Consider the following 57,671-nt stretch of genomic DNA (forward strand, 5'->3'; position numbering starts at 1 on the left):
CAGCATTGCTATTGGGTTGGATAGGTGTACCGTATCTCAGTGTATATACTTTGGTAAACTCTGCACCGAAGTATAAAATGATAGAGGAATAATACACCCATAAGAGTATTAAAACAATCGAACCAGCTGCACCAAAAGCAGTACTAACAGCTGATTGTCCAAGATATACACCTATCAAAAACTTCCCAATCATGAATAATAAGGAGGTAATACCAGCACCAACGAGAGTATCTTTCCATGAAATTTTACCATCTGGAAGTACTTTGATAATGACACCAAACAATAGGGTAATAATTGCCCAGATAACCAATGTATTTACCAACATAAACACAAATATTGTAAAGCTACTTTCAAAATACATTTGCAATTGCTTATCGAATAAACTCAATAGGGCATTAATTGTTAAAGAAATTAATAAAAGAAAACCCAATGCCAAAATAAGTGAAAAAGATAGAAAACGATTGATTAAGTACTTTACCCAACTATTTTTTGGTTTAGCTTTTAATGACCAGATAAAATTGATGGAATCTTGAATTTCGGCAAAAACCCCTGTTGCACCAATCAGTAATGTTACGAAACCAATTATGGCTGCCACGCCAGATTTGTGGGACTGCTCTGCATTTTTAATTAATGATTGCACCTGTTTAGCTGCGTCATTGCCAATCAGATTGTTTATTTGACCAAAAAGCTCGCCTTCTATGGCTTCTTTCCCTAAAAAAATACTTGCTACCGAAATCATAATCAATAACATTGGGGCAAGCGAAAATATCGTATAATATGATAAAGAAGCACTTAGCTTTGTTGCATTGTCATTTGAAAACTCTCGAAAAACTTCTCCTGTAAAACTCAGAAACTCTTCGATTCTCTCTTTGAAGGAGTATTTCATTATTTGTATTATTTTGATGTTATTGTTTGTGTAATATTATAATACCAGCCTTTTTTTAGCTAAACTGTAGAAAATTATCTACAATTTTTGCTATTAGGCTTTTAAATGTTAGATTTTTATTTCTGGTATGGAAATTTAGGCAAAATTATTGTTAGTAAAATGTTACTTATTGTGTTTTTTATCGTTTCAAGTAATTGAAAATCAACAAGTAATTTTTATATGTATAATTTTTGTAAAGTGTTAGTAGTGAAAAATGTTTTTTATAAGATTGCCCTTTTATTAGTATTGAGCTGGGCTGTTAGCGTTTTTATATTAGGGTTTAAAGGATTGATTCATCTTTTTTTAGTATTTACCTTAATTGCGATTTTAATTTCAATTATTAAACATGAAATGTAATTATTCTAATTTTTGATAATGTTCTGAACTATTAATTTTTGGTAAGTACTTTCGTTTTCAGTCAATGCAAGTATTATTAAGGATTAGGTTCTCAGATTTTCTTTTTTTCTTTGTTTGGTAATCATGCCAGATGATAAGTAGGCTAAAGGGATGTAAATTAATACAGCCCTTTTTTATTGGGAATGATAAATGTTTTAAATTACAGTTATAATTCTTGCCAAAAAATAATTTCTATCACAAAAAATAAACTCTATTCCAATGGCTCAACGATTTCCCTTTATTATAAAATTTGCTTTCTCACTCATTTCAGTCACTATTCTAGTGTATTGGATGATGGTTTTGCAAGATATTTTAGTGCCTTTTTTTGTAGCGGTTATTCTTTCTATGGCTTTATTTCCCTTATCTAATTTGTTGGAAAAAATTGGTTTGGGGCGTACTTTATCAATTACTATTTCATTATTATTTTTCTTAATGATAACCGTTGGAGTAATTTGGCTGGCATCTACACAAATAGCGAGTTTTAGTGAAATGTTTCCACAATTAGAAAAACGATTTGAACATTTATTCTTACAAGGTCAACGTTGGACGGAAGAGCATTTTCATGTTGGACGAAAAACACAGAATGCAAAATTACGCCAATATGGAACAGGCATTTTAAGCAGCGGTGGTTCTGTTTTTACTTCTGCACTTTCAATGACGGGCAACATGATTGGGAATCTTTCATTGATACCGATTTATATGTTTTTCCTATTGTATTACCGAGATTTTTTCAAATTGTTTTTTTATAGAGCTTTTAAAAATACAAGTAAATATGCCATTGATACTGTACTGACTAAAATCTATGAAGTAGTGCATAGTTATTTGAAAGGGCTTATTACTGTGACTATCATTGTAGGAAGTTTAAATACTTTGGGTTTACTGGCACTTGGGATAGATTATGCCATTTTCTTTGGATTTTTAGCGGCGGCTTTATTGATTATTCCTTTTGTGGGTATTTTGATAGGCTCAATTTTGCCAATTATTATGGCTTTAATTACTAAAGATTCGCCGATGTATGCAGTAGGAGTAGCGGGCGTTTTTATCTTTGTTCAGTTTTTGGAGGGAAATTTTATTACGCCTCAAGTGGTAGGCTCAAAAATAAGTATTAATGGTTTGGTTGCTATCATAGCTTTGTTACTTGGCTCGGCATTGTGGGGAATTGCTGGAATGGCACTTTCTTTACCAACAGTCGCTATTTTAAAAGTAATTTTCGATTCTGTACCAGATTTAAAACCATTTGGCTTTTTATTAGGCGAACCAGACCATAATCGAATTATGAAGGAAAAGAAAAAGAAAATGCTAGAATTTGTGCCAGAATTGGTTGAAACCATTACAGAAACTACTGAAGATGTAAAATCATTAGTAAAAGGAAGAAAAAAGAAATCAGAGTAAAGGCTATTTATTAGCATATTTAAAAGGCTTTATATGGCGAGTATCAAAATGATACTCGCTATTTTTTTACCCAATACGATAGAATAGGCGATAAATTTCCCCCGAATTGTGGTGCTTTAACCTCATAAATTTGATTCAACTTTATGGCATGTATTTTTTATGATATTAGTCAAATGCGGGAATTCGTCAAGAGTGGTATTGTCATTTGTATTGTTGATTTAATGTATAAAAAGCCATTTTTCTACAGAAAAGCAAGCGAATGTGTAAATTATTCTACAAAATTCCCCATAATTCATAAAAATGAGGTATTGCTTGCCCGTTTTTTTTGAAGGCTTAATTTTTTTTAAATTGGTATATTTTTTTTGTTTCAAATTAAATCATAAAAGAATGAAGAATTTAGTGATTGCTTTTATTGTCGTTTCGACCTTTTTCTCTTGTTCTAGAAATGAGAAAAAAGATATAGCTGAAAAAACACAAGATGCTCAGGATCTTGTTGAATCTAAAGCCGACAGTGTGGTGGGTGATTTAAAAGACGAAGCCGAACAGGCTAGTCAGAATATTTTGTTGGAAAAGGAAGCTTTAGTTAGCAAAATTGACGACAAAAAAGAAGAAATCAACAAAAAGCTGAAAGAGGCTGATGAAGATATTAAAAATGCTACAATTCAAGAAAAAGCTAGATTAGCTTCCAAAAAGAAAGAATTACAAAATTCTTTGGATGAATTAGATAAAGCATTAAGTGATTTGAAAAGTGAGAAAAAACGTGATTGGAAGGACTTTAAAAAAGATTTGAATAATCAAATTGATAAAATTCAAGAGAATATTCAATAATTTATTTAATTCTTTTCACGAAAAATATTAATCTTTTTCATAGTGGTTAGATTGTGATAAATGGGGAGTGGTACTCTACTCCCATATTTTTTAAACTAATCAGTATGAATAAGTTAAAAGTGGTTATAGCATAGTTAAACAGGGAAGTTGAATGGATTTCCCTGTTTCTTTAAAACTTAGTTTTAACTACTTCAAAGATTATTAATTTAGTAATGGTTAGGTATTCGATAAAGGATAGGGAGAATCCTCCCTTTGCCTTTTTACCCAAAATATTACTGAATTTGCCAAAATATATAAGGTTGTAGCGTTGAATAGGCATTTTTTAAAGACAATCTTTATAGATAACAATACTAATTAAGCAGTTAGGGTTTTTGGTTAAAGGAACAGCTTCTATAAGCTATTCCTTTTTTGTTTTATAGCGAAAAATTTTAATCTAGCTTTCTCAAACATTCATTTTAAATACTTAAATTACCCCAAAATAGGGATAAAATTACCCTAAAATACATAGTTTAGTCGTGGAATAATTTATGTAATATTTTATATACAATTTCTAAAAATTAAGATTTATGAAAAATTTATTAGCTTTCAAAGCACACTTATTGATACTATCATTAGTGTTAATTGCTTTATCAACAAATGCACAACAATCAGATACTATTAAACGAACGGTTGTGGTTGAAATAGATACCGTCGTAAAAGGAGCGAAGCCAAATGTTAATAAAGTGGCAACAGAGAAAACTGTAGAAGTAGTTACCACAGAGAATGTGAAGGTTCAACCTGTATTTTATAGAGGTTTATTAGTAGTTGAAGGAGGTATTATGTACAAAGATAATGTACTCCCAGTTTTGTTTGCTGGTGAATTTGGTTTAGCCAGAAACATTGGTTTAGAAGCTAGAACTTGGTACGGTAAAAATGGCATATATGAAGACGGCTTCTTGGGAGTAGGTTTGAACTATCACTTCTCTGGAGAAGATAATCAAAAGCCAAGTAAGTTTGACCCTTACGTCGGTGGAATTTACGGTAAAGTTTTAGACGGTTCTGGAACAGCATTTTATGCGCAAGCTGGCGGAAGACTTTTCTTATTTAAGAATTTAGGTGCTTTTGCCAATTTAAATGTAGGACTTGTAGGTAAAAGAGGAACAAATCTATCGTTCGGACTTTCTTATAAAATACATTAAGAATAATTATTTTTTAAACAAAAAGCCTCTTCAAGATTATTTGAAGAGGCTTTTTGTTTAAAAAGGATAACCAATAGCAATATTTAAAACCAGATTTTCTTTTCGCCATTCAGGATTTCCCAAACTGAAATCTTTTAAAACCCATCGTTCATTTTCTGGTAGATATGGTTTTCTGACGGGCGTTGCTAAATCGAAACGAAGTACTAAATAACTAAAGTCAAATCTTAAGCCAATTCCAGTTCCAATAGCTACTTGCTTATAAAAGTCTTTCGTAAAAACGGCATCTTCACCATAAATATCAGCGTCTTTTTGCATCCAAACGTTTCCAGCATCTATAAAAATAGCTCCGTGAATGTATTGATTAAACTTTGCTCTTAATTCGCTATTAAATTCCAGTTTAATGTCACCAGATTGTCCGCCAATGGTTTGTTCTAATAAAGAGCCTGTTCTTAAATAACTTCCTGGCCCGATAGTTCTTGCTGGGAAAGCACGAATACTGTTATTCCCGCCTGCTACATATTGTTTAACTGTTGGTAAAAAGTAAGAGTTTCCGTAAGGTAAACCATAACCGACTAAGAAACGATTTGCTAAACGAAGGTTTTGTGTTAAGCGATAACCATATCTAAAATCTGCATCAAATCTAGCATATTGTGGATAAGTAACTCCAAAAACAGTAGATACAGAAGCATCATCGTTTGATCCTAATTTTGCCAATAAACTCGCTAAATTCCCTGCTACTTCTACACCACCAGTAAATGAAAAACTGTGTCGGCTATTGGCTCTATTTTGTGGCATGTACGAGAAAGTATATGCTGTACTCATGATAATTTTATTATCCAAAATCTCTTCATACAAAATTGGATTTCGAAAATACTCCAGTGCAAAATCTTCACTAAAATTTGAGGCTTTTACTAAATTGACTAAAAGTGGCGTTACAGAATGCTCTATGGAAGCATTTTGTTTCCAAGCATAAGTCAAAGATGTTCTTAGCGAAGTAAGGTCGTACAAACCTCCTCTTTTGAGTTGCTCGTAGCCAATATTGATATTTGTTTTAGGTAAAGCTTGGTTTTTGGCTGGATTAATCGTTACAAATGGAATGGTAAATCTTGGCAAGGAAAGATTACTTTCTATGGAAAAACGGGTCGTATTCAAGGCTCCAAGTGTGCTACTTGCTCCTCCAACTTGGAATTCTAAACCAGCATTTGCCGTAATTTTCAATAATTCTGCTCCCTTAAAAGCATTTTTGTTGAGCCACGAAACGCTGATGTTCGAACCTGTGTAATTGTTTGATTTTGTTGTGGCATTTAAGTCTGCTACGACAGATTTTGCTTTTAGTGGCGTTAAGAAGTAAAATACATCTAGTAAGGCAGAATCTGAACGAGGCACTAATTCAAAAGTATTTTTAACAAATTTGAAATTTCCATTTAAGTTGATTAATCTCGACAGGGATACGTCTTGAACAGCACTTCCATATTTTCCTCCACGACGAAAACCAATCGCATCTGCAAAAATTTTAGGGCGGAATGAACCCGTTCTATCGAATATTTTGATGCCTTTATAATTACTTTCTAAATCTTTAATGCTATCATTTACTGCACTTTCACCATAATCGGCCAAAACATGTACATCTCTAATAAAGTACATTTTTTTCGCAACCTGCGAGGTCGAAGGTTTAACTTCAAAAGTAAGATTTACTTTATGATTTGCCAATGAAGAATCAGCCTTGATGATGATGAAATCTGGTCTGAAATAATAGAAACCTCTTCTTTTTAGCAAATTATCAATTCTTTCTCTTTCGGCACTAATGAGGTCGAATTGATATGGCGTTCCTTTTTTGATTAAAGATCTTGCTTGTGATGCAACAAAAGCTTTTCCGAAAACAGACGTATCTTTTGTGGAAAATTTTATGGTATCAATAATGTATCTTTCATGTAAATAGATGGTGTAATCTGCCGTCGATTTGCGTTTTTTTTCAGTAAGTATTCCAGTCGCTGAAGAACGAAAATAGCCTTGATTATTCAACAATAAACCAATTTGTTTAGCATTAGCACCAATCACACTTTTACTTGCCAATACTGGAGGTTCGCCAAACCTTTTTCTGAAAAAGCTTTTAAAACCTGATTCACTTTTGGGTTCACCAAACAAGTAATAAAACCAAACTTTGTAAGGAAAACCTAAAATGGCAGAATTTGGCTTAGGCTTTACAAAAGCTTCAAGCTGTGTTTTTACGGTAGCAATATCTTTTTTATTAACAGCCGAATCGGCTTGCATTTTAATACTTGCACCAACGTAAAGGCTTTCGCCAGCGGGTAATTTTTTAGTAACTGAACAGCCTGAAATGAACAATGCTGTGCATAGCAATAGGAGTGAAAGTATCTTTTGTAAAGAAAACCTTTTCCCGAATGTTGAAGAATATGTAAAAGTTTGATTATTCATGTTGATTTCTTGCTGGAGAAAAGCTATTTACTTTTTGGCTTTTTGAATATTTCTTTGAAAGTACCATACTCTATTGTCACAGTGAAACCTACACCAGTTTCAACCACGTAACCATCTAAAACTGACTGAAACTGATTTTTCCTGAATGCTTTGAAAAGATAACGACCATCATTTGTCAGTTTGTAGTTGACGGTAATGTTATCAAATACTTCTGCGGAATTCCTCGTGATGCTCGTTTTGTTTTCTAATTCAAAGTTTCTACCTACTTTAATTTCAATTTTATCATTAAAAAACGCTTTTGACAAACCTAAACTTAAATCGGTTCTAGCACTTGATTTTCCATTGAAAAAATCTTGTGTTGAAGATAAGTTCACGTCTAAATCGACACCTTTGATAAGGTCGGAAGCCAACATATCTAATTGGTCGGAAAGTAATTTACTTACACTTTGTCTTGCCAAAGCTTCTGGATTTGCCCCACCGCTACTTGAGAAAAAGTCGGAAGATTTCTCAGAGAAAAATCTATTTAAAATCAGTAAAGCAAATACTTGTTTGTTTACTTCGTTGGCATCTAGTTTGTTCAGGCGATTTTGCACATCTGTAATCACAGAACTGCTTACTAATTTTTGTGTTTTTGAAGGACGAATTTTGAAGGAAATATCTGGCTTTGTCAATCGCCCAGCCATCGTTAATAAAACATCAAATTGAATTTTTTGTCTGTAACGGTTATCGTCATTCGTTTCATTTGTCATCAAATCTAGCGGAGCTGTTTCTGTATTATAAACCGCTGTGATGTTTACTTCTGCATTCATAGGGTCGCCAGACCAAATGATATTACTACCTTTTTCGATTGAAAATTGACGCTTTAATACTTCAAAAGTCAAGCCGTAACTACCTTCCGTTAAATCGTAAGAACCTAAAATAAAGGGTTGTCCATCAGCACTTAATCCAGCGTTTAATCTGGCATTTCCTTTTACTTTTAGGTTGTCACCATTTAATTCATCAACCACAATGGTAAATTCAGATTTGTCGTCAGCTTCAATATTTAAGGACATTTCCGAAACGAAATCATTCATGAGTGATACTTTCGTCGTAGAATCTTCCTTGACGAGTACTTCATTTTTATGATTGACAAAAACTACAATGCCGTCGCTTTCGCTTTGTTCGTCGAAACTTTCAGGAACGATAATCGAAATATTACTATTTTCTCTTACTTTAATATCGCCTTCAATTTTAGCAGCAGAAGAAATCCCTTGAACAGATAAACTTGCATCAACAAAGCCTTTTCCGTAGAAAAAATCATTATCTTTTCGGCTAGAATTTAACACCATGAAGTTTTTGGTATTAATCGTCAAATCGTATTTTACCTCAGGAATATTTGCCAATGAAACTGTTCCATCAATTTTCAAAGGTTGATTTAAAGTATCACTGAGTGTAAATTGTTTAAGTTGAATTGTTTTTCCTTCAAAAAACAATTTTTGTTTATCAATCAAATAACGGCTACCCAATTGTGTGATGTTGAAACCAACATTGCTAAAACCTAAATCGCCAAGAATTTGTGGCTGAGTGCTTGAGCCTTTGATGGTGGCTTGTCCTTGTAAAACCCCTTTGGCTTGTTTGAGTTGCCCAAAACTGAAAGCTTGTACAGTTTCTGCACCAAGTTTATTGATAGATAATTTAAAATCGAGTGGATTTTCGTTGTTGAGGTAATAATTTCCAGTGAGTTGTAAATCGTTTTTAGTACTTAATAAAGTAGCTTTTGCGGTAATTTTTTCAGCAGTTTCGTTAAATACATTTACATCTAAATTCCCAATCGGGCTTTGTTGAAAAGTGAAATCTGTCACTTTTACATCGCCAGTAAACGACGGCGACGCCATGTAATTACTCAGTAAAATTTGTCCGTCAATTTTTCCGCCAGCCATTAAGGAATCTGTGACGAAAAGTGTGACAAAGTTTTCAATTCTGAAATTTTCGGCTGTAATATTGATTGGTCCATTGGCTTCAGAAGAAGTACTGTTGACAAATAAACGCTGTTTTTCTTGCTCCATTTGGAAATGATTGACGAGTAAACCCGATTTTCCATATTGTACAAAACCCGTTGAATCAACTTCCCAATTTTTATAATTTAATTTCAAACTGCCCTTAACCAATCGAATTCTGTATTGATTATCAAAATTCTGAACTAAGCCAGCTACTTCATTTCTGTTTTGGTCGATAGAATCTTTAAAAACTGTTTTAAAAGTTGCTGTATTATTTGCTACAATTCCATTTAAAAAGGTTTTTCTGACATTAAAACTACTCATTTCAACACCCGAAAGTGACGCTTGATAAGTCAACTTTTCAGCATTGGCATTTAGGTTTACTTTTACATTAGAAACCTTGATGGTATCATATTCCAGATTGGGCGAAAATAAAGACATTTTCATCAGCGTATCAGCCTGACTATTCAGTAAAGCCGAAAATCGAACAGTATCAAGTTTGGTAAGACTTGGTAAAAAAGCCTTAAAAACTGGATGTTTTACCATTTTTGCCTCAATAGAAAGTTTGTAAGGCTCTGTAACTGGCGTGAAAGTAATATCAGGAATCGTAAAATAGCGATTGATATTACTGATAAAAATATCAGATAGCTGCAAGTAATTAAAATCTCCTTTGATATTGGCAATTAAGAATGGCGATTGAATATCAAATCTTCTACCATCTTTGGTGTTTTGGGCAGTCAGCGTGGTGTTTTCAAGTTTAATGGGTTTGCCATCTTGATAGATTGTTGCTTCGTGAATTGTTATTTTTCCGTTTGGATTGTTCGGGTCAGTTGATGGCATATCTACATCAATATTTCCATGAATTCCAATGTTGTCAGCATAAAATCCTAGTGGTTTTAGATTTAATTCAGCAATTTCAAGATTCCCTTTTACACCAGGGAAATTTTGTGATAAATCAACTTTTGTGTCTATTTTTAATGAAATATTTGGGTCTGTAATATGTGCTTTAACTTGTGCAATTTGATTAGTGATATTCGTCTCAAATACTAAATTTTTATAATTATAGCCTTTTACTTCTGCTTGCTGAATAGTGCCTTCGATAGCAGTATTCATCGTTTTTAAATCTAAGCCTTTCCCTTTTACTTTTGCATTGAGCGTGAGCTTTCCTACGTTTTCTGTTTGTTTAATAAATTTGCCCATTTCAAAAGCATCCAAACTCATTACACCTTCATATTGTTGGTTTTTATCAGCAGTAATATTGATTAGTTTTCCGTTAAAAGAAGCACCGCCCATATCGGTTTTTACTTTAGCATTAATGGCTAAATTTTCGATTTTTCCGTTGATTGTTCCTACTAAATTTACTTTTTGTGGCAACTCAATATTACTTGGAATGCTATTGGCTGGTGCTAATTTCAAAATATCATTTTTAGTCATTGAAACCTCTTTGATATTTAGTTTTAACGCCATTTTATTAATGTCGGGCAAACCAGTGATTACTCCTTGTAAATTGGCTTTGGCTTGTCCGAACCCAGTCATTGAAAACTTGCTAATTTTTAAATTATTAACTGTACCAGTTGCTAAACCATCAACTTTTAGCAAAGCATTTTCATTCCCTTTGAAAGGAGGCATTTGGGCAAAATCTGGCATTAATAATAAAATATCTTTGAAAGCAACCTGACTATTTTTGAGATTGAGTTTGATTTTTGAAGTGCCAATATTTTTACTGAATTGTTCAAATGAAGTGTAACTCAGCGATAATTCATCTCTTAAAATGGTGTTAGGTGTTTTTAGGTACAGTTTTTTCAAAAATGTCTGACGATTGGTATAGGCAAAATCTGTCTGAAATTTTTGTAATTCAAAACCAGATTTTTCTTTGAATGAACTCGAATATAACCAACCTGAAATATTGTCAGGAGAGAAACGGAAACGTTCTAAGTTTACTTTTAAATTATTGATTTTTAGGTTGTTGTAATCTAATTCTTTTTTTAAGGCAACTTGGTTTTGGTCTTGATACTGAATGTTATTGCCATCCAAGATTATTTTATCAACCAATACTTTCCAGTTGTTTGGAGATGATGTTTCTTTTTGAGTAGTTACTTTTTCTTTTTTTACTTTTTTCAAGAAACTAACTTTTGCGTCGGTATTATAAAGATTTACAGATTTTAAATGTACTTGTTCGCCAGCTAAGTAAAGTTTATTGCCTTTTACATTCAATGAACCTAAGTTTACTGTATTGACTAAGCCAGCACTTTCTTCCGTGATTTTCCATTGAATATTTTTAGCATTAAATTCTCCAAAAGCTAAATCCAAGCTATCAGATTTTGTAACGCTTTCAGGTGTTTTTGCCAAAGCTTCATAAATGCGAAGAGATAAATTTCCACCATTTAAGGATACTTTATCTAAATGATATTTTGAAATACTTGGGTCAATAGCTTTGAAAGACGTTTGGGCATTTTCAAGCCTAACTTTTGCATCTACGCCAGTAACATCATCGAGATAAGCAATGTTAACTTGCTTGAGGAAAATATTCGATAATTGATAATTGAGAGGAGTTCCTTTGGTTGTGTCGGTACTTTTATCGGTACTCTCAAATGCTTTTAAGATGTAGTTGAAATTGAAAGTTGTATCTGGAAGCGTGCGTTTTATACTAAGATTGATATTATCTAATTCTATTTTATTTATATTTACCTTGTTTTGTAATAAAGCCAACATATCAATATCTACCCGCATTTTGTTGCCGTAAAGTAATGTATCGTTCTTATTATCGGGTAAATAAACGCCTTCTAAAGCTATCCAATCTGGAATATTGTAGCTAATTCTTTTGATAGAAAATGGTTTGTTGAGTTTTTTTTGGAGGTAAAAAACTACTTTTTCGGTTAGATATAACTCACCAGCGGGTGTTCTGAAATAAAAGATTAGACCTATCAGAATAAGTACTAAACTTAGAAAAATGATGCCCGCTATTTTTACAAACTGTTTCATTTAGTCTTTTTCATGTGGTTTAAAGCTAATTAAAAGGATTTTTAGCCTTTTAATTTCAAAAGAAACGATAATAGGTATTATTTTGGTAGGCTGTTATTTGGTACAAAAAAATATCAATCCAACCTTGAGATTGGATTGATATTAAACCTAAAATTATTAGCGTTTAAAAGTAGTTACTTCAAAAGTTGGATTGAAAATAATCTGACTTGTTAATTTTACCTTTTTCTTATCAATACTGCTGTAATAAGTTCCAACTGATGGATATTTGATGCCAAATTCAGAAGTGGCATAAGTTGTAAATTCTTGTGTGATTTCTTCGCCAGTTGATAATTTGTATTTCATCGAACTAAGTAAATTTGTGGTGCTATCGAAGTATAAGTCATATTTGATTTCTTTGCCTTTTAATTCAATATGATGCACTTTTTGCGTAGCCACAGTTTCAAGTCCAACATAAGTAGCGATGTAACCTTTTTGCTGGTAATTCAAAAAAGGTAAAAGGAAATCATCTACTTCTCTTTTCATATTACTTTGTTCTTTGGCACTCAAGTCTTTCACATCATAAACGATAGCTTTATCACGGCTACCTGTTGGAATTTTCAAGAAAGCATCAGCTGTACCTACGCCATAAATAAAACTACGTTTCATGATAGTTTTGGTTTTTAGCATAGACTTATCCGCTAAAGAAGCCTTTACTTCCATATCATAATCTGTTACAGCATTGGCTACAAACGACTGTTTCAACGTATAAGTTTTTACTTTTTTCCAAAGTGGCAATCCACCAGTGCTTTGGTAATATTTATTGAAAATGGTATCAGGCGATTGTGCAAAAGCATTGATAACGAACAAACTCATCATCAAAGTAATGATACTTAATTTTTTCATGAGATATATTTGAAATTTAAGGTTTTAATACTGTTTGTCTATGGAACTCTAAAATACTCACTGATATTGTTTATAGAAAGAAGAGTTCATTATTTTAATATAATTACATCATAAAACAATGAAATATTTATATTTTGAGGAAAGATTTTTTGTTCTTTATAAAATAACACAAGGAATGCCGTAACATTCCTTGTGAATATATGCCCTCTACCCACCGCTAATTATTCGTCTCTATCCTGTGAAAATATCAGTGCCGTATAAGCTGCAATTGATATGGTAGCATAATGTTGCATATTATCATATTCGCCTGCTTGAGTATTAATATGATGAGAATCAAAATTGTCGAAATCCTTATCATAGCCTTCCCAATCGCTATTAAATCTTAGTTTCCAGCGTCCACCTTGTGGAAAGCCAATTGCTAAATCTTCATAAGATTTATTAGAAAAATTAAGAACAATTACAGTATTATCACCTTGCCCGCCTTTGTTCCATCTTTGAAAAACAATAACCTTGTGTGTTTCATCTACTCTGATAATTTGAGTATTTTGTCCTGTTAAGCCTTCAGTATTATTGTAATAATTAAGGCGAAGTTTTATTAAATCTTTATGTAAACCAGTAAAAGCTTTGAATTTTTCAGCCCTTGTCCAATCAATCGGGTCAGTATCCGAAAACCATTTATCTTCCAATAATTCTTGTCCTTGAAATAACATTGGTATTCCTCCAGTTGTCATTACCAAAGCTGTTCCCAACGATGCTCTTTTTTTAGAGAACCAATTATTTACGTTATCAAACGCAATTTCTTCGGCTACTCTTGCCTTGCCATTGGCTACTTCATCATGTGATTCTGTGTAGATTACTCTTTTAAAAGTATCACCAGAGTATTTATTAAGAAGTGCCAAACAAATACTTTCCATATTTCGGTTTTCGTCTTCCTGCTCAATCAAAGCTTTACGAATAGGATGAACAAAATCAGCATCCCATTGACTCCCAAAACCTAAGCCACAATCGTTTCCTAAATGGTCTGTTATGGAATCTAATCCATGTAAATCTTCAGCAATGATTATTTTCCAAGGGAATTTTTCAGCTACTTCACTATTAATCCATCTGATTAAACTTAATCCTTCTTGTAAAGTATCACTTGAATCTTCATTGGCTTTTACATTTCTGATGTAAGGCGTCATATCCATTCTTAGTCCATCTACTCTAAATTCTTCTAGCCACATCATTGCATTATCACGAATGTACTGGCGTACTTCTGGTCTGCCATAATCGGGGCGAGTATTTCCCCAAGGAGTCGTCGCTCGCCAATCATTATAGAAATAGATACCGCCCATTCCGTTTTCTTGCCAACCGTCAAACTGCCAAAGATCCATATCTGTTGGACCAAAATGATTGTAAACTACATCCAAAATTACAGCGATGTCACGCTCGTGAGCAGCTTTGATAAAAGCCTTAAAAGCATCTGGCCCACCATAACTTGATTCTATGGCAAATGGATAGGATGGATTATAACCCCAAGAGAAATCGCCAGGAAATTCAAAAGGAGGCATTACTTCTATGGCATTGATACCAAGGTCTTTTAAATAATCTAGTTTTTCGATAAGACTGTAAAAATCACCGACTTGTCCTTTGGTTTTTACATGGTAAGTACCCACATGCAGTTCGTAGATAACCAATTTATTCCAAGTTGGCATCTGAAAATTATCTTCTTCCCAGTTAAAATCATTTTGGTCATATATAATTGAATTCCCTACGGAATTAGTTAGTTTACGTGAATAAGGGTCATTCCGTTGGAGTTCCCCAGATGGTGTTTTTAGATAATACTTATATTCATCTCCAGCTTTTGCTTCAAAAACATTTGTACTCCAATAACCATTTCCTTCATTTTCAAGAACAGCTTTATTAGGCTTCCAGTCATTGAACGAACCAATAACACTTACTTCTTGTGCATTTGGAGCCCAAACTCTAAAAAATACACCGTTTTCGTGGATGATAGCACCCATTCCGCCAACATTTATTTTTTCACTGATTGTATTGTTCGTCTCGTTATTCATGTTTTTCTTTATTAATAGTTGTGAGAAGTTTATGAAGTAATGATTCATGGATTCAGAATAAATTTATATGCCAGTCGTAAAAGCATGATTTAAAGTATTTTTTTGCTAAAATTTCTACAAAAAGAATTTTGTTGTGGCTTTTTCTCTACAATTCTAGTGTAGATTTAAAAAATTAGTGATACTTCTGTAATTTTGTAAAATCGGGCAAAATAGCCCTTTTATCGACTCATAACATCGGAGTTTATGAGTATAATTTTTGAAAAATGAGTGATTTAACTTGGCTTGGAAGAACCAAATTATTAATAGGAGACGAAGGAATCCAGAAATTACAGAATGCTCACGTGTTGGTGGTTGGGCTTGGTGGAGTAGGCTCTTTTGCCGCTGAATTTATTGCTCGTTCGGGTGTTGGTACGATGACTATCGTTGACGGTGACGTGGTTGACCCTTCTAATCGAAACCGACAATTACCCGCACTTTCTACCACACACGGGCAACCGAAAGCAGATTTAATGGAAGAACGTTTGTTGGCAATCAATCCAGAATTGAAGCTGACAAGTATTCGTCAATTTCTTTCACCAGAAGCCGTTGAAGAGATTTTAACTAACAATAATTTTGATTATGTGATGGATTGTATTGATTCTATCACACCAAAATTGATGTTACTGACAACGGCATATCAGAAAAACTTAAAGATTGTAAGTTCGATGGGAGCGGGTGGTAAAGTTGACCCAACAAAAATCCGTACCGCAGATTTATTTGATACCCGTGAATGTTACTTGGCTTCGCTTGTCAGAAAACGTCTGCGTAAACTTGGAATTCGTTCGGGTATCAAGGCGGTTTATTCTACCGAAAAAATGATGGAAGAATCGTTGATGTTGACTGATGGTTCAAATTACAAGAAATCTGCTTATGGCACTATTTCTTATATGCCAGCAGCTTTTGGGGGCGTTTGTGCATCCGTCGTTTTAAGGGATTTGCTAGGCTTTCCAGTAGAAATGGAAAAGAAATTAAAAGCTTTGGCTAGTCGAGAGAAAAAGCAACAAGAATTAGAGAAAAAGCGAAAAGTTGCTAAATAAAAAAGAGGAGGCAATTATGTATCATGATAATTGCCTCCTCTTTTTTAGCTAAAGTTTTTTTCATGCTCAAGAAACAAATCTTGAAGTTTTTTAGTGATTTTTCCAACTTTACCTCCACTAAATACTTTATTGTCAGTTTGGGTAATAGCAATAATTCTTTTTGTACTTCCAGTCGTAAATACTTCGTCGGCATCGTAATATTCTTGTGTACTGAGGTCTCTTTCTTCTACTACAAAATGCTTTTTGGCTAAATTTAGCACGTATTTTCTTGTTACTCCAAATAAAGCACCATCTACAGGAGTAATAATTTTTTCATTTTTAATAACAAAAATATTACTTCTTGAAGACTCTGAAATGAAACCATTTTGATGATACAGTACATCATCTGCTCCAACTGCTTTCATTTTGGCTAAAGCCCTGATGGGTGTAATATAATTTAGGGTTTTAATTTCTGGGATTTCTCTTCTATACTCAATACTCATCAGTTTCATGCCCACGTCAGCGGGTTTAAACTCAAAAGGTTTACCCATGACGATTAAATTTGATTGCTCCGCAGGAGTATAACCATCAGCAGAGTAACCACCCGTCATCACCATTTTAACGCCTAATAAATGTTGTGGATGTAAGCGAATAATTTCTACAATAATGTTCCTGAGTTCATCACGAGAAGCTGGGATTTTCAAACCCATTAAATTAGCTGAATTCTCAAAACGGTCGAGATGGTCTTCTATAAAAATAGGTTTTCCATCAATGGCACGAAAAAAATCAAAAATGCCGTAACCCCTCAATAAACCAAGGTCGCTTACATGAATATTTGCATTCTCAGCAGGAATAATTTGTCCATTTAAAAATATATACTCTTTCATTTAGTGGCTATTCAAAAGAAACGAAATTTATAATTCTCAAAGAAAGACTTGATTAATCTGATTCAACAAATGATGCTGTTCAGTCATTATAAAATTCCGAAATTGGAAAAAGGAGATGATGAATTTGAAGATGATAGATAACGAAAATAAAAGGCTTGATATACTTTAAACATACCAAGCCTTCTATTATTTATTGAACTTCGCAGCTTTTTTCTAAAATATTTTGTAGCCATTCGTTTGGCAAATTATCGACAGAATCTTTCAATAAAGCGTTCCACTTTTTGGTTACTTCGCTCATATCATCTTTCGTAAGGCGATGCTCGATAACATTGAAACTATCTTTTTGATATACAATTACATCAATAGGATAATCAACATCGCTTGCACTTACTTGCGTAGCATCGAACGAAAGGAATCCTAATTTTAGGGCATCTTCTAACGAAGTTTCGTAAGATAAAGTACGATTCAACAAAGGTTTTCCATAATTAGAATTACCAATGATTTGGTACTTTAAACCTTCATTAATCTCAATCCAATTGCCTTCAGGGAAAATCAAAAACAATTTATGTTCATCATCATGTGGCATTTGTCCACCAACAATTGAATGTAAATTGAAATTATAACCTTCTGCTTTCAGTGTTGCTTTATCTTCTTGGGCTACTTTTCTAATCATATCACCGAAAGCATTAACAGCTTCATACATGTAATCAAACTTGCAACCTTTTTCTTCAGTAAGTCTGTTAAAATAGATGATAGATTTATCACGGACTGATCTCAGACCGGCCGTCATGATAAAAAGAGAATGGTTACCTACTTCGTGGATAGAAACCTTTTTGTTGGAGTAAACCTCCGTACCAGCGGTAATTCTAGTGTCAGCGATAGCCACGATGCCACCACGTACTTTAATCCCTAAACAGTATGTCATTTGCACAGTCGATAATTTGTTTGAATCGATTAGTTAATCTCTATTTTGTATTAAAACGAACAAGTGTTAAAATGCAGGTTTAATCGTACAAAATCAGGTATATAAAAAACTAATGATTCTAGCGTTTTTGTAAATAGTGGTCGGCTAGTTATAAGTAAAAATAACTAACATACAAAAGTAAAAAAACTACTTATTGTTCTACCATATTTAGGTGTATTTCTTCTTCAATTACTGGTTTTAAATCAAAATACGTTTGATAGATTGCTTTGCCTACTGCATTATTTTTTTGTTGAAATTCGTCAAGATACTGATGTAAACCCGTATCAAAAATATCTTTAATTTCAGTGAATTCTACTTCAGAACGCAATTTACTAAGTGCTTTTTCAGCTGGATTTGAGTACGATGCTGTGATAGAAGTACCCGATATTTCGTATAATGATAATTCTGCCTGACGAATGCAGTGCATTACCGAGCGAGGGAATTTTTTATCAAGTAATAAAAAATCTACAATCGCTGTCGGGTTCATTACTTGGTACTGTTGGCGAAACATATTGTAAGCACTCACCGATTTTAATACTGATGACCAAAGCATCAAATCAAGTGGTGAACCTACTGCACCAATTTCTGGCAAAAGTGTAAAGTATTTTACATCCAAGAATCTTGTTGTTTTATCAGCACGTTCTATCAACCTGCCCAAACGCCCAAAATGCCAACCTTCACCTCTAGTAATGGTTGAATCAACAATGCCATAAAACAATTGGCTACCCGTTTTAATGTTCTCTAAAAAACCTTGGTATCTTGCCAATTCCCACGATTTACTTTCGGCAGCCGCATCCTTTACTGTCCAATAAATTTGGTTGACGTACTCCCACATTTCACGAGAGATACTCTCACGAATGGTTCTTGCATTTTCACGAGCTTCAAGCAAACAAGATAAAATCGAGTTTGGATTTTTTACATCAAAAGCCATAAAATACAATACGTTTTCACGAGTAGGTGCATCATAATGCTTTTGGAAGATATAATTATCAGCCGTGGCAATAATCAGCGGTTCCCACTGTTCAGGTACGTCAGGAGGTAAGTCAAGTGCTAAATTGAAGTTTACCGAAATAAAACGGGCATAATTATCGGCACGTTCGATGTACCGATTCATCCAATAGATAGAATTTGCTACTCTGCTAAGCATACATTATGAGTTTAATGCGTTAATGGGAAATTTATGAAAACAATTTTACTTCACCAGAAGGTTGGTTTACGATATAACATGAAGTTGAAATTGACATTTTCTTGAAAATTATGTATTCATAAAATTAGAAGAAAAATCTATTTAATCAACACCTTCTGATGGATTTTAGCAAGTTTAAATGGTTTTCTACATTGCACTCTTTTTTTAATTATATTTTTCCTTGAAAAATAATTATTCCTTTTTGGGAACTTCATAAATAAAAAAATGAGGGTACATTAAAATATCGTTTTTATGTTATATTGCAAATAGTTATTTAGCTTTTCGTTAAAATAACCAAATTAATATTAATCTTTTCTAAAAAACACATGAAAAAAATTTTTCTACTTACAATTCTAGCGATGCTAGGATTTAGGGGGCTAAACTATGCCCAAGACAAAACGCTGACTGGAAAAGTCAAAGATGCGAAGGATGGCTCTGTATTACCCGGAGCTTCAGTTGTTGCCAAAGGAACATCAATCGGAACAGTAACCAACAGCTCAGGAGAATTCACACTGAAAGTACCCGCCTCGGTGTCTGTTCTAACAGTATCATTCATTGGTTATGCTTCCAAAGATGTGCCTGTTAGTGCTGGATTTTTGAATGTGTCACTTGATGTTGCTAGTAATCAGTTGGAAGAAGTGGTGATTTCAACAGGTAGCCGAAATTCTAAAAGAACGATGACCGACACGCCGCTTCCTATTGATATTCTATCTGCGGCAGATTTAAAGACTACTGGTCAAACTTCTTTCGATAAAGCACTTCAATACCGAGTACCCTCATTCAACACGGTTAATACTCCTGTAAATGATGCTACTTCTTTACTTGACCCTTACGAAATTAGAAACATGGGCCCTAGCCGTACTTTGATTTTAATTAATGGGAAACGTAAAAACACAAGTGCTTTGATGTACATTCAGACTTCACCTGGTCGTGGAGAATCGGGTGCTGATATTTCGGCGATTCCACAACAAGCGATTAAGCGTGTTGAAATTTTGCGAGATGGTGCTTCTGCTCAATATGGTTCTGATGCGATTGCTGGTGTAATGAACATTATTTTGAAAGATAAATTTGATTATGGTTCAGCTACACTTACAATGGGTGTTACTGCCAAAGGAGACGGAAAACACATTGGGTTTTCGGTGAACAATGGTTCAAATTTTGAGAAAGGATACATCAATTATACAATTGATTTTAGCCGTACAACTTTGGCGAATCGTCCGGGTACGGTAAGTGCCGAAGCAGAAGCTGATGCAAGTTTGGGTTTTGATGCTCCTTTGGCCCAAGTAAAGAGTTTCTTGGCACTTAAACCTGATGCTGGTAACATCAACGGTCAGCCAGAAAACACAGCTGCAAAATTCTTAGTGAATGGTGGATATTCAGTGGGTGAAAAAGCAGAATTATATTATACTGCGGCTTATGTTTATAAAAGAGTAAACAGTTTTGCGAATTATCGTACTCCGTATTGGCGACCAACTGATTATGGACTTTTAACCCCAGCAGGACAACCTTATTTGGGTTATGTACCTACTTTTCAAGGAGACTTGAATGATTATACTGCAACTATCGGAGTAAAAAGTGAAACAAATGGTTGGAAAACAGATTTAAGTTTTACAACAGGTGGAAACAAACAATTATATACTGTTTCGAATTCTGTAAACCGTAGTTTAGGAAAAGGCTCGCCTACTTATTTTAAACCTGGTGGATATGAATTTAGCCACAACGTTGGAAATATTGACGTTTCTAAACAAGTAAATGATAAGTTGAGCCTTTCGTTTGGTTCAGAGTTTCGTGCAGAAACCTTTACTGTTTTTGTAGGGGATACTTCTTCTTATGTAGGTTCTGGTGCGGATTCTTTTCCAGGAACTACTCCGAACAATGCAGGAACAAATACTCGTTTTAACTTCGGTGGATACGTAGATTTAGGATATGATATTACTGATAATTTTTTAGTGAATGGTACTTTACGTTCTGAACACTACAGCGATTTTGGTGATGCAACAGTTTACAAAATCAGCTCACGCTATAAATTTAGTGATAAAGTGACATTACGTGGGTCTTATTCTACTGGATTCCGTGCACCGTTATTACACCAAATTTATCAACAACAAGCGCAAGCTAGTTTTGTACCAGGTCAAGGAATTCAAACAAAAGGTGTTGTAAATAATGTAAGTCCACAAGCTTTTGCTTTAGGAGTACCAAAATTAACTCCTGAAAAATCAACTAACTTTACTGTAGGTTTAGGTTTAAATCCAACGAAAAATCTAAGTGTTACTTTAGACTATTATAATATCAAAGTAAAAGACCGTATCGTTTTAGGTTCTGAAATTGCAGGAACTGATGCAGGAAACACAGCTTTAGATAATATTTTGACATCAAATGGTATTGTTGCAGTAAGTTTCTTTGCGAATGCTTTGAATACAACTACTTCTGGGCTTGATTTTGTAGTTTCTCAGAAGAATGTCGAATTAGGAATGGGTAAATTGGGAATCAATTTAGCAGGTAATTATACTTTCGAAAATAAATATACTTCAATCAACAACCCTAAATTGATTGCCGATGCTGGCAAATCAATTTTTGATAGAACACAAGATGCTTTATTGTTTTCATCTCGTCCAAAATACAAAGTGATTCTTGGATTCGATTATTTAATCAAAGGCATTAATATCAATTTGAATAATACTTTATTTGGAAAAACTCGCTTTCATCAAAATGGCTTAGATGCTGGTACTGATACAGAGTTTACTCCAGCTGTTGTTTCTGATTTAGCAATAAGTATTCCATTCTCATCAAAAACTACTTTTACATTTAATGTAAACAATGTGTTGAATGTGTTGCCAAAGTGGGATTTTATTGACCTTAAAACAGGCGTTAAAACACGTTATGATGTAAATAACAATGTACCATCTGCAAAGTATTATGAACAATATAATTTGATTACTTTCAACGGACGTTACTCAAGAGTTACTTATGATGGTTCTCAGTTTAGCCAACTAGGTACTATTTTTAACGCAAGTTTGAATATTAAATTCTAATTGATTCAAATACAAAAGAGGTCTTTACTCGCCGAGTAAAGACCTCTTTTGGTAATAAGCTGTTATCATTAAAAAACATAACCATTTTTTTCAATAGCCGCTTCTGCAATTCTTCTACGAGCTTCTTTTAAATTGATTGGTTCTATTTTTGTAAAGCGTTTTAATCCCATTAACATTACACGGAGTTCATCGCCTTCGGCAAAACTTGTAATAGCTGATTTCCCTGCATTATTTGTTTTCTCAACGGCACTGTGTAAATAAATTAAAGCCGCATCTTTTTGTAAAGTACAAGCTTCTTCACCACGAACAGTAATCAATTTCTCTACTCTTAATAAAGTTGATTCTGCTACATAAAGCTCAATCATCATATCAGCCAAATTCATTATGATTTCTTGTTCTTGTTCAAACTTCATCATGAATTTTTGTAATGCTGCTCCTGCCACCATCAAAATGGCTTTTTTCATATTTTTGATTATTTTTTTCTCTACCACGAAAATGCCTTCTTCATCAGAAATACTAAAATCTGGTATCGACATAATCTCTTTTCCAACTTCCATTGCCGCCGGCATCAAATTGATTTCGCCTTTCATCGCTCGCTTTACCACTGTGCCAACAGAAAGTAAACGGTTAATTTCGTTGGTACCTTCAAAAATTCTATTGATTCTAGAATCTCTGTAAGCTCTATCCATTGGTGCTTCGGCTGAGAAGCCCATTCCGCCATAAATTTGTACTCCTTCATCAACAATAAAATCCAATACTTCAGAACCATGTACTTTAAGCATGGCACATTCTATGGCAAATTGTTCAACACCTTTTAGTTTTGCTTGAGATGACTCTACGCCACTTGCCAGTAAATCTTCAATGGCATCGTCAATATTTTGTCCTGCACGGTAACAAGCTGACTCTGAAGCAAATACTTTTATGTTCATCTCAGCAATTTTATGCTTGATTGCTCCGAAATTACTGATAGAAGTACCAAACTGCTTACGTTCGTTAGCATAATTAACGGCTTTACCAATAATTCCTTTAGATGCACCCACAACTGCTGAAGCTAATTTTATACGCCCAATGTTCAGAATATTTACTGCAATCTTAAAGCCTCCTTCACGAGTGTATAATTGATTTTCAACAGGTACTTTGCAATCATTAAAGAAGATTTGACGAGTAGATGAGCCTTTTATTCCCATTTTTCGCTCTTCTTCATTCATCGTAATACCGCCAAAATCTTTTTCTACAATGAAGGCTGTTAACGATTTATCATTATCAATTTTAGCAAAAACAATGAACAAATCAGCAAAACCACCGTTGGTTATCCACATTTTTTGCCCGTTGATGATATAATGTTTACCATCTTCCGTTAATTCAGCTTTGGTTTTTCCAGAATTTGCATCTGAACCTGAATCTGGCTCAGTTAAACAATAAGCGGCTTTCCATTCGCCAGTGGCTAATCTTGGTAAGTATTTTGTTTTTTGTTCTTCGTTGCCATAATACAAAATTGGCAGTGTCCCAATACCAGTATGTGCCGACAAGGCTACCGAAAAAGAATGTCCGCCACCACAAGCTTCCGCTACCAACATTGAAGTATTGAAATTCATCCCAAAACCACCATATTCTTCTGGAATAGCTGTTCCTAATAAACCTAGCTCACCGGCTTTGTCCATTAGTTCAACCATCAAATCGGTATTTTTAGCATAATCAATATCGTCTAAACGTGGATGTACTTCTGTACGAAGGAAATCCAAGCAAGTTTGGGCAATCATTTGTTGCTCTTCTGTAAAATCTTCAGGAGTGAAAATTTGCGAAGCGTCGATGTCTTTAATTAAAAACTCGCCTCCCTTGATGGAAGCTTTATTAGCTGTGATTGTCATGTCTTTATCAATTTAATCTGAATAAAAGCCTAAAATATGATGCTTACATACTATTTTATGTAAAGATAAGCAATAAAAAAAATGTTATGCAAGCATAACATTTAAAATAATTTCATTCCAGATTTTTTCATCAGATAAACTCGTCTTCGCCGATGTTATCGGCTTTATAACCAGCAGTATCTATATCGACAACTTCGCTGATTTTTTCCATGACTTCAAAGAAAATCTCTAATTTTTCAGCACCGATTTTTTCATAAATCGCATTGTTGAAAATTAATACGCCTTCACGAGCTTTATCTCTTTTGCGTTTGCCTTCTTCGGTAAGATATACTTTTACTACTCTTCGGTCTTCTTCGTCGGTTTCTCTTCTAATCCATTTTTTATCTTCCAAAGATTTTAACATTCTGGTTAAACTTCGAGGTTCTAAGCCTAAAGCGGGTGCTATTTTAGTAGCAGGCGTTCCTTTTTTATCAATATTTAATAAAACATAACCTATTGCCATTGTCATGTCGAATGGAGCGGCAAATGAATTATACATTCTACTGATGGCATGCCAACCTGATTTTATGTGATAATCTACGGTTTTATCTGCTTTCATATTGGATAAATTGTTTCTAAAAACTTAAGATACAGTATTAGGGAAATTTTAATTGAATGTTATGCTTTGCATAATATGGTAAAAATGGTAAAGAAAAAATTGTTCTGCAAGCATACTACTAAAATAATGATTATTCAACCGTTTTTGAGCAAAAAAAAGAGCAAGCTTTTTGAAAGCTTACTCTGGTATTGAAAAACAATATGATTGAAGAAGAATAACTTTACTTATACTGCGACTTTATTTTGTTCCCTTTCATTCTTCTTACTTTTACTTTCATATTGGTAAAAACACTTCTTGAAAGCATAATGCGTACTCTTGGTTTTTTGTAAATGACTAAGTATTTACTTCCTTCGTAATCTATGCGAGAAAACATTGGACTACCATTATTGTCAACCAATTGATAAAAGTATTCTCCCTTTTCACCCGCTACAGGTCCAAATCTTAAAGAACTTTCTTCATTACTTTTTTCAAAAGCAATCATCAAATGTCCATTATTTTCAGTTTGTACAATGCCGGGAGTATTTTTTTCTAAGGCAATTCTATTGATGTATCTACCATTTTTAAAAACAACTTTTCCTGATTTGATATTGGCATCTGAAGAAGGTACTTCCCTTTCTAGGTAGAGTGGATTATCATTATAAAATTGTATCCGAGTGAGGTCAAGTTCATTTTCTTGAAGTTGGTGCATTAATGAGCCTGTCAAATAAACATTTTTTTGACAGCTTGCTAAAGTTATAACACTGATGATAAATAGAATCTTTTTCATTACTCTGGCGAATTAGATTGGAGGCGTGACCATAAAAATACTCAAAAAGTTAATCAAAATCCAAATTTACAGTGATTATCAGTATGATAAATAATTTAGAGGTGAAAAAGAAGGAAATTTGAGGATATTGATGATATTTTTATCGAGCTAATTCAAAATGAAGAAGAGAAGTAAGAAGTGCTAGTACTAAAGTTATTTAAGTATATCACAGCCATCGGAAACCGTGATATACTTAAACTTATATAAAAGAGTACGATTATGAAACCATAATATTTTCGATTAAATATACTTGTGTACCAAGCATTCTGGCAGACTCGCCCAAAGTGGAAATCTCGATACTTAAATTACTTTTAAAATCTACCAAACAGTATTTATTGATAGCTTGTTCAATTGGATTACTGATAAACCTGCCTGCTTTTGCGAGAATTCCATTAACAACAATTGCTTCTGGATTAAACAAATGTACAGCGATTGAAAGTCCTTTTCCCATTTCTTTACCAATATCGTAAAGTAAATCAATCGCTAGGGCATCGCCGCCGTTGGCAACTTTAATGACGAATTCTATATCAATTTCTTCAAGATTAGTTTTCGCTAATTTAGAGACTTTCCCTTCTTTCAGACATTCTTTAATTCTACGTATTAAGGAAGCTGCCGAAGTAAGGGTATCCAAGCAACCTACTTTTCCACAATGACAAAGTTCTCCGTTTTCTTTTACTTGGATATGTCCAAGTTCACCAGCAAAGCCATTTGAACCTTGAAATACCTTTCCATTTAATACAATTCCTAAACCAACGCCACCCCAGTCCATATTAACAGAGAAAACATTTTGCATTCCTTTAGCCAAGCCAAATTGATTTTCGCCAATAATGGTGGCCTGAGTATCATTAATAAGATAAAAAGGTAATGAAAGGCTATTTTCAAGCCATTCAACCATAGATTGCGTTTCAGGATTTACTCTTCTGTAAGTATAATTAAAACCACTTCTTGGGTTAATTAAACCCGGCATCGAAATACCAACTCCGATAAGTTCACTAAGGCTAATGCCGTACTTCGCTACAATTTCATTGATTGAAGCTGCAATTTTATTTAAAATCAGCGGACTGTCCTCTAAGCAGAAATGCAAGTCTTCTTCAAAGAGAACTTGATTTTGCAAGTTGAGGATGGCTGCCTTCGAACGATGCACAGCTATGTCCAATATAATAGTATATCGATTTTTGGGATTCAATGAATATAGAATAGGCTTTCTACCAAATTGTGCTTCAGCAGGACCAATTTCTATAATCCAGTGTTCATCCATCAATTCTTCTAATAATGCCGTAACTGAAGGTACACTAGAGTGTATCTCTTTAGTTAATTGAGCAATTGTTTTATTGCCATTAAAGTATAAGTCTTGTAATATTTTACGTCTTAAACTATTTTTCTTCTTATCGACAATCGACTCTTTATCAAATACTTCTAATTCAGAAGGTTCTATGGAAGTGAAAGACATGTTTTAATCAATGGAGTTTATGTGAAAAATAAGGTTATCAATTTTGAGCATAATCACCTCAGTAAATCTTCCGAAAAGGAGTTTTTACTGAGCTAAAAAGCGATAGTTAAAATGGTTTCATTACAAAAGAACAAAAAAATAAATTTCCTTACAACCGAGTTGTCTGGAATGTAAATAATTCGTTCTTTAATTTTTAATATTTTTTACTAATTAATATTTCGTAAAAATGCCGTACTAGTTTAAAATATTTGCAATTCAGGTAATATATTTCCGTTTTAAAGAAAATTTTGCATTTTTTTTTAGATTTTTTAATAATTTTGGTCAATACTTACAGTATTTTCTTATATTTATTAACTTTTTTATCAAAAAGAGGAAATGGTATATTTTAAATAAAATTATTATATGTTAAATATATGTAAATTTAATTTAATAAAGAGTCTTATTTTGATGATTAATATTAAATAAATTTGCTTATAATATAAAAAAATAGAGGTGGGCTGTGCAGCTGAAATAATCAATTGAATGTCAAATTAATTAATAATATAGTCATGTACACAAAAACCCAAGTCCCGCCCTGAAGCCATCTGTTAAGTATTTTGGCCAAGGTCATGTTTATTAAAAAAGTCTATTTTTCACTGTAATCTTAAAAAAAATGAAAGCATGCAAAAGTAATTTTACAATGTTAATTACTGCATTACTACTCTTTTCAAGCTCGCAACTATTTGCGCAAGCTATAAAAGGTAAAGTAACAGACAGTAATCAATCACCTCTGGTAGGGGTTAACATCCTTCTTAAAGGAACTGCCAAAGGAACAGTTACCGATGTTTCGGGTAACTACAGTATTAATGTCCCTAAAGGTGGAATTTTGATTTTCCGCTCATTAGGATTTGCTACTAAAGAAGTAGAAGTAGGTGATCGTTCAGTTGTTGATGTTGTATTGGAGGTTAAGGCTGAAAGTCTTGATGAAGTAGTCGTAACTGCTTTGGGTGTTCAGAAGGACAAAAAAGCATTAGGTTATGCTGTAACTGAGCTAAAAGGTAGCGAATTTACTCAAGCTCGTGAATTAAACCTTGGTAATGCTCTTTCTGGTAAAATTGCAGGGGTAAATGCTACGAGTACAGCTACTGGTCCTGGTGGTTCTAGCCGTGTAATTATCCGTGGTAATGGTTCTTTGGGCCCCAATAACCAGCCTTTGTATGTAATCAATGGTGTACCTATGGATAATACTAATGTAAATTCTGCTGGGATGTGGGGTGGTTTTGATACAGGTGATGGTTTGAGCTCAATCAACCCAGATGATATCGAATCTGTTACAGTATTAAAAGGTGGTGCATCTGCTGCTTTATATGGTTTCCGAGCAGGTAATGGTGTAATTTTGATTACAACCAAAAGTGGTAAAGGACAAAAAGGCTTAGGAGTTGACTTTAACTCTACTTATACTGCTGAAATGCCATTGAAACTCTCTGATTATCAATATCAATATGGTTCGGGTACACGTGGTGCAAAACCAACAACTGTTGCCGAGGCTATTGATGCTGGTACAATGTCGTGGGGTGCTAAATTAGATGGTTCTCCAGTAATCCAAGCAGATGGTGTTTCTCGTCCTTATGTAGCTCAGAAAGATAATGTCAAAAATTTCTACAATGTAGGAAGTACATTCTCTAATACGCTTGCAGTATCGGGTGGTAGCCAGAATTTGAATTTCCGATTCTCAATGTCGAATGCTGACTCTAAAAGTGTTATTCCTAATTCAACTTTCGGACGTAAATCATTTAACTTGAGTACAAATGGAAAGCTTTCTGATAAAATTGTATTTGAAAGTGTAATACAGTATAACGTTGAAAAAGGTGAAAACCGTTCATTCTTGTCTGACACTCCTAAAAACCCTAACGTAGCGGCTCAATTATTGGCTACAAGTATTGATATTCGTACTTTGGCTCCAGGTGTTGATAGCCGTGGTTATGAATCACTTTGGAATAGTAACACATATTCTCAAAACCCGTATTTTGCTACTACTAAAGTGAAAAATACAGATGATCGTAACCGTTTCATGGGTTCATTTAACTTACGTTATAACTTCAACGATAATTTCTATGCAAAAGGACGTTTAGGTACAGATTTTAACCAATTGAGATTCTGGCAAATAGAACCTACTGGTCTTGCATATAGTACACAAGGTAGTATGAGCCAAAGTGATCGTAAGATTATCGAAACTAATGCTGAGTTAATCGTAGGGTTCCAAAAAGAAGTAAATAATCTTTCAATCAACGCTTTTGTAGGAGGGAATCAAATGTTAAGAACGAATGAAATGACTAGCGTTAGTGGTAGTCAATTTAATGTTCCATTCAATTATTTCCCTAAAAACTTGCTTTCAAGCAACTGGGACTATGATTATAAAAAACGTGCTGTAAATTCAATATATGGTTCGGCTGATTTTGGGTATAAGAATATCCTTTTCTTAACATTGACAGGTCGTAATGACTGGTTCTCTACATTAGACCCTAAAAACAATAATATCTTTTATCCAGGTGTAAGTACGGGTTTTGTTTTCTCTGATGCTATCGCTGAACGTCCAAACTGGTTGACTTATGGTAAATTACGTGCTTCTTGGGCTACTGTAGGAGGTGGATATCCAGAAGAATATGCCTTGAACTTACCATATACTTTGCAATCAAACCCATATTCTGTTTATCCATTAATGAATATTGGTAGCAACACAATTCCAAACTCAACGTTAAAACCAAACTCTACTACTACATCTGAACTAGGGATTGAATTGAAAACATTGAACAATCGCTTAGGAATCGATTTAACAGTCTATAACCGTGTTACTACTAATGATCCAGTTAAAGCTTCTGTTTCTTCAGCAAGTGGTTACCAAGATGTATTATTGAACGTAGGTCGTGTTGAAAACAAAGGTATTGAGGTTCTATTAACTGGTAATCCAGTAAGAACAAGTTTATTCAAATGGGATGTTAGTTACAACTTAGCTTATAATGACAATAAAGTAGCAACAATTGCTCCAGGATTGAAAACACTTTCTATGGATGAGTCTAGAACTCGTAACGCTTATGTTTATAACTTTGAAGGTCAGCCATTTGGTATGATTGCTGGTTACAGAGCTAAGAAAGATGCTGCTGGAAATACCGTTTATAACAAAGCTACTGGTTTACCAATCCAAGGAGAATTTACACAATTGGGTAGAGGCGTACCTCCAGTAACGATGGGTTTAACTAACTCGTTTAGCTACAAAAACTTCAACATGAGTTTCTTGATTGATGCTAAATTTGGTGCTTCGTTATATTCTGCAACGAATGCTTTTGCTACTAGATTTGGTTTAGCTCAAAGAACTGTCGAAAATGGTGTCAGAGAAACAGGGGTGACAGTTAAAGGTGTTGACGAAAATGGGGAGGCGTTTACTAAAACGATTTCTGCTCAAGATTACTTCACTGGTATTTCAACTACTATCACAGATGAGTTTGTTTATAGTGCTAATTACGCAAAGTTGAGACAATTGACATTTGGTTACAATATACCTAAATCAGTATTAGGTAAATCACCAATTCAATCATTGAGTATCTCTTTTGTAGCTCGTAACTTGTTGATGTTGTTCAATAATGTGCCAAATGTTGACCCAGAATCTACTTACAACAACGGTAATGCTCAAGGTTTAGAAATGTTTGGTGTGCCAACTACACGTAGTTTTGGCTTAAACTTAATGGCTAAATTCTAGTTTTTTTACTCAAAACTTTTGAAATAATGATTAGATATATAAAACAAAAAAGAGGATTAATGCTAACAGGTATGCTAACAGCAGCCTCATTGTTAGCCTCATCATGCGATAGTGGTTTCGAAGAAATGAACAAAAACCCTAACGCACTTACTGACCCAGTTTTAGAAAACTTGTTTACTTATAACATCGTTAAAACTGCGGGTACTGGATACGAAAACCACCGTGCCAATTTGATTTACTGTGGTGCAATGATTCAACATTTTGCTTCATTGAACACTTACTGGTCGGGTGATAAATATTTGTCGAATGTTGAATACTACAGTGCTTATTTCGATACTGGTTACCAAAACCAAGTAAAAGAAATTGAGCAGATAGTATCATTGACAAAAGATAATACAGCTTTAAGCAACAAGTATAACATTGCTAGAATCTGGAGAGCATATATCTATAGCCGTATGACTGACCTTTACGGAGATATTCCTTACTCTGAGGCTGGTAAAGGTTATTTGTCTAACGTGTATTCTCCAAAATATGACAAGCAAGCTGACATTTATGCTGATTTGTTGAAAGAATTGGAGGCGGCTGGCACTGCCCTAGATGCTTCAAAAGCAACTTACGGTGCTGCTGACCCTGTATATGGTGGAGATGTAGCAAAATGGAAACGTTTTGCTAACTCATTGATGCTTCGTTTAGGTATGCGTTTAACTAAAGTTGATGCAGCCGCTGCTCAGACTTGGGTGAAAAAAGCTATTGCTGCTGGTGTAATGCAAAGCAATGATGATCTTGCTAAGATTAATCACCTAAACACTAATGATAACAACCGTAACTTAGATGGTAATACTTTAAGAACACAAGAGTATGATCCTACTAACTTTAAAGGAATTGCTAAAAGTAAATTGAGTAATACTTTTGTTTCTTTCTTGAAGAACAACAATGACCCTCGTTTACCATACATTGCTACTTTATGGCAAGGAAATGCTGATGCTACTCAGCAAGTAACAAGTACATTACCAGAATTACAAAAAGGTTTACCAAATGGTTATGACAATATAACAATCAAAACGTTGATTCCAACTTGGGGTGATAATTCTTTGGCTGAATATTCTGAAGCAAACCTAAACTATATCGCTAGTCCAGCAGCTCCAACTGTATTCCAAACGTATGCAGAGGTTGAATACTTATTAGCTGAAGCAGCAGTTCGTGGTTGGGGCGATGGCCAAGCGGCTACTCACTACAATAAAGGTGTTACTGCAGCTATGAAAATGTTTAGTTTGTATGGTGCAACGATTTCTGATGCTGATGTTACAGCTTACTTATTGGCACATCCTTATACTGCTACTACTGTGAACGCTCAGATGGAACAAATCCATACACAATATTGGGCTGTTAATTTCTTGAACTCTTACGAAGCGTATGCAAACTGGAGACGTACTGGCTACCCTGTGTTGACTCCGACTAACTACGTAGGTAATGAAACTGGTGGTGTAATTCCTCGCCGTTTGAAATACCCTCAGTCGGAAGCAAGTAAAAATGCTACTCAATACAATGCTGCAATTGCTCAACAAGGAGCTGATTTGTTTACTACTCGTATGTGGTGGGATAAACAATAATTTGGCTTTGAGTCTTTAGGTTTAAACTAGAGACGAAAGTACTGTTAAAATTTTAAAGCTATTATCAAAATGCCTCTGTTTACGGAGGCATTTTGAATAATAGAGAAGTTCAAAATTTTGGTATCTTAATTATATTACCTTATATTTTCATTTTTTATATTCCCTAACTGATAATTTATTCAAATTAAGAATCATATGAAATTGACTTATTCATTGTTGCTACAGATGTTGTTTGGGTTAATTGCCATTTCTGCAAATGCCCAATTTAGACTTGTGCCCTCTGCTGAGTCTGGCGTAACTTTCGTGAATCAGTTGACAGAAACCGAAAAACACAATGTATTGGCTTATGAATACTTTTACAATGGTGGAGGCGTAGCAGTTGGAGATTTGAATAATGATGGACTATTAGATTTATATTTTACTGGTAACATGGTACAAGACCAAGTTTACCAAAACTTAGGAAACTTAAAATTTAAAAATGTTACGCTCCAAGCTAGCATAAGTAAAGGTAACGGCTGGAAAACTGGCGTAAGCTTCGTCGATATTAATCAAGATGGTTGGCTTGATATTTATGTTTGCTATTCGGGCGATGTTGATGCTAATGCTCGTCGAAATAAACTTTATATCAATCAAAAAAACTTCAAATTTTTAGAAAAAGCCGCAATGTATGGCCTTGATTCTCCCACTAATTCTACACAAGCTGCATTTTTCGATTATGACAAAGACGGTGATTTAGATTGCTTTTTACTCAACCATAGCATCAAAGACTATAAGCGTTTTGATGCCTCGGTGCTAAAAGCCCAACGGGATGAAACCGCTGGTGACCGTTTACTCAAAAATGAAAATGGAAAGTTTGTAGATGTAAGTGCTAAGGCTCATATTAAAGGAAATCCGTTGGGTTTTGGATTAGGAATAGCAATTGCTGATATTAACCTTGACGGTTGGCCAGATATTTATGTTTCCAACGATTATATCGAACAGGATTATCTTTATCTCAATAATGGCGATGGCACTTTTACTGATAAATTGGAAGAATCGGTTGGACATTTGAGTCAGTTTTCAATGGGAAACGAAGTTGCGGATATGAACAACGACGGTTTTCCTGATATTTTTACACTTGATATGTTACCAGAAGACAACCGCCGACAAAAGCTGTTGTATGGTCCCGAAAATTATGAAAATTATAAAAGCATGATTCGCAATGGTTTTTATCATCAGATTATGCGAAATATGCTTCAGCTTAATAATGGGAATGGTACTTTTAGCGAAATTGCTCAATTGGCTGGTATCTCTAATACAGACTGGAGTTGGTCACCATTGGTGGCTGATTTTGATAACGATGGGTTTAAAGATTTGTTTGTTACGAATGGATACCTCCGTGATTATACCAACATGGATTTTATGAAGTTTTATGCGGACAAAGAACTCAAAGCCGCTCAGGGCAATCCGACTGCGATGATGGATATTTTAAAAGAAATGCCATCAACAGCTACACAAAACTATATTTTTAGAAATAACGGAAGATTACAGTTTGAAAACAAAACTGAAGATTGGCACTGTGACCAACTTTTATTATCAAACGGAGCCGTCTATGCCGATTTAGATAATGATGGAGACCTCGAAATTATTACCAACAATGTCAACAAAGAAGCTACAATCTATCAAAATGAAAATCCTGCACAACATTACTTAAAAGTACAACTTAGTGATATGGCTAAAAGCAATACTTATGGGGCTAAAGTTTGGGTATATCATCAAGGAAAATTACAATACAGAGAGCATTACCCAACCCGTGGATTTCAATCATGTATGTTGATGCCTTTGCATTTTGGAGTAGGAGAACATACGTTAATAGATAGCGTTAAGGTAGTTTTTGCTAACCAAACTTCTCAAGTATTCAAGTCGGTAAAGGCTAACCAAGTATTAAATATCAATGCTGAAAAAAATATTAAAGATATTCTTCCAGAAGCTAGAACTAGCTTATTTATTCCAATCAAAAACGATACAATTCCCTACGGAAATGTTGAAGATGACTATAATGATTTTAAACGTCAGTTATTATTGCCTAATATGCTATCGTATGTTGGTCCAAAAGTTGCTAAAGGCGATGTCAATGGCGATGGCTTGGAAGATATGTATATTGGTGGCTCAAAAGGGCAGTCGGGGGCTATCGTACTTCAACAATCCGATGGTTCATGGCTAGGTACGGAGCAATCAAGTATCGAATCGGATATTATGTGTACTGATACCGATGCACTATTTTTTGATGCCGATAACGATGGCGATCTCGATTTGTATGTAGTAAGTGGTGGTTATGCTTATTTACCAGACGATTTATTACTTCAAGATAGGTTGTATTTGAATGATGGGAAAGGACATTTTACAAAAAAAGAAGACAATTTAGTAACAGGTGATTTGAATAGTGACGCTTGTGTAGTTGCTTTAGATTTTGATCATGATGGAGATATTGATTTATTTATTGGTGGGAGAGGAGTACCCGGAGCATATCCGCTTGCAGTAACCAGTAGATTGTTACAAAACGATGGGAAAGGTGTTTTTACAGATGTTACAAAAACGCTAGCTCCATTCTTTGAAAAGTTGGGTATGATTACCACTGCCAAAAGCCTTGATATTAATAAAGATGGATGGGATGACCTAATTATTGCTGGAGATTGGAAACCCATAACCGTCTGGATAAACAACAAAGGTACATTTGTTCAAAATACTAATGCTATTGTAGGTAAAGAACTAAAAGGTTGGTGGAATACAATGGAATTAGCTGATCTAGATAACGATGGAGATTTGGATGTAGTTATAGGCAATTATGGTTTAAATAACCAATTGAAACCTTCTGACAAAGAACCTGTATCCTTAGTATATGGTGATTTCGACCAAAATGAAGCTATTGACCCTTTTCTTTGTTATTATGTTCAGGGAAAAGCCTATCCGTTGGTAAGTCGAGATGAAGCCTTAAATCAAGTATTCGCTTTGCGTAGAAAATTTACAAATTATGCTTCTTACGCCGAAGCTGAACTGAAAGATTTGCTAAGTCCAGAGCAACTGAAATTAGCAGATACGCTAACAGCTAATACTTTTCAATCAATTATATTGGAAAATAAAGGTGATGGCACATTTCAACCTATTACATTACCTATTGAAGCTCAATTTGCTCCAGTTTATGCAATTGCTTTGATAGATATTAATAAAGATGGATTAAAAGATTTGATTTTGGGAGGTAATCAGTTCCATAGTCGTATTAAAATAGGGAAAATGGATGCTAATTATGGGATGCTTTTCTTGAATAAAGGGAGTTGTTTATTTGAATATTTACCACAATATCAAGCTGGTTTTCAAGTAAAAGGAGAGGTTCGGGATATTATTACTACTAAGAATAAAAATGGTCAACAAGTACATTTTTTTAGAAATAATGATACCGTTTCGAGTTATCAATTAATAATGGATAAATAAGCACAATAATTTGATGTATAACCAATGATAAAGTTTTAGGGAAAATGAAAAAAACAAGTTTTATATATGTAATGATGTGTTTGGGAGTATTAGTACAAAATACTTTATATGCTAAAGAAACGCCTTTACTTACCGACACAAAAGCTTATGTGAAAGCTTTAAAGCTATTAACCGACGTTATGGTAAGTGATGTTACAGGCCCATGTGCAGCCGCACGTTATTATGCTTATGCAAACTTAGCTCCTTATGAAATTTTGTCGCATAATACTGCTAATCCCAAATTCGTAAAGCTGAAGGGAAAGTTAAATGCCTATCCCAATTTTGACGATTTAAAATCTACAAATCCTATCGCAGAGGATTTTGCTGCTATTTATTCTTTGTTAAGAATGGGCGAAGATTTGTTGCCCTCAGGTTATTCATTAGAAAATGCTCGTAAAGAATTAGTGAAAAAGGTAGGACAGTCTGGAAAAATAACTCCACAAGTTTTGCAAGCCTCTATTACTTATGCTGATTCAGTGGTGAAACGCTTAGTAAAATATGCAGCTAAAGATGGCTATGTAAAAACCAGTGGTTATTTACGTTATACTCCTGTGAATAAAGAAGGTTATTGGCAACCAACACCACCAGCTTATACCGAAGCTTACGAGCCACACTGGAGAACCCTTCGTCCTTTTGTGTTGGATAGTGCTGGTCAATTTAAACCAGATTCTGCTATTCCTTACAGTAAAGACAAAAATAGTGGATTTTATAAGCTTGCTAAAGAAGTTTATGATGCCACTCAGCATCTTACAAAAGAACAAATTCATATTGCTAATTTCTGGGATTGTAACCCATTTTTCTTAAATCAAAAAGGACACGTTAGTTTTGGTACAAAAAAAATATCTCCTGGAGGTCATTGGATGGGCATTACAGGAATAGCTTGTTTGCAGAAAAAAGTGAATTTAGCCGAAGCAGTACGTTGGCATGCGATGGTAGGTATTACGATGGCAGATGCTTTTATTTCATGTTGGGATGAAAAATATAGAAGTAATAGAATTAGACCCGAAACCGTAATTAATCAACAAATCGACCCTAATTGGAGAGGATTGTTACAAACCCCACCTTTTCCTGAATATACCAGTGGACATAGTGTTATTTCCTCAGCAGTAGCGACAGTTCTGACGCATTTAGTCGGCGATAATTTCGCCTATACCGATGTTGTAGAAGTTGAGTTTGGTATTCCTCAACGTTCATTTAAATCATTTAAGCAGGCAGCTTCAGAGGCCGCTATTTCTAGATTCTATGGAGGCATTCACTTCAAAGACTCTATCGACTATGGAGCAAAACAAGGAGCTAACATTGGGGACTTTGTGGTGATGAAAATGCAAACATTAGGCACTCAATCTATTTCGAAGTAGTAGACTAAAGTTTATTGAAAGATTGGATTATGAATGATACTTCTCAGCTTATTATTGCAAAGCTTCATGCTCTGCACGTAGTTTTTCTACTTGTAAAATATTATTTTGAATGTCTTTCATAATCCATCTTGCCCACCAACTTGCATAGAAATTGAAAGTTGTATTTAGTTTAAAATGACTATACAAATGTAGTCTGTGCGTAGTTGAATTGAGTTTTTCGAGCTCATAAGTACCATTCAAAACATTAAAATATTCACCGCCAATTACTACATGTTCATCCATTGTTGTGGATGGTATTTCATGAGGATAAGCTTTGATTGAAAAGGTCATTTTCTTTTTATCGATATACTCAGACACTGTTTCGTGAAATACTAACCCATTTGTGAAGATAGCTTCTCTGTATGCTCCGACACCTTCAAAATTTAATTCAGCTTTAATCGGTCTTGGGAATCCTAACGTTTTAGTGAGCCAGCCTTTATCTTGATTTGCTTCTATTGTACGTACACGAGTAACATTATGCCAAATTTTATCGGCTGGAGCTTTGATGTCAATATAAGTATATGCTTCGTAAGTTCCGGGAATAGCACCAATCATAGCTTCAATGGGAGCAACAAAAATTGGAAAAAGAACTAATATTGAAACATAGACATTGTTATCCTTTTTTTTCATTTTGAAATACCCTCCAATAAGTCCTCCAACTGAAGCAGCCACTAAAAATAATGGCATAACCATAAGCCAACAAGCCCAACCTTCAACCCCAAATCCTAACGTAACAAACAAGAATAGAAAAATAGGTACCCACGGAGCAATTACTTTGTATGCTGTTTCTTTTACCTTTTCTTCACTTGAAAAATAAACAACTAATGCACCAACAATGGTTGGCAAACAAAATAGAAAGGATATTGACATTACTGAAAATAATTCCCGCCATGTGTTAATACCAAAAAGAAGTCTCAATACAATAGCATATCCCGTTGGAATAGCTATTACTTTTAAAATATTTAAGATTTTTTGTTTGTGCATGATTAAGTATTAATTGGACTGCGTATTTTAATGATTGGTAGTCTTCATTATTAAATCTAAGTAAATTACACTTTCTATATATTCCTATTATAAATATGTTGAGTTTTGTACTAAAAAATATATAACAGAATGATGTTTTTTAAATTTTTCTATATTAACTTTAATTAATCAACAATCATGGACAAATAGCCTGTTAGTCAAGTTGATACACCACTAAATAAGTTCAAAAGCTTATTAATCGTTTTATTTTCTTGAACGGTTAATGAATATATTTTTATACCGTATTTTAATCTAAATCATATTATTATGCAAACTACACAAGAAACTGGAAATGCAGTAAACATTTCTAACTTCGAGTCACTTATCGCTAAGTGTATCACCTTTGGTGAACGTTACAACCCTTCAAGGGAATTATTGAAAATCCCTAATTTAGAAAATCAATTATCTGTAGCACGAGATTTACTCGACCAATCTAAAACTTTTGAAGCTGCATATAATAATGCTGTTATTGTAAGAAAAACAGCATTTGCCTCCTTGAAACCATTAGGGACTAAGGTTGTCGGCGCCTTGTCTATTGCTGGTCTTGATGATGCCGTTGTTGAAAAAGGGAAAGCTATTATTCGTAAAATAAGAGGGCAAAGAGCCACTGCAAAGCCAGAAGCTTATGAAGAAAACGGAATTACTGTTATTCCTAAAACTATTTCTTCTAGTCATCAAAGCTATGATTATTTAATAGAACACTTAAACTCGTTAATTGCCTTGTTAAATGTTCATCCTGAATATAATCCTAATGAAATTGAACTAAAAGTAGCTTCCTTGCAAGAGTATTCGGCTGAATTAAGAACAGCAAACACGGCAGTAATAAATGCTAGTGTAGCACTTGATATGTTTAGAAAGCAAAGAAATAAAACCTTGTATGAACCTAAAATTGGTTTGGTAGCCATTGCCTTTGATGTAAAAACTTATGTTAAAACAGTTTTTGGCGTAAGTAGCAATGAATACAATCAAGTAAGCGGTATTGCTTTCAGAAGTTTAAAGTAATATTTTATTGGTAATCAATACATAGCAAATCCTATGACGTTTAAGCATAAGGGTTTGCTATTTTTTTTGATGTGTTAATTGTCATTTAATTTGATAAATCGTACAGCTTGAGTAAATAACTCAACTGTTAGAATTAGCAAGTTGAAAGCTTAAATTAATAACCTGAATGTTAGAATTGTTAAGTCGATAGTTTGAATAGACAACATGACTGTTAGAATTGCAAAGTCAAGAGCTTGAATTAATAATCAGATTGTTTGAATTGATAACCTGATTGTTTGAATTAATAACTTGAGTATTTGAATTGCTAAATAGAGAGTTTGAATTACTAAGTTAAGAGCTTGAATGAATAATATAACTTTTAAAATTGATAGCGTGATGATATTTTTTATAAGTGTCTATGCACTTTTTAAAAATAATTTATTCGATAATGTTATTGTAAAAAATAAAAATACGAGGCACAAAAAATCCCCTTCTTGATTTGAGAAGGGGATAGGTAAAAAGAATTATAAATATTACTTTCTGTAATCTAAAGCAGGCTTTCTGTCGCCTAATAGTGCTTCGTACTTAAAGTTAGCTCCTCTTTTTTGTGTCCATTCTGCTTTTGCTTTGTCGATTAATGTTTGGTCTTTGAATAAATCTAAAGCCGTACAAGCTAAAGTTTTAGCCGCCACAATCATTCCTTTTTGCCCGATACCCATACCACTTGCAGCGGTTGATTGCCAACTATGTGCCGATGAACCCGGAACCCACGTAGCAGTCTGTAATCCTACCGTTGGTACAGTCCAACTAACGTCGCCTACATCAGTAGAACCCCCGCTTGTTGCACTTTCTGAGCCATCACGAAAATCTTTTACCAAGGCTGCATTTTCGATAGGCTGTTTTTGTTCACCTAAAGTCTCGCTTAATGATACTGCAAACTTCTTTTCTTCTTCATTATAGACAACCCCGCCAACTTTAGCCAAGTTACTGTGCATTACATTGGCTAAAGTAATATTTGGCAACAAGTTAAATACACCTCCTAATACTTCCCATTCAACTTTAGTTCCTGTTCCTAGTGCTGCACCTTGTGCCGCATTTTCGATGCGCTTCCAAACACCTTGAAGTATTTCACGGTCTTTATGGCGAGCGTAATAATATACTTCGGCATAAGCAGGTACTACATTAGGGGCTTCTCCGCCTTTTGTAATTACATAATGGATACGAGTATCTTGTGGGATATGTTCACGCATCATGTTGACCATCATATTCATTGCTTCAACGCCATCTAAAGCAGAACGCCCACGTTCTGGAGATGCAGCAGCGTGTGAGGCAATTCCTTTAAAACGAAATTTAGCATTTTTATTGGCTAAAGAAGTACCCGCATCGGCTGAATTCTGCGCACCCGGATGCCAATGAAGGACTACATCTACATCATTAAAAAAGCCTTCTCGTACCATATAGACTTTACCTGAACCACCTTCTTCCGCAGGGCATCCATAAATCTTGATAGTTCCTTTTTGACCAGACTTTACTAACCAATTCTTTACTTCAACAGCAGCAGCGACTGAAGCAGTACCGAATAAATTATGTCCGCATCCATGACCGCCTTTTTGATTAGGAATAGGACTAATCTCAGGAACAGCTTGTTGAGCTAATCCGGGTAGAGCATCGTATTCACCTAAAATACCAATAACAGGTTTTCCTTCTCCAAAACTTGCAACGAATGCAGTAGGAATTCCCGCTATGCCTGCTTGTACTGTAAAGCCTTCTTTCTTGAGTTGTTCTTGTAAAAGCAAAGAACTTTTTTCTTCCATGTAACCCAATTCTGCAAAATTCCATATCTGTTTTGATATACCTGCATACTCATCGAAGCGTTTATCAATGTTGCTGATAATTGTTTGCTTGTCGGTTTCTGAAGATGAAGTTGTACTTGCTTTTTTCTTTTGGGCATTTCCCAAAAATGACATGAGCGTTAGTGCGAGTAATAATGGTTTTTTCATAAAATAAAGATAGTTTGTTAATTATACTTCAAAGATTACCTCTTGATTAGGCACACGGACTCTATCTGAATAGATACCTTCAGGTTTTCCAATGCCACATGCTATAATCATATTAATTTCTGCTGAAGAAGGAAGCTTTAAGATTTTTTTAACTAAGTCGCTATCAAAACCTTCCATTGGGCAAGTGTCATATCCTTCCGATGCCATGCTTAACATGAATGTTTGAGCCGCTAATGCACATGATTTATGACACATTACTCGCTGGTCGCCATGATTACGAATTCTCAAGAAAGGTTTATTAAAGCCCATGAAAAATACAATAATGCTTCTAAATAAAGTATTAAAGCCGAATGGGTCATATCTGTAAACCAATGGCATTAATTTCTTGTAATAATCAAAAGCTCTAAGGTCTTTTTTAGTTAATTCTTTGCCTTCAAATTGTTTTTCAAGCTTGTCGATGTTCCATTGTACTCTTTCTTTCCATTTATCTTGGCGAGTCACAAAAACAACTAACTGATTAGCCGTTTTAGCAGCCGATTGCCCCATACAAGCTTTATTAAGGGCTTCATGAACAGCTTTCGTTTTAATTTGATAAAACTCCCAAAGTTGCATATTACTGCTATTTGCTGAAAGTACTGATAATGCTAAGGATTTAGAAACGACGGATTCATCAAAAGGAGCATTGTTATCGAAAATTCTTACCGAGCGACGTCTATCTACAATGCTTTGAAATGTGGAGCCAAACATATTTTATGGTTAGGATAATTTGTAAATGTAATTTACTCGAAAATCCTTAAAATAAAAAGCCAATACCGAAGTACTGGCTTACTAAAATGATATGATGAGTTAGATTATTGTTTCCATTGAAGGGTATTTACCATTTTGATAACATCCTTTTTAAGGTATTCAATAACGGGTTCTAGAGAATCGCTTTTCAAGGCTGTGTTAAAGTAAAGTGCTCCACGTAAATAATGCTTTGTGGAGTCGGTAGTGTAGAATTGTAGGTAGGTAGGCACTTCACCTTCCAATCTCATCAACATTACTTTTTCGCCTTTGGGAGTTGTGAGGATTGAATTTTGAATAGACGAAGCTTTTTGACTATGTTTTGCTGCTAATTTGTAAGCATCGTCAATAAGTCTTGAAAGCTTGGTCGGGTCATTGTTAAGCGATTTGTAGGTAAGTTGAATCATCGCTTTGTAAGCTGGATAATACACATAAATCCAATGAGGTTCAGCCCATGCTACAGTATCAGGTTTAATAATTGCCTGACTTGAATATTGAAATGTATAAGGATGATTTTCAAGTAATTGAACGTAATGCGTTGAAGGTAAATCTATGCGGTTAAAACCTTTAGGCTTTGGTAAGAAATCGCTATCGTCCTTTGTTTTTCTACAACTACTTAGTCCGAAAACAAGAAAAGTGCAAGCTAATAAGCCTGCACTGATTTGATGAAAAAATCCTTTTTGATGAATCATTGATTGTTTGAATGTAAAAACTTCATTCAAAGTGATGAAGTTTTTATTGAATATGATAAATTGATTGTCGTGTAATGAAAAGTACCGACAAACAACGCTTAGTCGCCTAAAATATTACCTAAACCACCTAATACCGAACCACTTTCTTTATTAGCATTGCCACCATAAGGAGATAGCGTGCGGATTAATTTAGATAATGGCATAGACTGAATCCAAACTCTACCAGTACCACGCATAGTGGCTAAGAAAAGCCCCTCACCACCCAAAATCATAGATTTTAAATTACCAGCTTTTTGGATGTCGTAGCTTAAAGTTTGTTCAAAAGCTACAATACAGCCAGTATCAATTCTTAAAGTTTCATTGTTTAAGTATTTTTCTACAATTGTACCGCCAGCATGAACAAATGCTAAACCATCACCTTGAAGTTTTTCTAAAATGAAACCTTCACCACCGAAAAAGCCAGCACCAATTTTTTGATTAAAAGTAATTGAAACCTTTGTTCCTAAAGCAGCACAAAGAAAACTATCTTTTTGAGCAATTAAAGTGTTTCCTGGAAGTGTTGAAAGGTTAATCGGGATAATAGTACCAGGGTGTGGTGCTGCAAAAGCAACTTTACGTTTGCCATAACCACGATTGGTAAAATGTGTCATAAAAAGTGATTCGCCAGTTAATAAACGAGAACCCGCTTGAAAAAGCTTGCCAATTAATGAATTATCAGCACTTGAGCCATCACCCATTTTGGTTTCAAAGACAATCCCTTCTTCCATGTAACACATCGTGCCTGCTTCAGCAATCACGGTTTCGTTAGGGTCTAGTTCTACTTCTACTAATTGGATATCTTCTCCTATAATTTTGTAATCAATTTCGTGAGAGTACATGTTATTATCGTTTAGATTTTGATTGTTTATTTTTTTCAAAGTAAATCGTATCCTTTCAAAAGATACAAAGATTTTGGATAACAGGTAGCAAAGTCTTTTGATTGGACTTTATGAGATACTTTCTTGAAAAATGCCTTGGGTTTGATGAGTAATATCGAGTGTCCCTTGAACAACTTCCTTGAATTTTTCCTTCAACGCTTCAACGTCATTGCTAGTCATTCCTTTCGTTTCTATGGGTTTGTGTACGATTACTTCAACGGCTTTTGGCTTAAGTAGGTATTTACCATCCTCTAAAATCTGGAAATTATTCAGAAAAGTAATCGGTACAATTGGTATTTGTTGGTTAATTGCCATGACAAAACCTCCGTCTTTCAAGGGAAGATGTAATTTAGGAGGATGTTTTGCTTTGATTCCACCTTCTGGAAAAATGATGATACTTCTACCATTCTTCAAGGCTTTTAAGGAACGAGTCAGAGAAATAGCACGGCTTTGTTTATCATTTCTATCAACTTGAATATGCAATTTTCTAAACATATAGCCGAATAGAGGTACTTTCTTGAGTCCAGCTTTTCCGACAAAGGCATAATAGTTTTTGATGACCAAGCCCATCACGGCAATATCTAAGTACGAAAAGTGATTGGCACAAAAAACATAAGTTTTGTTTACATCTATTTCAGCTTCATATTTTATATTGATAGGCATACCAATTATTGGGAAGTAAAGTTTACCCCACAATCGGTTCAAATAATGAGCTTTCGGTTTCCAAGTTTCTTTCTGAAGGAAAAGCCAGAAGAAAGGGAAAAGGATTAGAAATAACGAAACAAACCAGAAAATAGCCCAAGCGGTATATAAAAATCTTAGAATTCGCATAAAGGCAAAGATAGTAAAATCTGCCATTCAGTCGATGGTCTTGCAGATAAATGATTGGCAATAAAAAAAGGTTTAATAGCCGCCACTATTAAACCTTTTTATAAGTAATTATTAAATTACTTTAAGCAAATATACTTAACTCATGATAATAAAAGCAAGAGAAAGTACATCTTCGCAGAAATAGGAGGATAAATTCTGTTTAATGGTTATGTTGTCCTGAAAATTAGGATGAAGTGATGAATATTCATTTTGAAATTTTAAAAAACCGTTCAAGTGCGGAATGAAAAAAGTCCTCAAAGATAAATTTTTGAGGACTTTTAGTGGAAAAGTGATAAAAATCATTTTATATTCCCATCATATCTTTAAAGGCAACCGAGTTTCTGGTTGAAATTTCTAACTCAATTCCATTGTTCAAAACAACCTTCATTCCACCTTTGTAGTAAGAGTCTATTTCAGCAATATATTCGGTATTGATAATTTGCTGACGGTTAGCTCTGAAGAAAGTGTTTGGGTCTAAACGTTCCTGAATTTTATTCAAAGAACGGTGAATCATCGGTCTGTTACTTCCGAAATGGAAACGACAATAATTACCCACAGATTCAATCATGTATATTTCTGTTAATCTTACGAAATAACATTTGTCGCCATCTTTCAAGAAAATTCTTTTATCTGGTGGAAGTCTTCCTTCCGAAACAGCTTCTGAAATTCTTGTTTGTTGGATTTCAGCACGGATTTTCTCAATCGTTCTTGAAAGTCTTTCGGCTTTCATAGGTTTTAAGAGATAATCCATTGCTTCCGATTCAAATGCTTGAATCGCATATTGATTATAAGCCGTTACAAATACTATTTTAGGAATGAATTCTAGTTCATCCAATAAGTCGAAACCATTTTTTTCTGGCATTTCAATATCCAAAAAAATCAAGTCAGGCTGTAAACGATGGATTTTCTCAATCGCATCATCCACATTTTCGGCTTCATCAATGATTTGAATATCCGGATAGTCTTGTAACAAGTACTTTAATTCTTGGCGAGCTAACCTCTCGTCATCCACCAAGATAGTCTTAATTTTCTTACTCATTGGCTTAATATTGGACAAGTCTTGATATTGGCGATCAACAGCTCTTGGAGAGTAAGGTTTTCTATTAGCCATCTCACTTAACTGATTTGCAATAATTAATATAGGTCATCACCTGTGATCCTCTCAGGGGTAGTGCTTTAGTTGTACTTACCTGTATTTTCCGCTAATATAGTAAATTTCAAATCATTTTCAAGGAAAAAAAATGGCTTAGTTCGCTTTTTTTTTCTTATTTATTTTTGATTAACGTTGAAATAAAGTTTTTTGGGCGAGAAAAAACTTTATTATTAGAATAAAGTTACGCTTTAAAGGGAATACTTACCTGTGCAGTTACCATATTGTCCTCTCCATAAATTACAATAGCATCTTTTAAGCCATAATTAATGAGAAGTCTTCTTTTAAGATTTTCTAATCCAATTCCTTTGCGAGTCTTTTTCTCTGAATTTTCTGCCAAAATTGTGCCAGTATTCTGGATTCCAAAAACTAATAAATTATTTTTTTTATGGGCAAAAACAATGATTTCTCCGCCATTTTTCAGCTTACCAATACCATGTTTAATGGCGTTTTCTGCTAATAATTGCAATGACATCGGGGGAACTCTGGCTGCAAGTACACTTTTGCTGACATTTGTTTTATAATTTAAACGGTCGTCGAAACGCATTTTTTCAAGATCAAGGTAGTTTTTTACAAGATTCAATTCTTCTTGAAAAGTAATATCTCTCAATTCATAAAATGAAAGTGACATCCTAAGTAAATCAGAAAGTTTGATAGTGGCATCTCTTGCCATTTTGGGTTCCGACAAAGTAAGAGCCTGTATGCTGTTGAGTGAATTGAATAAAAAATGGGGGTTTAATTGGCTTCGTAAACTTACTAATTCTACTTCTTTGATATGTATTTCAGCTTCTACTTTTGCTCTTTCTTCATGAATTGCTTTTTTTGCAAACTTAATTCCATGATAGAAAATAAACCAAGGCATGATAAATCTGAATGTTTTAACAAATTGAAAAGCATTGCCAAGAAAATCTGATTGAATATTGGAATATGGGATGGTGATATTCAAAAACAGAAAATTAATAAAGTAAACTACAACAGCAATAATAAAATTGGCAACAATGGGATATAAAATGAATTTTTGCCAATTGAGGGATTCTATCTTTTTGGGATTTACAATTGAATAATAAATATGCGTACAGCCAATAAATACCAGAAAGTTCGTAAATCCAGAAATGATAGCCGTAGAAATATTAACGTCATAATAAATGTATTCACTTGTTGTATAAACAATATATAGACTCCAACAAGCCAGTTGAATTGTCCAATATATTTTTTTCTTTTCCATACTACTTAGTGTCTTATAGTCGTTAGGCTTTACTTTACAAAGTAATCAAAACAAATTTCATTATATCAATATTAGATATAAAATTTTCATAAATGAAAGATATTAGATATAAGAGGCATCACAGAGAATTTTAATTGCTTCGCCAAATAAAATAATATAATTGGGTACTTAATGAAGTTTACTTTACTGGATTAGTATGGAGGTGAAGGTAAATTATAAAAAAATCCACAAGGTTGTTACCTTGTGGACGTTTGTTTTTCAAATACTGAGAAAAATCATTATTTTAGTTTCGCAACCGAAGCTTTAATTCTTTCGCAAGCCTCAACTAATTGTTCGTCAGCAGCAGCAGTTGATATACGAACGCAGTCTGGAGCACCAAAACTTGTTCCAGCTACAGTAGCGACGAAAGCATCTGCTAAAAGCCACATCGAGAAATCATCAGAATCTTTGATGGTAGTTGTTCCATCTGATTTTCCGAAGTAATAACTTACGTCTGGAAAAGCATAGAATGCACCGTCTGGCATATTTACTTTGAAACCTTCAATTTCACGTAAAAGACCAACCACTAAATCACGGCGACGAAGGTAAGCTTCTTTCATTTTGTAAGCTTCTTCTAAAGTACCGTTGAAAGCAACCGTTGCAGCTTTCTGTGCAATAGAATTCGTTCCAGAAGTTACTTGTCCTTGTAATTTTTCAACACCGTCAGCAATCCATTTTGCAGCAGCGATGAATCCAATTCTCCAGCCTGTCATTGCATGACCTTTCGCAACACCATTTACAGTAATTACTTGGTCTTTGATCTCAGGAATTGAACCGATAGAGAAATGTCCAGCTTCTGTAAAGTTGATGTATTCGTAAATCTCATCAGCCATCACAAAAATATTTGGGTGTTTTGCTACGATAGCACCGATAGCTCTTAATTCAGCTTCAGTATAAACAGAACCAGTTGGGTTATTTGGTGAAGCAAACATCACCAATTTCGTTTTTGGAGTAATCGCTGCTTCAAATTGCTCTGGAGTTACCTTGAAGTTATTATCAAAAGCACCATCAACAATTACAGAAGTACCTTCTGCCAATTTCACCATTTCAGAATATGAAACCCAATATGGAGCAAAAATGATTACTTCTTCACCTGGATTTACCAAAGTAGAAATCACGTTTGCTAATGAATGTTTCGCTCCTGTAGAAACTACGATGTTTTCAGGATTCCATTCGATATTATTATCACGTTTGAGCTTATCAGCAATCGCTTTGCGAAGGTCAGGATAACCAGCTACAGGCGAATAACCATGAAAACCATCATCAATGGCTTTTTTGGCGGCATCGCAAATGTGCTTTGGGGTTTTGAAATCTGGTTCGCCTACTGAAAGGCTGATTACTTTGTGTCCCTGAGCAGCAAGTTCACGGGCTTTTTTTGTCATCCCGAGCGTTGCTGACTCCTCCAGTGCATTAATGCGGTCTGCGAGCGATACTATTGAACTCATTTTTGCTAGAATTTATTTATGGAAATCAGAAAGTCCTTCGAAGAACTTTCATAAGAAAAAAATTAAATCCCACAAAGTTAGAAGAGTATTATGGGATGCGAAAGAAAAAAAGGAATTTATTGAGTATTTCTGCTGCTATTTTGTAAATCATGAATGAAATTCTTGCATTTTTTCATTCTTTTCAATGCGAAATTTTCAAAGAAAGCTAATCTGTAAGTATAATCGTTTGAAATTAACAAGGATATTTATTTTATCTTTACCAGCAACATAACTCATTAACGAATGCAGATTTTAATTATATCAATTTTTGTAATAGGCTATTTAGGCATTGCTTTAGAACATCCTATCAAAATCAATAAAACAGCAACAGCTTTATTAACAGGAGTTTTATGTTGGACAATTTATGTGGTTTTCTCGTCCGACAAAGAACTTGTTTTAAGCGAACTTTCACATCATTTAGGTTCAGTTTCAGAAATACTTTTCTTTTTATTGGGAGCAATGACAATTGTAGAATTGATTGATGCCCATCAAGGTTTTAAATTAATTACTGACCGCATTACAAGTAAAAATAAAGTAACATTACTCTGGACAATTGCTTTTATCACTTTCTTTTTATCATCGGTATTAGATAACCTTACTTCAGCCATTGTAATGGTTTCGGTGATTCGAAAATTGATTAAAGACTCAGAATCAAGAAAATTATTTGCTGGAATTGTAATTATTGCTGCAAATGCTGGCGGAGCGTGGTCACCAATTGGTGATGTAACAACTACAATGCTTTGGATTGGCGGGCAAATTACTCCCACTAATATTATTAAAACATTACTCTTTCCAAGTTTGATTTCTCTCATCATTCCACTGATTTATTTAACCTTTCAATTAAAAGGCTCAGTAAAAAAAGCGAAAGGAGAGGAGGCTAAACCTGAAGAAGTACATCAAATAATTATCCAAACGCAAAATTCTTTGATAATGCTTTTTACAGGATTTTGTACTTTATTGTTTGTTCCTATTTTTAAAACCATCACACATTTACCACCTTACATGGGTATTTTGTTGGGATTGAGTATCGTTTGGATTGTTTCTGAAATACTTCATTCTGGTAAAGATGAAGAAGAGAAAAAGCCTTTTACAGTAGCACATGCGTTAAGTAAAATTGATACTTCGAGTATTCTTTTTTTTCTAGGAATTTTAATTGCCATTGCTGCTTTAGAATCCACACATTTACTGACGGAATTGGCTACCTGGATGGATAAATCTATCGGGAATCAAGATATTATTGTAGTGGTAATTGGCTTAGCTTCGGCTGTGATTGATAATGTGCCTTTGGTAGCTGCCTCGATGGGAATGTATGATTTAACAGCTTTCCCGACAGACTCTAAACTATGGGAATTTATGGCTTATTGTGCTGGAACAGGAGGAAGTGTTTTAATTATCGGTTCGGCAGCTGGTGTAGCAGTAATGGGTATGGAGAAAATAGATTTTCTTTGGTATATGCGAAAAATCAGTTTTACAGCTTTGCTTGGTTATTTTGCGGGTGTAGGAGCTTACTTATTGATTTTTGCTTTATTGCATTAAAAAACTAAAGCGAGTAAAATTAAATTTACTCGCTTTAGGCTATATGCTTTTATCCTGAATATTTTGCCTATTGCCTACGGCTTACAGCCTAAAGCGTACTCCTTATTCTTTAATCAATTTATCAATTTTACTCTCAAATTCGTGAACCCAGTCTGTATAGTATTTCCCAGTACCTGGTCCAGAAAAACCTGCGTGTGTTAAACGAATGTCACCTTTTTTGTCTAAGACAATCGTTGTTGGAAAACCGATTACTTGGTTAAGTGAAGGTAAACTTTTCGAAGCACTTTCTGAACTGTTTACTCCTGCATTTAATAACTGATAATCAATGCCGAAACGTTTACGAAGTAAAGCCATTTTTTGTTTGAAAAATTCTGTTTCAGTCGATTTTTCATAAGCTAAACCTACTACTTCAAATCCACGAGCTTTATTTTTTTTGTAAAAAGGTACTAAGTAATTGGTTTCATCCATACAATTTGGACACCAAGAACCAAGTATTTGTACAACGACAACTTTCCCTTTATAAGCATCATCCGAAAGAGAAATTTTCTCGCCTTTTTCGTTTAAAAAAGAAAAATCAAAACGATCATAGCCTTCTTTTAAAAAAGTGATTTTTCCTAAATCTGGTAAGCTTGCATTTTCATCTCTTTGAGCTTCGAATATTTTCGAACCTTTAATTCCTCCGTAAAATTTCCCCGTAATTTTGTCACCATCTACTTTAGCTTTCAATAAAAATGCGTGTGAACCGTCGAAAGTAGAAAGGAAAAGGCTATCGCCGACAATATTCCCGTCCATATAACGATAATCGCCTGTAGTTGTTAAGAAAGAACCAGTTACAATTGTTCCTTTTTGTTGGAAAGTACCAACGGCAAAACTGGCTTTTTGTGTTTCGGCATTGATAAAATTCACAGACCATTTGCCAGAAGTATTGCCCAGAATCGCCATTTTATTGGTTCTAAATCTTGTAGAATAGCCCAAAGTAGCCTGAAAAGGCGATTGAGCGAAAGAAGTACGACCTTTATTTTTACGATAAAATCCAATTAATGTTTGAGCATTTTTCTTGGCAATAATCTCAGCATCAAAAAGAGAAATTGGAATAATTAACGAATCGCCTTCTAAAGTAGCTTGATCTGTTTTGAATCTTTCAGAGGCATTTAATACAAAAACATCAAACTTTTTTTTGTTTTTGGTGGGTTTTATCTCAAGTCCAAAAGGTAAAGCTCCGCCATCGGTTTGAACAGTTGCTCGCCAACGAGTCGCTACTTGTGCTTCTACATTTTGCCAAACTAGCGTAAATAATAATAAAACGATTAAATTTTTCATTGTGAAGTAAATGATAGTTGATGATTTTTGAAGGTAAATTTAAGTAATGCTATTAAACAAGTAAATAGATATACTAAATATAGTTAATGAACAATAAAAAACCACTCAAAGATTCATTTCTGAGTGGTTTAATTCAAATTAATAATTATTTTTTCTGTAAACAAGCCATATAAAAGCCATCATAACCTTCTTTAGCGGTAGAAGTACGTCTTTCCCCTAAAAATTCCCATTGGTCACCAAACTCAGCCATAAAACGTTTGATATGATTTTCGCTTTCAGAAGGCAAAAGACTACAAGTAGCAAAAACCATTTTTCCACCTTTTTTTAGCATAGCAGAATATTCGGTAAGAATATTCCATTGAGTAACTTTTAAGTTATCAATAAACTCAGGCGTTAATTTCCACTTTGAATCTGGATTTCTACGAATTACGCCTAAGCCCGAACACGGAACATCCAATAATAATCTATCGGCACTGGCTTCGTATTTTTTCAATACTTTTGGGTCGATGAGCTTTACTTCGATGTTATCAACACCGTTTCTTTTGGCTCTTTTCATCAATTCTACCAATTTGTATTCTTCAATATCCATTGATACAATTTTACCTTTGTTTTCCATCAAAGCTGCCAAATGTAAAGATTTTCCACCTGCACCTGCACAAGCGTCAATGACTCTCATGCCAGGTTGAACATCCAAAAATGGAGCAATTAATTGCGAACCTGCATCTTGTACTTCAAAAAAACCTTGTCTGAAATAATCAGTTCTGAAAATACTCTGACGTTGTTTCAAAATCAAAGCATCAGGTAAACCTTCAGGAACGATGGTCTCGATGTCGATAGCGTCCAATAAATCTTGTAATTTATCTTGATTGGTTTTTAACGTATTTGCTCTTAACACGACTGGTGCTTGCTCGTTCATCGCCATAATTTCTTCTGACCATTTTTCTTCGCCTAATTCGGATGCACATAACTGGTCGAGCCAATCGGGAACAGATTCACGTACTTTGCGAATCAGCATTCCTTCTTCAAAACGGTCTAAAATTTTTGCAGCTTGAATGTGCGAAAATTCATCCCATTTTGGTAGAAAATCAATATTATCAGCATTCGGGTAAAGGCGTTTTTTGATAAGTAACCACGAACCCACAATTTGCCAGAAGTACGGAGCTTTTAATTTGTCTTCATAAAGGTTATTTGAGAAAAGAATCAAACGCCAATAGCGAACAATTTCATAAGTAGTTTCTGCAATAAAGGCACGGTCACGGCTGCCCCATTGTTTGTTTGATTTCAAGGTTTGCTCGATTACTTTATCGGCTTGGCGAGGATTTTTTACAAAAAATATTTCTTGCAGAGCCTTTACGGTTGCTATCACTAATGGACGATGAAGACGCATTCTAATCTTGGATTTTCAAATTTTAAATAAATATTAATTAATACAAAGTTCCGAAAATTTGTTGAGACTTACTCTTTTTTGTGGCATTGGCTGATGTAATTCGGCATTTTGAAAAACTTTAACGATATTTTGAAAAATAATTTAATAATTTTTCAATGATGAAACAAAAGTATGTGGTCTGGCGTTCTACTTTCATATCGCAAATAAAACCAAAAAGCCTTTCTTCTCGGAAAGGCTTTTTTGTGCTTTATCGATAGCGAGTAAATCCACCATATTTGATTAATTACCAATAATAATTGAGAAAAATTCTAAAATTTATTTGTTCAATCATAACTAAAGGAAGTCATGAAATTTAAAGGATTAATAATTTATGGCGTTTCAATATTGGTATTCTTAGCTTGTTCAAAGCAAGAACCAATAAATAAGAGTGTATGTGGGGTTATCAATCCAGTATCTGACCTTCCTTGGTTAAAGGAGTTTACAGAGAAAATGCAGAAAGGTGATTTTGGAGATTGTAGTAGATGTACTATGTATCTGGAAAAATATAACTCACGTGATATTCTTGTTGTAGAGAATTTTCCTGACGATTGTGTTTTGTGCCAAGTGAGAGAATGTGATGGGAGCTATGTCAAATTCAAGAATTTTGAGGAGAACCAAAATTTTATAAATGGTTTAAGAAAGGATATAATTGTTTGGAAATATAAGCCTTGAAAATACATTCAAATCCTACAAGTAATCAGCTAACAATAATTTTAGCACTCACAGGATTTGAATGTCTTTGTATCAGTTTCCAAATAAATCACTAGAAAGGTATCTATCGCCACGGTCGCAAATGATACAAACGATAATTCCCGATTCTAATTCCTGAGCCAAACGAACAGCCGCCGAAGCCGCACCACCGCTACTCATTCCACCAAAAACGCCTTCTACTTTTGCTAAAGTATTTGCCATTTCACGAGCTTCTTTTTCTGAAATATCCATAATTCTATCAACTCTTGAAGCATCAAAAATTTTGGGTAAATATTCCTGTTCCCAACGACGAATGCCAGGGATTTTAGAGCCTTCCGTCGGTTGGCAACCTACAATCTGGATTTCTGGATTTACTTCTTTTAAAAATTTAGAAGTACCCATAATCGTACCAGTAGTTCCCATCGAACTAACGAAGTGTGTTACTTTATGGTCAGTATCTCTCCAGATTTCTGGTCCAGTAGAGTAATAATGAGCCATGTAATTATCAGGATTAGAGAATTGGTCTAACATAAAGAAACCACCTTCTTTAACTTTAGCTTCAGCATAATCTCTTGAGCCTTCAATTCCAATATTAGCAGGAGTAAGGGTTACGGTTGCACCGAAAGCTTCCATAGTTAGTACTCTTTCACGAGTAGAGTTTTCGGGCATTACTAATTCAATATCTAGTCCGTACAAACGGGCAATCATCGCTAGAGCGATACCTGTATTGCCAGAAGTAGCTTCGATGAGCTTCATGCCGGGTTTTATTTCTCCACGTTCTACCGCCCCACGAATCATCCCGTAAGCCGCACGGTCTTTTACCGAACCGCCTGGGTTATGTCCTTCTAATTTTCCGTAAATTTTTACGTTTGGATTTGGGTTGATTCTGTTTAATTCAACAATTGGCGTGTTGCCAACTAAGTCTAAGAGTGTTGCCATTCAATTATATTACTGCAATATTTTTACCTGTTCTTGGTGATATATTTTTGTGAAAGAAGGAATGCTACGAGTAAGCCAAACATTTCCTCCGATGATAGAGTTTGCGCCAACAACTGTTTCTCCGCCCAAAATAGTTGCTCCAGCATAAATCACAACGTGGTCTTCAATGGTTGGATGGCGTTTCTGCGACGCCATTTCTTTACTAACCGATAATGCACCTAAAGTAACGCCTTGATATAATTTTACATGCTTACCAATGTTAGTGGTTTCGCCAATTACTACGCCAGTACCGTGGTCAATCATGAAATACTCATCAATTGTTGCACCAGGGTGAATATCAATTCCTGTTTTAGAATGTGCATATTCTGTTAAAATCCTAGGTACAATTGGTATATTCAATTCGAATAAAGCATGTGCCAAACGGTAAAAAGTAATGGCATAAAAACCGGGATAAGCCCTAATTACTTCGTATTCACTTTGAGCGGCCGGGTCGCCCATCATGATTGCCTGAATATCAGTTAATAATACTCTGTAAATTTCTGGGAGTTTCTGAATATAAGCCGCTGCCAAAGTACGGGCATCTTCATCAAGATGCTGTTGCATGGAACGGAGTAATCTGGTAAGTCTTAACTGGATTTGGTCAAACGCTTCTTGTAGTTCATCTACACAGCCAAAATGGCGCTGTGTTTGTTCAGGAAACAATGCCAACGAAATGTCGGTGAACAATTCTTTAACCGTCGAAGTGGCAGGAAAAGTATTGGGTTTTGAATGTTTTTGGCAAAGAGCCTCTAAAAAACTATTGGGCAACATTTGAGACATTGTTTATCAAATATGTTATTAGAAAACTGATAAGATATTTGTCAGAGCATAAAATAAAACCTTGTTATTTTACTTTATAATTGAGACGACCACCCCGTGGTTAATTAAATTTCACGCAATGATAACGATAAATGTACTGAATTGATTCTGTTTTGGTAAAAAAATCGTTAATTACGACCCAATCTAAATTCTTGAATTATGTTCCAATCTAAAATTGTTTTATGGTTATTCAATCTTCAATTATTATTCTGTAGTTGTCATAAAGAAAGTAGCCAAAGTGATTTCTCGAAAGGACGACACTTCTATAAAGTAACAAAAATCGGCGATTTAGCTTCTGAAGTAAACGAATGTTCTGGTTTGATAAAAACTTCAAAAGATACGACTTTCTGGACACACAACGATAGCGGAGGAAAATCTGAAATTTATGAAGTAGATATTAATGGGAAACTTTTATCAACAATAAATTTTACCAATTTAATTAATGAAGACTGGGAAGAAATTACTCGTGATAACAACGGCAATCTGTATATTGGAGACATCGGAAATAATGCAAATAAAAGGAGAAATCTGACGATTTATAAAGTGAAAGAATCTGAACCATCAAAAGTTGAAACAATCTCATTTCATTATGCCGACCAAGAACGTTTTCCACCAGCGAAAGAAGATATGAATTTTGATTGCGAAGCCTTTTTTGCACACGGAGATAGTTTATACTTGTTCTCTAAAAACAGAGGAAACAATTTGGTGAAAATGTATGCTGTACCCAATAAAGCAGGAAATTATGCACTTTTACCAAAAGGAGAAGTATTGATTAATGCAATGGTGACAGGAGCGGCGATTAGTCCAGATGAGAAAACATTTGCATTATTAACCTATGGGAAAGTGCTATTTTTCGGGATAAAAAAACAGCAAATAGACTTTAAGCATCCTAAGAAATGTTATACTTTTGCTTTTCAACAATCTGAAGCCATTACTTTTTTAACGAACAATATTCTGTTAATTTCAAATGAACAGGGCAAATTAGCGAAAGTACAAATTGAAAAAAAATGATAAATTACTCATAGAGTAAAATATTCATCTTCTTTTTGTGCAAATAACCAAATTTAATTTGTAGAAACTTAGTAAGTAGTTTGCTTTCATAAATTCTATAAAGATTCCCTGATTTAGATTTAACAATTCCGTAATATTGGGCTTATTAATTTTGCATTAACAATTGAGCAACGCAAGTATTGAATTAGGATAATCTTAATAAAATTACGATTCGTTGCAAACTAAAATATGGCAAACGCATTACCTATTCCCAAAATTTTACTGGTTGATGACGATCCAGACATCATTGAACTGTTAGAGTATAATCTTCAAAAAGAAGGTTTTGAAATTCAATCTGCTTTAGATGGCATTCAAGCTGTAGAAGTAGCAAAATCTTTCAAACCTGATTTGATTTTATTGGATGTAATGATGCCTCGTCAGGATGGTATCGAAACAGCTAGGCAGCTTCGTCTTATTCCAGAATTCAAAGAAGTTTATATTTTGTTTCTTACGGCTCGTGCTGAAGAATACACTGAAGTAGCAGCTTTTGATGTTGGTGCAGATGATTATATCGTGAAGCCGATTAAACCAAGAGCTTTAGTAAGTAGAATTAAAGCAATGTTTAGGCGTGAGGCACAACAAATTGAAAGTGATGAAAAAATTGAAATTGGGCAATTGGTGATTAATCGTACTAATTACAGTGTATTGAACGACGGAAACCCATTAGTGATGCCTAAGAAAGAATTTGAGTTACTTTCGTTTTTGGCAAAACATCCTAATAAAGTATTTAATAGAGATGAATTATTAGAAAAAGTTTGGGGTACAGATGTTTACGTTGTTGAAAGAACGGTAGATGTTCATATCAGAAAACTCAGAGAAAAAATACCAGAACATTATATCAAAACGCTTAAAGGTGTTGGTTATATGTTTACTTTAGAAGATTAATATATAGATTTTGTAAGAAAACAGAAGATATTTGCTTGATAAACAAGTAATTGTCTTCTGTTTTTTTATTCCCTTCCTCCGAATATTTTTCAGATTGTCAATTTCAGGCATAATTCCTTATTTTTGTACAAATACATGTAGCCTTAATATGAGATTTTATTTGGTAATCTACTTGCCAAACGAGCCTCTTTTAGATAATGACCAATCGATTTATACAAATATTTTTCTTTTTTTTTCTCTCTTGTTCTGGATGTAATGCTCAGAACCCAACATTAAGTAAACCTCAGAAATATGAATTCAGAGCAGCGTGGATTGCCACCGTTGAAAACATTGATTGGCCCAAACGTGGTCAGTATAATTCTGAACTTCAAAAGCAAGATTTTATCAGAATATTGAACGAACATAAAAAATCGAATTTGAATGCTGTTTTTGTACAAGTACGAGATGCCTGTGATGCTTATTATGCTAAAAGTACAGAACCTTGGTCTGAGTTTTTGACAGGTCAACAAGGGAAATTTCCTATTCCATTTTATGATCCACTCAACTTTATGATTGAGGAAGCTCACAATCGAAATTTAGAATTTCATGCTTGGCTAAACCTTAATCGTGCTACTTTTAAAAAATCAAGAACACTTGCTCCTGACCATATTAGTGTTACAAAA

Annotated in this window: 41 protein-coding genes (2 of these 41 running past the window's edge); 16 read left to right on the forward strand and 25 right to left on the reverse strand. The window is 34.3% G+C overall.

The features are described from left to right. Nucleotides 1-886, reverse strand: the 5' portion of a protein-coding gene (locus VB776_RS02620; protein WP_323325744.1) for a YihY/virulence factor BrkB family protein. Its footprint begins 56 nt before the window's first position; 886 of the gene's 942 nt are visible here — the first part of the coding sequence; it begins with the start codon at nt 884-886; its stop codon lies beyond the left edge, outside the window. Between the two features lie 219 nt (nt 887-1,105). Here VB776_RS02620 and VB776_RS24520 point away from each other — a divergent pair, with 219 nt between their 5' ends. From VB776_RS24520 to VB776_RS02635, 4 genes are all read left to right on the forward strand, one after another. After that, entirely contained in the window at nt 1,106-1,282 is a 177-nt protein-coding gene (locus VB776_RS24520) for a DUF5670 family protein (protein ID WP_407653779.1), read from the forward strand. A gap of 258 nt (nt 1,283-1,540) precedes the next feature. Further along, entirely contained in the window at nt 1,541-2,713 is a 1,173-nt protein-coding gene (locus VB776_RS02625; protein ID WP_323325746.1) for an AI-2E family transporter, read from the forward strand. A gap of 399 nt (nt 2,714-3,112) precedes the next feature. Next, nucleotides 3,113-3,541 (forward strand): hypothetical protein, encoded by a 429-nt coding sequence (locus tag VB776_RS02630; protein ID WP_323325748.1) that lies wholly within the window; start codon nt 3,113-3,115, stop codon nt 3,539-3,541. Nucleotides 3,542-4,107: 566 nt separating this feature from the next. Further along, the gene (locus tag VB776_RS02635) at nt 4,108-4,719 is read left to right on the forward strand and encodes a hypothetical protein (RefSeq protein ID WP_323325749.1); all 612 of its coding nucleotides are present in this window, start codon (nt 4,108-4,110) and stop codon (nt 4,717-4,719) included. A gap of 57 nt (nt 4,720-4,776) precedes the next feature. Here VB776_RS02635 and tamL read toward each other — a convergent pair whose 3' ends face one another. The 4 genes from tamL to VB776_RS02655 form a co-directional block, all read right to left on the reverse strand. Beyond that, on the reverse strand, nt 4,777-7,155 hold the full coding sequence (gene tamL / locus VB776_RS02640; RefSeq protein ID WP_323325751.1) for a translocation and assembly module lipoprotein TamL: 2,379 nt from the start codon (nt 7,153-7,155) through the stop codon (nt 4,777-4,779). A 23-nt stretch (nt 7,156-7,178) separates the two neighbouring features. Continuing rightward, complete coding sequence (locus VB776_RS02645) at nt 7,179-12,113, reverse strand: translocation/assembly module TamB domain-containing protein (protein ID WP_323325754.1); 4,935 nt, start codon at nt 12,111-12,113, stop codon at nt 7,179-7,181. Nucleotides 12,114-12,269: 156 nt separating this feature from the next. Then, on the reverse strand, nt 12,270-12,995 hold the full coding sequence (locus tag VB776_RS02650; protein WP_323325755.1) for a hypothetical protein: 726 nt from the start codon (nt 12,993-12,995) through the stop codon (nt 12,270-12,272). A 221-nt stretch (nt 12,996-13,216) separates the two neighbouring features. Next, on the reverse strand, nt 13,217-15,049 hold the full coding sequence (locus tag VB776_RS02655; RefSeq protein WP_323325759.1) for an alpha-amylase family glycosyl hydrolase: 1,833 nt from the start codon (nt 15,047-15,049) through the stop codon (nt 13,217-13,219). Between the two features lie 263 nt (nt 15,050-15,312). Between VB776_RS02655 and VB776_RS02660 the strand changes: the two genes are divergently transcribed. Continuing rightward, nucleotides 15,313-16,125 carry a tRNA threonylcarbamoyladenosine dehydratase gene (locus tag VB776_RS02660; RefSeq protein ID WP_323325761.1) on the forward strand — a complete coding sequence of 271 codons (813 nt, stop codon included), beginning with the start codon at nt 15,313-15,315 and terminating at the stop codon, nt 16,123-16,125. A gap of 44 nt (nt 16,126-16,169) precedes the next feature. Here the strand turns inward: VB776_RS02660 and VB776_RS02665 are convergent, their stop codons facing one another. The 3 genes from VB776_RS02665 to VB776_RS02675 form a co-directional block, all read right to left on the reverse strand. Continuing rightward, nucleotides 16,170-16,991, reverse strand: a complete 822-nt coding sequence (locus tag VB776_RS02665) for an aminotransferase class IV (protein ID WP_323325763.1) — start codon at nt 16,989-16,991, stop codon at nt 16,170-16,172. Nucleotides 16,992-17,181: 190 nt separating this feature from the next. Beyond that, nucleotides 17,182-17,916, reverse strand: a complete 735-nt coding sequence (locus tag VB776_RS02670; RefSeq protein WP_184130190.1) for a peptidase — start codon at nt 17,914-17,916, stop codon at nt 17,182-17,184. Nucleotides 17,917-18,106: 190 nt separating this feature from the next. Beyond that, on the reverse strand, nt 18,107-19,102 hold the full coding sequence (locus VB776_RS02675) for an alpha-E domain-containing protein (RefSeq protein ID WP_323325765.1): 996 nt from the start codon (nt 19,100-19,102) through the stop codon (nt 18,107-18,109). Nucleotides 19,103-19,467: 365 nt separating this feature from the next. Between VB776_RS02675 and VB776_RS02680 the strand changes: the two genes are divergently transcribed. Further along, nucleotides 19,468-22,173: a TonB-dependent receptor gene (locus tag VB776_RS02680; RefSeq protein WP_323325767.1), complete on the forward strand. Its 2,706-nt coding sequence runs from the start codon at nt 19,468-19,470 to the stop codon at nt 22,171-22,173. Nucleotides 22,174-22,241: 68 nt separating this feature from the next. Here the strand turns inward: VB776_RS02680 and VB776_RS02685 are convergent, their stop codons facing one another. From VB776_RS02685 to VB776_RS02700, 4 genes are all read right to left on the reverse strand, one after another. Continuing rightward, nucleotides 22,242-24,041, reverse strand: coding sequence for an acyl-CoA dehydrogenase family protein (locus tag VB776_RS02685; RefSeq protein WP_323325769.1), 1,800 nt, complete (start codon nt 24,039-24,041; stop codon nt 22,242-22,244). 130 nt (nt 24,042-24,171) lie between these two features. Continuing rightward, nucleotides 24,172-24,639: a MarR family winged helix-turn-helix transcriptional regulator gene (locus VB776_RS02690; protein WP_323256251.1), complete on the reverse strand. Its 468-nt coding sequence runs from the start codon at nt 24,637-24,639 to the stop codon at nt 24,172-24,174. 220 nt (nt 24,640-24,859) lie between these two features. Further along, nucleotides 24,860-25,405: a hypothetical protein gene (locus VB776_RS02695; protein ID WP_323325771.1), complete on the reverse strand. Its 546-nt coding sequence runs from the start codon at nt 25,403-25,405 to the stop codon at nt 24,860-24,862. 256 nt (nt 25,406-25,661) lie between these two features. Next, nucleotides 25,662-26,894, reverse strand: a complete 1,233-nt coding sequence (locus VB776_RS02700) for an ROK family protein (protein WP_323325773.1) — start codon at nt 26,892-26,894, stop codon at nt 25,662-25,664. 652 nt (nt 26,895-27,546) lie between these two features. Between VB776_RS02700 and VB776_RS02705 the strand changes: the two genes are divergently transcribed. The 4 genes from VB776_RS02705 (at nt 27,547) to VB776_RS02720 (ending at nt 37,102) form a co-directional block, all read left to right on the forward strand. Further along, nucleotides 27,547-30,627, forward strand: a complete 3,081-nt coding sequence (locus VB776_RS02705; protein WP_323325776.1) for a SusC/RagA family TonB-linked outer membrane protein — start codon at nt 27,547-27,549, stop codon at nt 30,625-30,627. Between the two features lie 26 nt (nt 30,628-30,653). After that, a complete protein-coding gene (locus VB776_RS02710; RefSeq protein WP_323325777.1) occupies nt 30,654-32,237 on the forward strand; it encodes a SusD/RagB family nutrient-binding outer membrane lipoprotein in 1,584 nt (527 codons plus the stop codon). A 195-nt stretch (nt 32,238-32,432) separates the two neighbouring features. Beyond that, nucleotides 32,433-35,705 carry a VCBS repeat-containing protein gene (locus tag VB776_RS02715; RefSeq protein WP_323325778.1) on the forward strand — a complete coding sequence of 1,091 codons (3,273 nt, stop codon included), beginning with the start codon at nt 32,433-32,435 and terminating at the stop codon, nt 35,703-35,705. A gap of 44 nt (nt 35,706-35,749) precedes the next feature. Beyond that, the gene (locus VB776_RS02720) at nt 35,750-37,102 is read left to right on the forward strand and encodes a vanadium-dependent haloperoxidase (RefSeq protein ID WP_323325779.1); all 1,353 of its coding nucleotides are present in this window, start codon (nt 35,750-35,752) and stop codon (nt 37,100-37,102) included. Nucleotides 37,103-37,153: 51 nt separating this feature from the next. Here the strand turns inward: VB776_RS02720 and VB776_RS02725 are convergent, their stop codons facing one another. Beyond that, nucleotides 37,154-38,125 (reverse strand): hypothetical protein, encoded by a 972-nt coding sequence (locus VB776_RS02725; protein WP_323325780.1) that lies wholly within the window; start codon nt 38,123-38,125, stop codon nt 37,154-37,156. Nucleotides 38,126-38,431: 306 nt separating this feature from the next. On the opposite strand from VB776_RS02725, the gene VB776_RS02730 reads away from it, so the two are divergent. After that, nucleotides 38,432-39,166: a hypothetical protein gene (locus VB776_RS02730; protein ID WP_323325781.1), complete on the forward strand. Its 735-nt coding sequence runs from the start codon at nt 38,432-38,434 to the stop codon at nt 39,164-39,166. Between the two features lie 512 nt (nt 39,167-39,678). Here the strand turns inward: VB776_RS02730 and VB776_RS02735 are convergent. From VB776_RS02735 to VB776_RS02770, 8 genes are all read right to left on the reverse strand, one after another. Next, a complete protein-coding gene (locus VB776_RS02735) occupies nt 39,679-41,145 on the reverse strand; it encodes an amidohydrolase (RefSeq protein ID WP_323325782.1) in 1,467 nt (488 codons plus the stop codon). A 21-nt stretch (nt 41,146-41,166) separates the two neighbouring features. Further along, complete coding sequence (locus tag VB776_RS02740) at nt 41,167-41,892, reverse strand: nitroreductase family protein (RefSeq protein WP_323325783.1); 726 nt, start codon at nt 41,890-41,892, stop codon at nt 41,167-41,169. A 104-nt stretch (nt 41,893-41,996) separates the two neighbouring features. Continuing rightward, the gene (gene gldD, locus VB776_RS02745; RefSeq protein WP_323325785.1) at nt 41,997-42,620 is read right to left on the reverse strand and encodes a gliding motility lipoprotein GldD; all 624 of its coding nucleotides are present in this window, start codon (nt 42,618-42,620) and stop codon (nt 41,997-41,999) included. A 98-nt stretch (nt 42,621-42,718) separates the two neighbouring features. Then, the gene (locus VB776_RS02750) at nt 42,719-43,498 is read right to left on the reverse strand and encodes a TIGR00266 family protein (protein ID WP_184130248.1); all 780 of its coding nucleotides are present in this window, start codon (nt 43,496-43,498) and stop codon (nt 42,719-42,721) included. Nucleotides 43,499-43,606: 108 nt separating this feature from the next. After that, nucleotides 43,607-44,395 (reverse strand): lysophospholipid acyltransferase family protein, encoded by a 789-nt coding sequence (locus tag VB776_RS02755; protein ID WP_323325787.1) that lies wholly within the window; start codon nt 44,393-44,395, stop codon nt 43,607-43,609. 316 nt (nt 44,396-44,711) lie between these two features. Beyond that, complete coding sequence (locus VB776_RS02760; RefSeq protein ID WP_323325789.1) at nt 44,712-45,518, reverse strand: response regulator; 807 nt, start codon at nt 45,516-45,518, stop codon at nt 44,712-44,714. 223 nt (nt 45,519-45,741) lie between these two features. Beyond that, nucleotides 45,742-46,782 carry a sensor histidine kinase gene (locus tag VB776_RS02765; protein ID WP_323325791.1) on the reverse strand — a complete coding sequence of 347 codons (1,041 nt, stop codon included), beginning with the start codon at nt 46,780-46,782 and terminating at the stop codon, nt 45,742-45,744. Between the two features lie 278 nt (nt 46,783-47,060). Continuing rightward, nucleotides 47,061-48,266: an aminotransferase class I/II-fold pyridoxal phosphate-dependent enzyme gene (locus VB776_RS02770; RefSeq protein WP_323325793.1), complete on the reverse strand. Its 1,206-nt coding sequence runs from the start codon at nt 48,264-48,266 to the stop codon at nt 47,061-47,063. A gap of 282 nt (nt 48,267-48,548) precedes the next feature. On the opposite strand from VB776_RS02770, the gene nhaD reads away from it, so the two are divergent. Then, on the forward strand, nt 48,549-49,841 hold the full coding sequence (nhaD, locus tag VB776_RS02775) for a sodium:proton antiporter NhaD (protein WP_323325795.1): 1,293 nt from the start codon (nt 48,549-48,551) through the stop codon (nt 49,839-49,841). Nucleotides 49,842-49,943: 102 nt separating this feature from the next. Here nhaD and VB776_RS02780 read toward each other — a convergent pair whose 3' ends face one another. Together VB776_RS02780 and VB776_RS02785 are read right to left on the reverse strand one after the other, a co-directional pair. Beyond that, the gene (locus VB776_RS02780; RefSeq protein ID WP_323325797.1) at nt 49,944-51,161 is read right to left on the reverse strand and encodes a peroxiredoxin family protein; all 1,218 of its coding nucleotides are present in this window, start codon (nt 51,159-51,161) and stop codon (nt 49,944-49,946) included. Nucleotides 51,162-51,306: 145 nt separating this feature from the next. Next, the gene (locus VB776_RS02785) at nt 51,307-52,548 is read right to left on the reverse strand and encodes an RsmB/NOP family class I SAM-dependent RNA methyltransferase (RefSeq protein ID WP_323325799.1); all 1,242 of its coding nucleotides are present in this window, start codon (nt 52,546-52,548) and stop codon (nt 51,307-51,309) included. A 345-nt stretch (nt 52,549-52,893) separates the two neighbouring features. Between VB776_RS02785 and VB776_RS02790 the strand changes: the two genes are divergently transcribed. Next, on the forward strand, nt 52,894-53,259 hold the full coding sequence (locus VB776_RS02790) for a hypothetical protein (RefSeq protein WP_323325801.1): 366 nt from the start codon (nt 52,894-52,896) through the stop codon (nt 53,257-53,259). A 72-nt stretch (nt 53,260-53,331) separates the two neighbouring features. Here VB776_RS02790 and cysM read toward each other — a convergent pair whose 3' ends face one another. Together cysM and epsC are read right to left on the reverse strand one after the other, a co-directional pair. Next, nucleotides 53,332-54,216, reverse strand: coding sequence for a cysteine synthase CysM (gene cysM, locus VB776_RS02795; RefSeq protein ID WP_323325803.1), 885 nt, complete (start codon nt 54,214-54,216; stop codon nt 53,332-53,334). A 9-nt stretch (nt 54,217-54,225) separates the two neighbouring features. Then, nucleotides 54,226-55,026, reverse strand: a complete 801-nt coding sequence (gene epsC / locus VB776_RS02800; RefSeq protein WP_323325806.1) for a serine O-acetyltransferase EpsC — start codon at nt 55,024-55,026, stop codon at nt 54,226-54,228. Between the two features lie 207 nt (nt 55,027-55,233). Here epsC and VB776_RS02805 point away from each other — a divergent pair, with 207 nt between their 5' ends. The 3 genes from VB776_RS02805 to VB776_RS02815 all read left to right on the forward strand — a co-directional run. Then, entirely contained in the window at nt 55,234-56,085 is an 852-nt protein-coding gene (locus VB776_RS02805) for a hypothetical protein (RefSeq protein ID WP_323325807.1), read from the forward strand. A 228-nt stretch (nt 56,086-56,313) separates the two neighbouring features. Continuing rightward, complete coding sequence (locus VB776_RS02810) at nt 56,314-57,009, forward strand: response regulator transcription factor (protein WP_323325808.1); 696 nt, start codon at nt 56,314-56,316, stop codon at nt 57,007-57,009. A gap of 197 nt (nt 57,010-57,206) precedes the next feature. Further along, nucleotides 57,207-57,671 carry the start of a glycoside hydrolase family 10 protein gene (locus tag VB776_RS02815; protein WP_323325811.1) on the forward strand. Its footprint extends 1,074 nt past the window's final position, so only the first 465 of its 1,539 coding nucleotides appear in the window; the start codon lies at nt 57,207-57,209; its stop codon lies beyond the right edge, outside the window.

Source organism: Arcicella gelida (assembly GCF_034931025.1).
GTDB lineage: Bacteria > Bacteroidota > Bacteroidia > Cytophagales > Spirosomataceae > Arcicella > Arcicella gelida.

Coding starts and splice junctions, on each gene's coding strand:
- VB776_RS02810 (WP_323325808.1), top strand. CDS start 56,314: ATGGCAAACGCATTACCTATTCCCAAAATTTTACTGGTTGATGACGAT.
- gldD (WP_323325785.1), bottom strand. CDS start 42,620: ATGATTCATCAAAAAGGATTTTTTCATCAAATCAGTGCAGGCTTATTA.
- VB776_RS02785 (WP_323325799.1), bottom strand. CDS start 52,548: ATGCGTCTTCATCGTCCATTAGTGATAGCAACCGTAAAGGCTCTGCAA.
- VB776_RS02685 (WP_323325769.1), bottom strand. CDS start 24,041: ATGACAATCACAGCTAATAAAGCTTCCATCAAGGGAGGCGAGTTTTTA.
- VB776_RS02805 (WP_323325807.1), top strand. CDS start 55,234: ATGTTCCAATCTAAAATTGTTTTATGGTTATTCAATCTTCAATTATTA.
- tamL (WP_323325751.1), bottom strand. CDS start 7,155: ATGAATAATCAAACTTTTACATATTCTTCAACATTCGGGAAAAGGTTT.
- VB776_RS02675 (WP_323325765.1), bottom strand. CDS start 19,102: ATGCTTAGCAGAGTAGCAAATTCTATCTATTGGATGAATCGGTACATC.
- VB776_RS02715 (WP_323325778.1), top strand. CDS start 32,433: ATGAAATTGACTTATTCATTGTTGCTACAGATGTTGTTTGGGTTAATT.
- VB776_RS02645 (WP_323325754.1), bottom strand. CDS start 12,113: ATGAAACAGTTTGTAAAAATAGCGGGCATCATTTTTCTAAGTTTAGTA.
- VB776_RS02650 (WP_323325755.1), bottom strand. CDS start 12,995: ATGAAAAAATTAAGTATCATTACTTTGATGATGAGTTTGTTCGTTATC.
- VB776_RS02730 (WP_323325781.1), top strand. CDS start 38,432: ATGCAAACTACACAAGAAACTGGAAATGCAGTAAACATTTCTAACTTC.
- VB776_RS02740 (WP_323325783.1), bottom strand. CDS start 41,892: ATGTTTGGCTCCACATTTCAAAGCATTGTAGATAGACGTCGCTCGGTA.
- VB776_RS02710 (WP_323325777.1), top strand. CDS start 30,654: ATGATTAGATATATAAAACAAAAAAGAGGATTAATGCTAACAGGTATG.
- VB776_RS02755 (WP_323325787.1), bottom strand. CDS start 44,395: ATGGCAGATTTTACTATCTTTGCCTTTATGCGAATTCTAAGATTTTTA.
- VB776_RS02695 (WP_323325771.1), bottom strand. CDS start 25,405: ATGAAAAAGATTCTATTTATCATCAGTGTTATAACTTTAGCAAGCTGT.
- VB776_RS02705 (WP_323325776.1), top strand. CDS start 27,547: ATGAAAGCATGCAAAAGTAATTTTACAATGTTAATTACTGCATTACTA.
- VB776_RS02655 (WP_323325759.1), bottom strand. CDS start 15,049: ATGAATAACGAGACGAACAATACAATCAGTGAAAAAATAAATGTTGGC.
- VB776_RS02665 (WP_323325763.1), bottom strand. CDS start 16,991: ATGAAAGAGTATATATTTTTAAATGGACAAATTATTCCTGCTGAGAAT.
- cysM (WP_323325803.1), bottom strand. CDS start 54,216: ATGGCAACACTCTTAGACTTAGTTGGCAACACGCCAATTGTTGAATTA.
- VB776_RS02725 (WP_323325780.1), bottom strand. CDS start 38,125: ATGCACAAACAAAAAATCTTAAATATTTTAAAAGTAATAGCTATTCCA.
- VB776_RS02720 (WP_323325779.1), top strand. CDS start 35,750: ATGAAAAAAACAAGTTTTATATATGTAATGATGTGTTTGGGAGTATTA.
- VB776_RS02635 (WP_323325749.1), top strand. CDS start 4,108: ATGAAAAATTTATTAGCTTTCAAAGCACACTTATTGATACTATCATTA.
- VB776_RS02680 (WP_323325767.1), top strand. CDS start 19,468: ATGAAAAAAATTTTTCTACTTACAATTCTAGCGATGCTAGGATTTAGG.
- VB776_RS02700 (WP_323325773.1), bottom strand. CDS start 26,894: ATGTCTTTCACTTCCATAGAACCTTCTGAATTAGAAGTATTTGATAAA.
- VB776_RS02690 (WP_323256251.1), bottom strand. CDS start 24,639: ATGAAAGCAGATAAAACCGTAGATTATCACATAAAATCAGGTTGGCAT.
- VB776_RS02765 (WP_323325791.1), bottom strand. CDS start 46,782: ATGGAAAAGAAAAAAATATATTGGACAATTCAACTGGCTTGTTGGAGT.
- epsC (WP_323325806.1), bottom strand. CDS start 55,026: ATGTTGCCCAATAGTTTTTTAGAGGCTCTTTGCCAAAAACATTCAAAA.
- nhaD (WP_323325795.1), top strand. CDS start 48,549: ATGCAGATTTTAATTATATCAATTTTTGTAATAGGCTATTTAGGCATT.
- VB776_RS02735 (WP_323325782.1), bottom strand. CDS start 41,145: ATGAAAAAACCATTATTACTCGCACTAACGCTCATGTCATTTTTGGGA.
- VB776_RS02625 (WP_323325746.1), top strand. CDS start 1,541: ATGGCTCAACGATTTCCCTTTATTATAAAATTTGCTTTCTCACTCATT.
- VB776_RS02670 (WP_184130190.1), bottom strand. CDS start 17,916: ATGACATACTGTTTAGGGATTAAAGTACGTGGTGGCATCGTGGCTATC.
- VB776_RS02660 (WP_323325761.1), top strand. CDS start 15,313: ATGAGTGATTTAACTTGGCTTGGAAGAACCAAATTATTAATAGGAGAC.
- VB776_RS02760 (WP_323325789.1), bottom strand. CDS start 45,518: ATGGCTAATAGAAAACCTTACTCTCCAAGAGCTGTTGATCGCCAATAT.
- VB776_RS02790 (WP_323325801.1), top strand. CDS start 52,894: ATGAAATTTAAAGGATTAATAATTTATGGCGTTTCAATATTGGTATTC.
- VB776_RS02780 (WP_323325797.1), bottom strand. CDS start 51,161: ATGAAAAATTTAATCGTTTTATTATTATTTACGCTAGTTTGGCAAAAT.
- VB776_RS24520 (WP_407653779.1), top strand. CDS start 1,106: ATGTATAATTTTTGTAAAGTGTTAGTAGTGAAAAATGTTTTTTATAAG.
- VB776_RS02750 (WP_184130248.1), bottom strand. CDS start 43,498: ATGTACTCTCACGAAATTGATTACAAAATTATAGGAGAAGATATCCAA.
- VB776_RS02770 (WP_323325793.1), bottom strand. CDS start 48,266: ATGAGTTCAATAGTATCGCTCGCAGACCGCATTAATGCACTGGAGGAG.